This window comes from Stenotrophomonas sp. PvP093, from assembly GCF_017876915.1.
In the GTDB taxonomy this organism is placed as follows: domain Bacteria; phylum Pseudomonadota; class Gammaproteobacteria; order Xanthomonadales; family Xanthomonadaceae; genus Stenotrophomonas; species Stenotrophomonas muris.
The window spans coordinates 454,037-507,775 of record NZ_JAGIOX010000004.1; the positions used below are offsets into that span (position 1 = coordinate 454,037).

57 protein-coding genes and 2 riboswitches (2 of these 59 only partly in view) are annotated in these 53,739 nt (G+C 68.1%); of the genes, 33 read left to right on the forward strand and 24 right to left on the reverse strand.

What is annotated here, in order from left to right; all coding sequences use genetic code 11:
- The 4 genes in view from J3A72_RS04785 to J3A72_RS04800 are tightly spaced (at most 13 nt apart) and all read left to right on the forward strand, a layout consistent with a single transcriptional unit that may run on beyond the window.
- Positions 1 to 286: the 3' end of a phosphatase PAP2/dual specificity phosphatase family protein gene (locus tag J3A72_RS04785; protein WP_172617731.1), read on the forward strand. It extends 1,019 nt beyond the left edge of the window; only the last 286 of its 1,305 coding nucleotides appear in the window; its start codon lies beyond the left edge, outside the window; it ends in the stop codon at positions 284 to 286.
- A complete protein-coding gene (locus tag J3A72_RS04790; protein WP_075076466.1) occupies positions 283 to 720 on the forward strand; it encodes a hypothetical protein in 438 nt (145 codons plus the stop codon). Before J3A72_RS04785 ends, J3A72_RS04790 begins: the two co-directional genes overlap by 4 nt.
- Positions 721 to 733: 13 nt before the next feature.
- Positions 734 to 1,363: a lysophospholipid acyltransferase family protein gene (locus J3A72_RS04795; RefSeq protein WP_014648619.1), complete on the forward strand. Its 630-nt coding sequence runs from the start codon at positions 734 to 736 to the stop codon at positions 1,361 to 1,363.
- On the forward strand, positions 1,360 to 2,355 hold the full coding sequence (locus J3A72_RS04800) for a phosphatidate cytidylyltransferase (protein WP_075076465.1): 996 nt from the start codon (positions 1,360 to 1,362) through the stop codon (positions 2,353 to 2,355). The genes J3A72_RS04795 and J3A72_RS04800 overlap by 4 nt, the downstream gene beginning before the upstream one ends.
- Before the next feature lie 126 nt (positions 2,356 to 2,481).
- Here J3A72_RS04800 and fis read toward each other — a convergent pair whose 3' ends face one another.
- The 3 genes from fis to prmA all read right to left on the reverse strand — a co-directional run bounded on the left by fis (position 2,482) and on the right by prmA (position 4,603).
- Positions 2,482 to 2,757, reverse strand: coding sequence for a DNA-binding transcriptional regulator Fis (gene fis / locus J3A72_RS04805; RefSeq protein ID WP_005419706.1), 276 nt, complete (start codon positions 2,755 to 2,757; stop codon positions 2,482 to 2,484).
- Between the two features lie 115 nt (positions 2,758 to 2,872).
- Positions 2,873 to 3,640 (reverse strand): DUF3426 domain-containing protein, encoded by a 768-nt coding sequence (locus J3A72_RS04810; RefSeq protein ID WP_075076464.1) that lies wholly within the window; start codon positions 3,638 to 3,640, stop codon positions 2,873 to 2,875.
- A gap of 42 nt (positions 3,641 to 3,682) precedes the next feature.
- A complete protein-coding gene (gene prmA, locus J3A72_RS04815; protein ID WP_075076463.1) occupies positions 3,683 to 4,603 on the reverse strand; it encodes a 50S ribosomal protein L11 methyltransferase in 921 nt (306 codons plus the stop codon).
- 164 nt (positions 4,604 to 4,767) lie between these two features.
- Here prmA and J3A72_RS04820 point away from each other — a divergent pair, with 164 nt between their 5' ends.
- Positions 4,768 to 5,739 (forward strand): hypothetical protein, encoded by a 972-nt coding sequence (locus J3A72_RS04820; protein WP_049407901.1) that lies wholly within the window; start codon positions 4,768 to 4,770, stop codon positions 5,737 to 5,739.
- Entirely contained in the window at positions 5,736 to 6,110 is a 375-nt protein-coding gene (locus J3A72_RS04825) for a hypothetical protein (RefSeq protein ID WP_075076462.1), read from the forward strand. The genes J3A72_RS04820 and J3A72_RS04825 overlap by 4 nt, the downstream gene beginning before the upstream one ends.
- A 129-nt stretch (positions 6,111 to 6,239) precedes the next feature.
- Here J3A72_RS04825 and accC read toward each other — a convergent pair whose 3' ends face one another.
- The 5 genes from accC to J3A72_RS04850 all read right to left on the reverse strand — a co-directional run bounded on the left by accC (position 6,240) and on the right by J3A72_RS04850 (position 10,026).
- Positions 6,240 to 7,607 (reverse strand): acetyl-CoA carboxylase biotin carboxylase subunit, encoded by a 1,368-nt coding sequence (gene accC / locus J3A72_RS04830; protein WP_014648613.1) that lies wholly within the window; start codon positions 7,605 to 7,607, stop codon positions 6,240 to 6,242.
- A gap of 10 nt (positions 7,608 to 7,617) precedes the next feature.
- Positions 7,618 to 8,097 (reverse strand): acetyl-CoA carboxylase biotin carboxyl carrier protein, encoded by a 480-nt coding sequence (gene accB / locus J3A72_RS04835; RefSeq protein WP_005419696.1) that lies wholly within the window; start codon positions 8,095 to 8,097, stop codon positions 7,618 to 7,620.
- A gap of 54 nt (positions 8,098 to 8,151) precedes the next feature.
- On the reverse strand, positions 8,152 to 8,577 hold the full coding sequence (locus J3A72_RS04840; RefSeq protein WP_032959079.1) for a lysozyme inhibitor LprI family protein: 426 nt from the start codon (positions 8,575 to 8,577) through the stop codon (positions 8,152 to 8,154).
- A complete protein-coding gene (gene aroQ, locus J3A72_RS04845; RefSeq protein WP_032959080.1) occupies positions 8,574 to 9,023 on the reverse strand; it encodes a type II 3-dehydroquinate dehydratase in 450 nt (149 codons plus the stop codon). Before aroQ ends, J3A72_RS04840 begins: the two co-directional genes overlap by 4 nt.
- 274 nt (positions 9,024 to 9,297) lie before the next feature.
- A complete protein-coding gene (locus tag J3A72_RS04850) occupies positions 9,298 to 10,026 on the reverse strand; it encodes a DOPA 4,5-dioxygenase family protein (protein WP_046432799.1) in 729 nt (242 codons plus the stop codon).
- A gap of 164 nt (positions 10,027 to 10,190) precedes the next feature.
- On the opposite strand from J3A72_RS04850, the gene J3A72_RS04855 reads away from it, so the two are divergent.
- Positions 10,191 to 11,018, forward strand: a complete 828-nt coding sequence (locus J3A72_RS04855) for an isocitrate lyase/phosphoenolpyruvate mutase family protein (protein WP_075076461.1) — start codon at positions 10,191 to 10,193, stop codon at positions 11,016 to 11,018.
- 57 nt (positions 11,019 to 11,075) lie between these two features.
- On the opposite strand, the gene J3A72_RS04860 is transcribed toward J3A72_RS04855, so the two are convergent.
- The gene (locus J3A72_RS04860) at positions 11,076 to 11,609 is read right to left on the reverse strand and encodes a hypothetical protein (RefSeq protein ID WP_046432795.1); all 534 of its coding nucleotides are present in this window, start codon (positions 11,607 to 11,609) and stop codon (positions 11,076 to 11,078) included.
- Between the two features lie 126 nt (positions 11,610 to 11,735).
- Between J3A72_RS04860 and J3A72_RS04865 the strand changes: the two genes are divergently transcribed.
- Together J3A72_RS04865 and J3A72_RS04870 are read left to right on the forward strand one after the other, a co-directional pair.
- Entirely contained in the window at positions 11,736 to 12,332 is a 597-nt protein-coding gene (locus J3A72_RS04865) for an NAD(P)H-dependent oxidoreductase (protein ID WP_209571974.1), read from the forward strand.
- A 16-nt stretch (positions 12,333 to 12,348) separates the two neighbouring features.
- Positions 12,349 to 12,942 carry a TetR/AcrR family transcriptional regulator gene (locus J3A72_RS04870; protein WP_032959084.1) on the forward strand — a complete coding sequence of 198 codons (594 nt, stop codon included), beginning with the start codon at positions 12,349 to 12,351 and terminating at the stop codon, positions 12,940 to 12,942.
- A 5-nt stretch (positions 12,943 to 12,947) separates the two neighbouring features.
- Here the strand turns inward: J3A72_RS04870 and J3A72_RS04875 are convergent, their stop codons facing one another.
- The gene (locus J3A72_RS04875; protein WP_046432803.1) at positions 12,948 to 13,742 is read right to left on the reverse strand and encodes a D-alanyl-D-alanine carboxypeptidase family protein; all 795 of its coding nucleotides are present in this window, start codon (positions 13,740 to 13,742) and stop codon (positions 12,948 to 12,950) included.
- Positions 13,743 to 13,874: 132 nt separating this feature from the next.
- Here J3A72_RS04875 and J3A72_RS04880 point away from each other — a divergent pair, with 132 nt between their 5' ends.
- Positions 13,875 to 14,441: a GIY-YIG nuclease family protein gene (locus tag J3A72_RS04880; protein WP_032959085.1), complete on the forward strand. Its 567-nt coding sequence runs from the start codon at positions 13,875 to 13,877 to the stop codon at positions 14,439 to 14,441.
- Between the two features lie 7 nt (positions 14,442 to 14,448).
- Here the strand turns inward: J3A72_RS04880 and J3A72_RS04885 are convergent, their stop codons facing one another.
- A complete protein-coding gene (locus J3A72_RS04885; RefSeq protein WP_169411611.1) occupies positions 14,449 to 14,592 on the reverse strand; it encodes a hypothetical protein in 144 nt (47 codons plus the stop codon).
- Positions 14,593 to 14,690: 98 nt separating this feature from the next.
- Between J3A72_RS04885 and J3A72_RS04890 the strand changes: the two genes are divergently transcribed.
- A complete protein-coding gene (locus J3A72_RS04890) occupies positions 14,691 to 15,590 on the forward strand; it encodes a LysR substrate-binding domain-containing protein (RefSeq protein ID WP_032959086.1) in 900 nt (299 codons plus the stop codon).
- A 34-nt stretch (positions 15,591 to 15,624) separates the two neighbouring features.
- Here the strand turns inward: J3A72_RS04890 and J3A72_RS04895 are convergent, their stop codons facing one another.
- On the reverse strand, positions 15,625 to 16,341 hold the full coding sequence (locus tag J3A72_RS04895; RefSeq protein ID WP_014648602.1) for a transporter substrate-binding domain-containing protein: 717 nt from the start codon (positions 16,339 to 16,341) through the stop codon (positions 15,625 to 15,627).
- A gap of 82 nt (positions 16,342 to 16,423) precedes the next feature.
- Here J3A72_RS04895 and J3A72_RS04900 point away from each other — a divergent pair, with 82 nt between their 5' ends.
- Positions 16,424 to 16,795, forward strand: a complete 372-nt coding sequence (locus J3A72_RS04900; RefSeq protein WP_075076459.1) for a VOC family protein — start codon at positions 16,424 to 16,426, stop codon at positions 16,793 to 16,795.
- Between the two features lie 65 nt (positions 16,796 to 16,860).
- Here J3A72_RS04900 and J3A72_RS04905 read toward each other — a convergent pair whose 3' ends face one another.
- Positions 16,861 to 17,700, reverse strand: a complete 840-nt coding sequence (locus tag J3A72_RS04905) for an arylamine N-acetyltransferase (protein ID WP_075076458.1) — start codon at positions 17,698 to 17,700, stop codon at positions 16,861 to 16,863.
- Between the two features lie 203 nt (positions 17,701 to 17,903).
- Between J3A72_RS04905 and J3A72_RS04910 the strand changes: the two genes are divergently transcribed.
- On the forward strand, positions 17,904 to 20,441 hold the full coding sequence (locus J3A72_RS04910; RefSeq protein ID WP_075076457.1) for a methyl-accepting chemotaxis protein: 2,538 nt from the start codon (positions 17,904 to 17,906) through the stop codon (positions 20,439 to 20,441).
- 92 nt (positions 20,442 to 20,533) lie between these two features.
- Here J3A72_RS04910 and J3A72_RS04915 read toward each other — a convergent pair whose 3' ends face one another.
- From J3A72_RS04915 to J3A72_RS04935, 5 genes are all read right to left on the reverse strand, one after another.
- Positions 20,534 to 23,056 (reverse strand): sulfite reductase flavoprotein subunit alpha, encoded by a 2,523-nt coding sequence (locus J3A72_RS04915; RefSeq protein ID WP_075076456.1) that lies wholly within the window; start codon positions 23,054 to 23,056, stop codon positions 20,534 to 20,536.
- Positions 23,057 to 23,681: 625 nt separating this feature from the next.
- Positions 23,682 to 24,245 (reverse strand): TlpA disulfide reductase family protein, encoded by a 564-nt coding sequence (locus tag J3A72_RS04920; protein ID WP_075076455.1) that lies wholly within the window; start codon positions 24,243 to 24,245, stop codon positions 23,682 to 23,684.
- Entirely contained in the window at positions 24,242 to 26,623 is a 2,382-nt protein-coding gene (locus tag J3A72_RS04925) for a protein-disulfide reductase DsbD (protein ID WP_014648596.1), read from the reverse strand. Before J3A72_RS04925 ends, J3A72_RS04920 begins: the two co-directional genes overlap by 4 nt.
- Positions 26,620 to 26,958 (reverse strand): divalent-cation tolerance protein CutA, encoded by a 339-nt coding sequence (cutA, locus tag J3A72_RS04930; RefSeq protein WP_014648595.1) that lies wholly within the window; start codon positions 26,956 to 26,958, stop codon positions 26,620 to 26,622. The genes J3A72_RS04925 and cutA overlap by 4 nt, the downstream gene beginning before the upstream one ends.
- A 68-nt stretch (positions 26,959 to 27,026) precedes the next feature.
- A complete protein-coding gene (locus tag J3A72_RS04935) occupies positions 27,027 to 28,817 on the reverse strand; it encodes an endonuclease (protein WP_209571976.1) in 1,791 nt (596 codons plus the stop codon).
- Positions 28,818 to 29,128: 311 nt separating this feature from the next.
- Between J3A72_RS04935 and J3A72_RS04940 the strand changes: the two genes are divergently transcribed.
- The 3 genes from J3A72_RS04940 to J3A72_RS04950 all read left to right on the forward strand — a co-directional run bounded on the left by J3A72_RS04940 (position 29,129) and on the right by J3A72_RS04950 (position 31,891).
- The gene (locus J3A72_RS04940) at positions 29,129 to 29,416 is read left to right on the forward strand and encodes a co-chaperone GroES (protein ID WP_005411227.1); all 288 of its coding nucleotides are present in this window, start codon (positions 29,129 to 29,131) and stop codon (positions 29,414 to 29,416) included.
- A gap of 81 nt (positions 29,417 to 29,497) precedes the next feature.
- Entirely contained in the window at positions 29,498 to 31,147 is a 1,650-nt protein-coding gene (groL, locus tag J3A72_RS04945) for a chaperonin GroEL (RefSeq protein ID WP_005411226.1), read from the forward strand.
- A gap of 132 nt (positions 31,148 to 31,279) precedes the next feature.
- Entirely contained in the window at positions 31,280 to 31,891 is a 612-nt protein-coding gene (locus tag J3A72_RS04950) for a DUF6445 family protein (protein ID WP_075076481.1), read from the forward strand.
- Positions 31,892 to 31,983: 92 nt separating this feature from the next.
- On the opposite strand, the gene J3A72_RS04955 is transcribed toward J3A72_RS04950, so the two are convergent.
- Together J3A72_RS04955 and J3A72_RS04960 are read right to left on the reverse strand one after the other, a co-directional pair.
- Positions 31,984 to 33,147, reverse strand: coding sequence for a serine hydrolase domain-containing protein (locus J3A72_RS04955; protein WP_075076454.1), 1,164 nt, complete (start codon positions 33,145 to 33,147; stop codon positions 31,984 to 31,986).
- A 67-nt stretch (positions 33,148 to 33,214) separates the two neighbouring features.
- Positions 33,215 to 34,144: a retropepsin-like aspartic protease gene (locus J3A72_RS04960; protein WP_075076453.1), complete on the reverse strand. Its 930-nt coding sequence runs from the start codon at positions 34,142 to 34,144 to the stop codon at positions 33,215 to 33,217.
- A 106-nt stretch (positions 34,145 to 34,250) separates the two neighbouring features.
- On the opposite strand from J3A72_RS04960, the gene J3A72_RS04965 reads away from it, so the two are divergent.
- The 7 genes from J3A72_RS04965 to J3A72_RS04995 all read left to right on the forward strand — a co-directional run bounded on the left by J3A72_RS04965 (position 34,251) and on the right by J3A72_RS04995 (position 39,702).
- Entirely contained in the window at positions 34,251 to 34,958 is a 708-nt protein-coding gene (locus J3A72_RS04965) for a response regulator transcription factor (RefSeq protein WP_075076452.1), read from the forward strand.
- Between the two features lie 32 nt (positions 34,959 to 34,990).
- Positions 34,991 to 36,289 (forward strand): HAMP domain-containing sensor histidine kinase, encoded by a 1,299-nt coding sequence (locus J3A72_RS04970; protein WP_075076451.1) that lies wholly within the window; start codon positions 34,991 to 34,993, stop codon positions 36,287 to 36,289.
- Positions 36,290 to 36,361: 72 nt separating this feature from the next.
- Complete coding sequence (locus J3A72_RS04975; RefSeq protein ID WP_032958244.1) at positions 36,362 to 36,862, forward strand: MarR family transcriptional regulator; 501 nt, start codon at positions 36,362 to 36,364, stop codon at positions 36,860 to 36,862.
- On the forward strand, positions 36,859 to 37,599 hold the full coding sequence (locus J3A72_RS04980) for a DNA alkylation repair protein (protein WP_049408673.1): 741 nt from the start codon (positions 36,859 to 36,861) through the stop codon (positions 37,597 to 37,599). Before J3A72_RS04975 ends, J3A72_RS04980 begins: the two co-directional genes overlap by 4 nt.
- A gap of 48 nt (positions 37,600 to 37,647) precedes the next feature.
- Positions 37,648 to 37,986 (forward strand): DUF6616 family protein, encoded by a 339-nt coding sequence (locus J3A72_RS04985; protein WP_069117776.1) that lies wholly within the window; start codon positions 37,648 to 37,650, stop codon positions 37,984 to 37,986.
- Positions 37,987 to 38,076: 90 nt separating this feature from the next.
- Positions 38,077 to 38,334, forward strand: coding sequence for a hypothetical protein (locus tag J3A72_RS04990; RefSeq protein WP_014648585.1), 258 nt, complete (start codon positions 38,077 to 38,079; stop codon positions 38,332 to 38,334).
- Between the two features lie 294 nt (positions 38,335 to 38,628).
- Positions 38,629 to 39,702: a 3-deoxy-7-phosphoheptulonate synthase gene (locus J3A72_RS04995; protein WP_014648584.1), complete on the forward strand. Its 1,074-nt coding sequence runs from the start codon at positions 38,629 to 38,631 to the stop codon at positions 39,700 to 39,702.
- Between the two features lie 262 nt (positions 39,703 to 39,964).
- Here the strand turns inward: J3A72_RS04995 and J3A72_RS05000 are convergent, their stop codons facing one another.
- Positions 39,965 to 40,582, reverse strand: a complete 618-nt coding sequence (locus J3A72_RS05000; RefSeq protein WP_005411215.1) for a trimeric intracellular cation channel family protein — start codon at positions 40,580 to 40,582, stop codon at positions 39,965 to 39,967.
- Positions 40,583 to 40,666: 84 nt separating this feature from the next.
- Positions 40,667 to 40,770: riboswitch (glycine riboswitch) on the reverse strand.
- Positions 40,771 to 40,783: 13 nt separating this feature from the next.
- Positions 40,784 to 40,873: riboswitch (glycine riboswitch) on the reverse strand.
- A 40-nt stretch (positions 40,874 to 40,913) separates the two neighbouring features.
- Here J3A72_RS05000 and J3A72_RS05005 point away from each other — a divergent pair.
- The 3 genes from J3A72_RS05005 (at position 40,914) to J3A72_RS05015 (ending at position 42,185) form a co-directional block, all read left to right on the forward strand.
- Entirely contained in the window at positions 40,914 to 41,189 is a 276-nt protein-coding gene (locus tag J3A72_RS05005) for a GIY-YIG nuclease family protein (RefSeq protein WP_032958252.1), read from the forward strand.
- Between the two features lie 144 nt (positions 41,190 to 41,333).
- Positions 41,334 to 41,765, forward strand: a complete 432-nt coding sequence (locus J3A72_RS05010) for a nuclear transport factor 2 family protein (RefSeq protein WP_049408669.1) — start codon at positions 41,334 to 41,336, stop codon at positions 41,763 to 41,765.
- Positions 41,766 to 41,768: 3 nt separating this feature from the next.
- Complete coding sequence (locus tag J3A72_RS05015) at positions 41,769 to 42,185, forward strand: hypothetical protein (RefSeq protein ID WP_050483511.1); 417 nt, start codon at positions 41,769 to 41,771, stop codon at positions 42,183 to 42,185.
- 92 nt (positions 42,186 to 42,277) lie between these two features.
- Here the strand turns inward: J3A72_RS05015 and J3A72_RS05020 are convergent, their stop codons facing one another.
- On the reverse strand, positions 42,278 to 43,558 hold the full coding sequence (locus J3A72_RS05020) for an NAD(P)/FAD-dependent oxidoreductase (RefSeq protein ID WP_075076450.1): 1,281 nt from the start codon (positions 43,556 to 43,558) through the stop codon (positions 42,278 to 42,280).
- 123 nt (positions 43,559 to 43,681) lie between these two features.
- Here J3A72_RS05020 and J3A72_RS05025 point away from each other — a divergent pair, with 123 nt between their 5' ends.
- Both J3A72_RS05025 and J3A72_RS05030 read left to right on the forward strand, forming a co-directional pair.
- Positions 43,682 to 44,461 carry an NYN domain-containing protein gene (locus tag J3A72_RS05025; RefSeq protein WP_014648580.1) on the forward strand — a complete coding sequence of 260 codons (780 nt, stop codon included), beginning with the start codon at positions 43,682 to 43,684 and terminating at the stop codon, positions 44,459 to 44,461.
- Positions 44,462 to 44,573: 112 nt separating this feature from the next.
- Positions 44,574 to 45,194 (forward strand): glutathione S-transferase, encoded by a 621-nt coding sequence (locus J3A72_RS05030; RefSeq protein WP_075076449.1) that lies wholly within the window; start codon positions 44,574 to 44,576, stop codon positions 45,192 to 45,194.
- A 96-nt stretch (positions 45,195 to 45,290) separates the two neighbouring features.
- Here the strand turns inward: J3A72_RS05030 and J3A72_RS05035 are convergent, their stop codons facing one another.
- Positions 45,291 to 47,468, reverse strand: coding sequence for a primosomal protein N' (locus J3A72_RS05035; RefSeq protein ID WP_075076448.1), 2,178 nt, complete (start codon positions 47,466 to 47,468; stop codon positions 45,291 to 45,293).
- Between the two features lie 412 nt (positions 47,469 to 47,880).
- On the opposite strand from J3A72_RS05035, the gene J3A72_RS05040 reads away from it, so the two are divergent.
- The 4 genes from J3A72_RS05040 to sppA all read left to right on the forward strand — a co-directional run bounded on the left by J3A72_RS05040 (position 47,881) and on the right by sppA (position 53,068).
- Complete coding sequence (locus J3A72_RS05040; protein ID WP_014648577.1) at positions 47,881 to 48,885, forward strand: hypothetical protein; 1,005 nt, start codon at positions 47,881 to 47,883, stop codon at positions 48,883 to 48,885.
- A complete protein-coding gene (locus tag J3A72_RS05045) occupies positions 48,878 to 49,459 on the forward strand; it encodes a DUF3106 domain-containing protein (protein WP_075076447.1) in 582 nt (193 codons plus the stop codon). The genes J3A72_RS05040 and J3A72_RS05045 overlap by 8 nt, the downstream gene beginning before the upstream one ends.
- 206 nt (positions 49,460 to 49,665) lie before the next feature.
- The gene (locus tag J3A72_RS05050) at positions 49,666 to 51,030 is read left to right on the forward strand and encodes an MATE family efflux transporter (RefSeq protein WP_046432753.1); all 1,365 of its coding nucleotides are present in this window, start codon (positions 49,666 to 49,668) and stop codon (positions 51,028 to 51,030) included.
- A gap of 115 nt (positions 51,031 to 51,145) precedes the next feature.
- Positions 51,146 to 53,068 carry a signal peptide peptidase SppA gene (sppA, locus tag J3A72_RS05055; protein WP_032958263.1) on the forward strand — a complete coding sequence of 641 codons (1,923 nt, stop codon included), beginning with the start codon at positions 51,146 to 51,148 and terminating at the stop codon, positions 53,066 to 53,068.
- A gap of 98 nt (positions 53,069 to 53,166) precedes the next feature.
- Here sppA and J3A72_RS05060 read toward each other — a convergent pair whose 3' ends face one another.
- The gene (locus J3A72_RS05060; protein ID WP_075076446.1) at positions 53,167 to 53,379 is read right to left on the reverse strand and encodes a hypothetical protein; all 213 of its coding nucleotides are present in this window, start codon (positions 53,377 to 53,379) and stop codon (positions 53,167 to 53,169) included.
- A 111-nt stretch (positions 53,380 to 53,490) separates the two neighbouring features.
- Between J3A72_RS05060 and J3A72_RS05065 the strand changes: the two genes are divergently transcribed.
- Positions 53,491 to 53,739, forward strand: partial view of an SDR family oxidoreductase gene (locus J3A72_RS05065; protein ID WP_019660789.1) — the 5' portion only. 528 nt of this gene lie beyond the right edge of the window; only the first 249 of its 777 coding nucleotides appear in the window; it begins with the start codon at positions 53,491 to 53,493; its stop codon lies off the right edge, out of view.

Consider the following 53,739-nt stretch of genomic DNA (forward strand, 5'->3'; position numbering starts at 1 on the left):
GGCGTATGCCAGCGTGCCGATGCTGGACCTGGTGGTGCCCACGCCGGAACAGCTGCGCGAGGCGGCCGATGCCATCGAGCGTCTGCGCGTGCAGGGGCCGCTGCTGGTGTGCTGCGCGCTGGGCTATTCGCGTAGTGCCGCCAGCGTCGCCACCTGGCTGCTGCGCAGTGGTCGTGCCGCCGATGCGAACGCGGCAGTGGCGATCGTGCGGGCTGCACGCCCCGGCATCGTGCTGCACGCGGCGCATCTGCATGCCATCACTGCTGCGGCAGGAGCGCGCGCATGAGCACGGTTCCCGATCTGGTGACCATGCAGCTGCTGCTGCGCCAGGGGCGGTGGCCGGCGCTGCTGTCGCTGGGGATGTTGCTGGTGGCACTGCTGCTGCTCGGCACCGAGCCGGGGCTGGCGATGATCGCTGCCGGCCTGTTGCTGCTCAGTGTTGCCGCGGGCATCGCACAGGCCTACCACGCGTGGCGGGTGGGGCTGGATGCCAGCCTGCTGCAGCTGCTGCGCGATGAAGGACTGGAGGGCGAAGCCGCCGCACGCCGCATCGATCAGCTGCTGCACGACAGTGGCCTGCGCCGCGCGTCGCCCGATGCGCCACTGCGTGGCTGGGATGCGCGCTGGTCCGGCATGCGCCGCCTGCTGCTGCGCCAGTACCTGCTGACCGCAGTGCAGTTCGCACTGCTGGTGCTGGCCGTGGTGTGGCCGCAGACGTGAATGGGAGTGATCGATGTTTGCCGAACTGATTGCCCGCGCCTGCAGTGGCGCGATCCATGTGGTGACCGGCGCACGCGCGCTGTGGATCGGTTGCGCGCCGTCCAGCGAGCGCCGCGTGTACTACGGCAACCACGCCAGCCATGGTGACTTCGTGCTGATCTGGTCATCGATGCCACCGGCACTGCGGCGCCAGGTGCGCCCGGTGGCCGCGGCCGAGTACTGGCAGCGTGATGGCCTGCGTCGCTACCTGATCGATGCGGTGTTCAACGGTGTTCTGGTCGAGCGCGAGGCCGGCCATCGCCAGCAGGACCCGTTGCAGGTACTGCGCGATGCGGTGGACGAAGACTGCTCGCTGATCCTGTTCCCGGAAGGCACGCGCAATATCGGCGATGAACCGCTGTTGCCGTTCAAGAGCGGCATCTACCACCTGGCGCGGCAACGGCCGGAGCTGGAGTTCGTGCCGGTATGGATCGACAACCTGAAGCGGGTGATGCCGAAGGGGCGGTTCCTGCCGTTGCCGCTGCTGTGCACGGCCACCTTCGGCACGCCGCTGCGGCTGCAGGCCGACGAGGACAAGGCCGCATTCCTGGCCCGCAGCCGGCAGGCGCTGCTGGACCTGGCGCCGAATGGAGGTCGTGCATGAGTTTCGTGCTGGATGTATCTGGCGATCTGGCAACGCAGAGTGTCGGCCAGCAGACCGGCCTGCTGTTTGCCGGCGTCGGCGCGGTGCTGGTGCTGGCCACGCTAGTGGCCGAGACCCTGCGCTGGCGCCAGCGCGGTCAGCCCAGCGCGGTGATCGCCAACCTGGTGTCGCGTATCCGTGCATGGTGGGTGATGGCGATCGTGGTCGGGCTGGCGCTGTTCTTCGGCCGCGCCGGGGTGATCGTGCTGTTCGCGATCATTTCGTTGTTCGCGCTGCGCGAGTTCATCACCCTGGCGCCGACCCGTTCAGGCGACTACTACGCGCTGCTGGCTGCGTTCTACATCGTGCTGCCGTGGCAGTACTACCTGGTGTGGATCGACTGGTACGGCATGTACACGCTGCTGATCCCGGTCTATGCGTTCCTGTTCCTGCCGATCCTGTCGACCATCGGTGGCGATACCACGCACTACCTGGAGCGCACCGCGAAGGTGCAGTGGGGGTTGATGATCTGCGTGTTCTGCATCTCGCACGTGCCGCTGCTGCTGAACCTGCACGTGCCCGGTCACGACCCCTCGCGCAACGTGCTGCTGTTCGCCTTCCTGGTGATCGTGGTGCAGTCCTCGGACGTGTTGCAGTACATCTGGGGCAAGCTGCTGGGCCGGCACCCGATCGCGCCGAAGCTGTCGCCGTCGAAGACGGTGGAGGGCTTCGTGGGTGGCGTGCTGAGCGCCAGCGCGCTTGGGGCGGCGCTGTGGTGGATCACCCCGTTCACGCCGCTGCAGGCGTTCGGCCTGTCGCTGCTGATCAACCTGATGGGATTCTGGGGCGGCCTGGTGATGTCGGCGATCAAGCGCGACCGTGGGATCAAGGACTGGGGCCACATGATCGAGGGCCATGGCGGCATGCTCGACCGGCTAGATTCGGTGTGCTTCGCCGCGCCGGTGTTCTTCCATGTGGTGCGGTACTACTGGAAGGCGGGCGGCGGCGGGTGATCCCGCCGGGGCTGCATCCACGCATGGCGTGGATCTACCGGTAGTGCCGGCCGCTGGCCGGCAACTGCGACATCCTGCCATCGTTCATGGGGTTGCCGGCGAGCGGCCGGCACTACCCGCGCGCGCTCAGGCGCTGATGCCGTATTCCTTCAGCTTCTTGCGCAGGGTGGCGCGGTGGATGCCCAGCATCGCGGCGGCGCGGCTCTGGTTGCCTTCGCAGTGGTTGAGCACTTCCACGAACAGCGGGATTTCCATCTCGCGCAGCACGATCTCGTAGACATCGTCCGCGTCGCAGCCATCAAGATCACGCAGGTAGCGGCGCACGGACTGGGCGACGTGTTCACGCAGCGGTGGCCGGGGAGCGCCACGACTGTTGTCAGGACGAGAGAGGACAGCGTTCAAGGGGGTTCCCGATTCGGTTGGCCCGTGCGCGCGGAGCGCGCGGCCGGACGAGGTGGTGGCGGCCAGTCTAGCGCGAGCGTGCCCGACCTGCCACGGCTGGTCGCCTCTACCCTGGTCAGAGGAAGTCGAAGGTGAATGCGACGGTGGACGCGGCGGGTTCCTGCACGCGGAACGCGATGCGCGCACTCTGGCCCGGTTCCAGCACGGTCGTGGCCGGGCTTTCGCCAAGGTATTGCGCGGGCGTGAACACGCCGCTGCCGATCACCCGGCCATCGGCATCGGACAGTGACAGGCGCAGGTCCGGCCAGGCCTGTGCCCAGCGCGCATCGTTGCGGATGCTGGCCTGCACCTGCAGCACACCGGCCTGGCCGGGCAGGGGGCGGATCTCGCGGCTGGTCATGGTGAACGCGGTCGGCTCGTGCCAGGCCGGCAGGCTGCAGCGCAGCACGCCGCACAGTGCGCCCAGCCAGGTGCGGTTGCCGGCGTCGGCGGCCAGTCGCGCACGATCGGCCAGCACGCTCTGCAGTACCAGCAGCAGTGCCAGCCCGGAGACCAGCACCCAGTGCCAGCGCGGCGTCGGCAGCGCGCGCGGCCGCGAAGTGCCCAGGAAGCTCGGCGCATCGCCGGCCACCGCCTGCGCGGCCGGGCCGGCAAGGACGGGTTCGATCACGGTCGCTTCGTCGAGGATGACGGTGTCATCGAGCTGTCGCGTCTCCGCCATCGGCGGCAGCGCCGCGTCGACCGGGTCCCCGGACTTCGCGGCAGGAATGTCATGCGCCGACGGGTCGGGCGTGCGCGCGTCGGTCGCAGGTGCGGCCTCGCCTTCCGACGCGGGGCGCAGGAAGGTGGCCAAAGGGCGGCGCGGCGGGTTCGGCTCGGACATGCTCAGGGCGCGGGCTCGGATCCAGCGGTCATTCAATCACGATCAGGCGCGGCGCGTGCCGGTGATGCGCATCCAGTCGCCATCCTGGGTGGCCTGCAGATCGTCGAACCACGCGGAATAACGCTGCAGCAGTTCGCCTTCCTGGCCCTGCAGGATGCCCGACAGGGCGATGCGACCGCCGGCGGCGACGCGTGCGGCCAGCAGCTCGGCCAGCGCATCCAGCGCCGAGGCAAGGATGTTGGCGACCACGATCGGGTAGGTGGCGACCGGTTCGTCCTGCGGCAGGTTCACCTGCATGCGGGCCTGCTCGCCATTGCGCTCGGCATTGTCGGCGGTGGCGACCAGCGCCTGCGGGTCGTTGTCCACGCCGATCGCTTCGGCGGCGCCCAGCTTCAGCGCGGCCAGCGCGAGGATGCCCGAGCCGCAGCCGAAGTCGAGCACGCGCTGGCCCTGCAGCTGGCCGTCCACGGCCAGCTGGTCCAGCCAGCGCAGGCACAGGGCGGTGGTCGGATGGGTGCCCGAGCCGAAGGCCAGGCCCGGGTCCAGCCGCACCACGGCGGCATCGGCGGCCTGTGCAGCGTCCGGCAGTTCATGGTTCCACGGCACGATCCAGGTGCGGCTGCCGAAATCCATCGGCTGGAACTGGTCCAGCCATGCGCGCTCCCAGTCTTCGTCTTCGACCGCGCGGAAGCTGCCATTGCTCCAGTCCAGTTCCGGGTCGAAGGATTCCAGGGCGGCCAGCAGCAGCAGCGCATTGCTGTCGGCGGGGAACAGCGCGCTCAGCACCAGGGTGTCCCACAGCGGCGTTTCCCCCACGCCGGGTTCGAGGATGGCCTGTTCGTTGCTGGTGTCGGCTTCGGCATCAAGCAGGGTCACGGCCAGTGCGCCGACGTCCTCCAGCGCATTTTCATAGCGGGGCTGGGTGGCTTCGGTGCAGCGCAGGGTCAGTTCCAGGAACGGCATGGCGGTGGGGACAGTCGCGGGAAAGGGGGCAATGCTAGACCATCGGGGCGTCTCCGTATTGCCTGAGATGCCGCTTTGAGATGAATGGGGGCAGTTCAGACAGGCCTGCCGGGCCTTGCTAAACTCGGCGCTTTCCTGTGTGCCGTGAACGCTCACCACCGCCGATGGCCTTCGCTCCGACCCTGAAAACCTGGTTGCTCGTGCTGCCGGCGGTGGCCGTGCTGGGCGTGGCCGGGTATCGGGCCAGCGGCCATGCCGCGGGCGTGGCGTCGACGTCGGCGCCGCCGGACCTGCCGCTGGCCATGGCCAGCCGTGACGGCGGAGCGCCGCTGCCGGTGGTGCCGGAAGCCTTGGCGCGTCGGCTGGCGGCTTTCGAGCGCGGCAACACGCTGCCGTCGGGCCTGCCGCTGGACCTGCGCGCCGACATCGAAGACGCCAGCGACCTGTATGCCTACGCCCAGCGCCTGCGCGCACAGGCCGACACCGGCAATCACGAGGCGCGCTGGATGCTCAGCCGCGTCTATGACTATTGCGCGCAGTACGCACTCGATCCGGGTGGCTACCGCCTGGACAACAACGTACTGAGCGGGTTGGGCCTGACTGCGGCGCCGGCGATGATCGAGGCACGCGAGCGGGTGGCACAGCGGTGTGGCGGTTTCGTGCCGGGCGACAAGCTGGGCGCGGCGCTGGTGCTGGCCGAACGCCGCAAGGCGGCCGCGCAGGGCAACCTGGCCGCGGAAGCGTCGCTGTTCGCCGAGGGCGAGCCCTTGCATGACAGTGCCGAGTACCGCCGCGACCTGGTCGAGCGCGTGCGCACCTCGCGCGACCCCGAGGCCTACATGGCCATCGCGCCAGGCATGGGCGTGCGTGCGGCCGGTGACCGCGCGCTTGACGGGCTGGTGGCGGGCGAGCAGCTCAGTGAACTTGCATGGCGGCTTGCGGCCTGTGAACTCGGCCTGGCCTGTGGAGCGGACAGCGTGCTGGTCAACAATTTTTGTGCGAACGGAGGGATCTGTTCGCAGGATGGAGCGCAGGATTTCCGGGATTTCGTGTATGACGCTGCGGTATCGCGGCAAGGTGCTGGGAAAATGAAGGAATGGATCAAGCGATTGGTTGGAAAGAGGGACGGGCGATGAATTACCGTCGATTCCTGCATGGGGCCAAGTTCTGGTTCTGGGTGGCGCTGTTCGTGGCCTACTCGGCTGGGGCGGTTGGCCTGCTGATGATCGATACCTACGAGGACCGCTACCGGCATCTGTCGAAGGTGGAGCTGACCACGGTGAAGGCGCAGGAAGACGTGCGCCGCGCCGGTGCCAGCCAGGTCGCTGCGGTCTACCGCGCGCAGAGTGGCATGCCATTCGCTTCACTGCCGGCCGGCAGCACCTTCCAGGTGGTGTGGCCCGATGGTTCGACCGAAACCATGGTGATCGTCGATCCGACCTCGCCCAATGGCGTGCGGCCGCTGGCCCATTCGCAGATTCCGGCCGACGTGGTCGACAAGCGCTGACGTGCTCGCTGTGGAGCCGAGCCCATGCTCGGCTGTGCTTGGCGGCAAGCCGAGCATGGGCCCGGCTCTACAGGAACAGAAAAGGGCGGGGAGATCCCCGCCCTTTTCATGTCCGGCACCTGGCGCCGATCAGGTCAATGCGATCGGCTTGTTCTTGCGCTCGGCCAGGCGCTTTTCCAGGTAGTGGATGTTCTGGCCACCGGCCTGGAAGCCCTTGTCACGCATGATCCGCTGCTGCAGGGCGATGTTGGTCTTGATGCCATCGACCACCATTTCGCTCAGTGCCACCCGCATGCGGGCAATGGCGGTTTCGCGGTCCGGGCCGTGCACGATCAGCTTGCCGATCATCGAGTCGTAGTTCGACGGCACGCGGTAGCCACTGTAGATGTGGGTGTCCACGCGCACGCCGGGGCCACCCGGCGGATGGAAGCCGGTGATGGTGCCCGGGCTCGGCACGAAGGTTTCAGCATCTTCAGCGTTGATGCGGCACTCGATGGCATGGCCGGTCAGCACCACGTCGCTCTGCTTGATCGACAGCTTCTGGCCGGCGGCGATCTTCAGCTGCTCGGCCACCAGGTCGATGCCGGTGACCATTTCGGTGACCGGATGCTCCACCTGGATGCGGGTGTTCATCTCGATGAAGTAGAAGCGGCCGTCCTCGTACAGGAACTCGAACGTGCCCGCGCCGCGGTAGCCGATGCGGATACAGGCTTCCACGCAGACCTTGCCGATCTGCTCGCGCTGCTCGGCGGTGATGCCCGGCGCCGGTGCCTCTTCCACCACCTTCTGGTGGCGGCGCTGCATCGAGCAGTCGCGCTCACCGAGGTGGATGGCATTGCCCTGTCCATCGGCCAGCACCTGGATTTCCACGTGGCGCGGATTCTCCAGGAACTTCTCCATGTAGACCTCGCCATTGCCGAACGCGGCCTTGGCCTCGCTCTTGGTGGTTTCGATCGAGGTCTTCAGCGACGCTTCGGCGTGCACCACGCGCATGCCGCGACCACCGCCACCGCCGGCTGCCTTGATGATGACCGGATAACCGATCTCGCGGGCGATCTTGGTGTTGGCGACGATGTCCTCGCCAAGCGGGCCGCCCGAGCCGGGCACGCACGGTACGCCCGCGGCCTTCATCGCGCGGATGGCTTCGACCTTGTCACCCATCATGCGGATGGTGTCGGCCTTGGGGCCGATGAAGATGAAGCCGGACTCTTCCACGCGTTCGGCGAAGTCGGCGTTCTCCGACAGGAAGCCGTAGCCCGGGTGGATGGCCTGGGCATCGGTGACTTCCGCCGCCGCGATCAGGGCCGGGATGTTGAGGTAGCTCTGCGGCGACGGCGCCGGACCGATGCAGACCGACTCGTCGGCCATGGCCACGTGCTTGAGGTTGCGGTCGACCGTGGAGTGCACGGCCACCGTGCGGATGCCGAGGGTATGGCACGCGCGCAGGATGCGCAGCGCGATCTCCCCTCGGTTGGCGATGACGACTTTGTCGAGCATGGCGCGCCCCTCAGCCGATCACGAACAGCGGCTGGTCGAATTCCACCGGCTGGCCGTTCTCGCCGAGGATGGCAACGATGGTGCCGGAGGTGTCGGCTTCGATCGGGTTGAACATCTTCATCGCTTCGATGATGGCCAGGGTTTCGCCTTCCTTGACCTGCTGGCCCACGGTGACGAAGGCCGGCTTGTCCGGGGCGGACGAGGCGTAGAAGGTGCCGACCATCGGCGAGCGCAGCACGTGGCCTTCCGGCAGTGCCGGGCCCGGCTTGGCGCTGCCGCCGGTGGAGGCTTCGGTCGGGGACTGCATCGGCATCGCCTGCGGCGCCGGGGCGGCCGGAGCGGCATACACCGGCGCGGCGACCGGGGCGGCATAGCCGGCTACCGGGGCGCGCGACAGGCGCACCGACTCTTCGCCTTCCTTGATTTCGATTTCAGCCAGGTTCGACTCTTCCAGCAGGTCGATCAGCTTCTTGATTTTGCGGAGATCCATGGTGGCCTCTTTGCTCGTGATGTCAGTGTGGTGGAGAGTGCGGTTGCACTCGGTTCAAAGCAGTTCGTAGAACTCGCGCAGCTGCCGCGTACGGTCGCGCGTCTGGGTGATCAGGCATTGCATCTTCGCGGGGTTGCGCGAGGTGCCGTCTGCATTGAAGGCATACACCGCCTCGCAATCTGCATCGCGCAAGGTGATCCAGATGCGCTGGGCCTTCACCAGCTGTTGTTCGGCCGCCGCGCAGCGGCTGCAGCTGCCATCGGTTGCCTGCGCCTTCAGTTCGCCACGCGCCTGCGCGTAGACGGCGTTCAATGCGCTGTCGGCATCATCCAGGCGATCGGAATCGCACATGTCGCGCTCGTAGCCGCCGCTTGCCTGTGCGCAGTCGATGCCCGCGGCCGCGCGCTCGGCAGCGACACTGGCGCCGCACAGACCGGCCCACAGCAGGATGCCGGCAAGCACACGCGGCGGCATCTTCACGCGCTGGCCGCCTGCACGCGCAGCAGCGCCGCGTCCATCGCGTAGCGGTAGCTGTCGGCACCGAAACCGCATACCACGCCCACTGCCTTGTCACTGAAGTAGCTGTGCTGGCGGAACGGCTCACGGGTATGCGGGTTGGACAGGTGGATCTCGATGAACGGCACCGCCACCGCCGCCAGCGCATCGCGCAGGGCGACCGAGGTGTGGGTGAAGGCGGCGGGGTTGATCAGGATGAAAGCGGTTCCGTCGCTGCGCGCAGCCTGCACGCGGTCCACCAGCACATGCTCGGCGTTGGACTGCAGGCGTTCCACGGTGTGTCCGGCGGCCGATGCCTGGGCAGCCAGGGCCTGGTCGATGTCGGCCAGCGTGGTGTGGCCGTAGACCTCCGGCTCGCGGGTGCCGAGCAGGTTGAGGTTGGGGCCGTGCAGGACCAGCAGCTTCGCCATGGGATCCGGAAGACGGGAAAGGGCGGCAGTCTGGCGGAACCGGCGGATGCTGTCCAGTTCGGCGAAGTTTGCAGCGTTTCAATCGTATGTTTGAAATCTCCCGGAGCGCTTGCGGCCGTATGGCGGGCGCTGGATCAAGGCGCGCTGAACGTGGTGCTGGACGGGGATGCATGCACGTAGGCCGACGATGCCGGCATCCACGCCATGCGGGGAGGACGGGGTTCGGTGGGCAGCACACTGCGCCCCAACATGGAGCTCTCCGGCACCCGGCCGCTCAGATCTCCAGCGGCACCGTCGGCACCACGTTCGGGAACACCTCTTCCAGCGGTTCCGGCTGCCCGGGCTTCGGCGCCGGCCAGTTGTAGGCATTGACCGGCTGCGCGCGGTTCACCCACAACGCGTAATGCAGATGGTCGGCGCGGCCATCGCCGGTATTGGGGTGGATCAGGATGGTCAGGCCCAGGCTGTTGAGCTGCAGCCAGGGCACCAGCACCGGCAGCAGGTCGTTGGTGAAGCCGAAATAGAACGACGGGGTGACGTGCGGCCCGCGTGGCTCAAGGTTCCAGTTGCCCAGCTCCACAGGGAAGCGCTCGGCGGCCCAGCGCCGCAGCAGCGCGGCCTTCTCGAAGCTGTCCTCGTCGAAGTAGATGTGGGCGTGGTAGCTCTTGATGGCGGTGTAGGCACGTGGCCGGGTGGGCAGCGTGGCCTCGCCGGGGCGCACGCTGGCCGGCCGCGGGGTAGGCTCGCTGGCCGTGGCCTGGCCCCAAGGGCTGCGGCCCTCGGACGCCGGCGGAACGATGGCGCGGAAGCCGGGTCGCCCGGGTTCGGTGGTGTTCACGGCGTTGTCGCTGCGCGCGGCTGCGGTGGCAGCCGACGCGCTGGCCAGGCCGCCAGCGGCCAGCCCGGCCGACGCGATCAGGCGACGGCGCGCGGGTGAAAGCAGGTCGGCCCAATGGGCGTCATCGTCGCCGGCGTCGATCAGGGTCTGCGGGTCCGGGTGCATCTGGGGCTCCGTGGGGCACTGTGTGGCAGGCAAGCACGCTCGGGCAGAGTGCACGGTGGTGTCCAATAAGCAGCCGGCATCACCTCATGCACGCTGGCCCACGCCGTGATTGAGTGCCGCCGCAGCGTGGGCTAGGGTGCAGGTCCGCCGCCCGGGAACCCGCCATGACCCCGCTTGATGCCGACACCCCGCGCAAGCGCGCGCGTTTCCGCCAGCTGCATGCGCGAGGTTGTTTCGTGCTGCCCAATCCGTGGGACGTGGGCAGCGCCCGCTACCTGCAGCGGCAGGGCTTCCAGGCACTGGCCACGACCAGTGCCGGCTGCGCCTGGAGTGAAGGGCGGCCGGATGGGGCGGTTTCGCTGCAGGCCACACTGGAACATCTGCGGCTGATGGCGGCCGCGACACCGCTGCCGTTGAACGCCGATTTCGGTGATGGCTTCGGCGCCACGCCACAGGCAGTGGGCGAGGCGGTGGCGGCGGCCATCGACACCGGTATCGCGGCGCTGTCGATCGAGGACGCCAGCGGCGTGGCCGATGCGCCGCTGCGGCCGATCGGGCAGGCGGTCGAGCGACTGTGTGCGGCACGTGCGGCCATCGACCGCGCGGGGGGCGATGTGCTGCTGGTCGCGCGGGCCGAGAATTTCTTCGTTGGCGTGCCGGATCTGCAGGACACCCTGCAGCGCCTGCGCGCCTATGCCGAGGCCGGCGCCGATGTGCTGTATGCACCGGGCATCAGCACGCCCGAACAGATCAGCGCGGTGGTTGCCGCTGCAGGGGAGAAGCCGGTGAACCTGCTGGTGGGTGGACCGACACCGCTGAGCCTGCAGGACATCGCGGCACTCGGCGTGCGACGGGTCAGCCTGGGCGGTGCGCTGGCGCGAGCTGCGTGGGGTGGGCTGATGCAGGCCATCGCCCCGATCTTGCAGGACGGCCGCTTCGATGGCCTGCAGCAGGCGGCTTCGGGCGCGGCGTTGAACGCGCTGTTCCGCTGACACACGCCCAGGCCTGCAATGGATCCAGCCCGGGCGTGGATGGACGCGCACCTGCGACTACAGCGCTTCCATCCCACCCCTGGGCAGCGTCACGCCCGGCTCCAGCGCCGGCAGCAGTTGCTGCAGCAGTGCCGGGTTGTCCAGCATCGCCGCGCCGTCCAGATAGCGCCATTGCGTTGTACCGACGCGTCGCACAGCAACCATGAATGACGTGCTGCGCATCGGCGCTTCGCGCACGCGCAGCAGTGACTGGCGCGGTACGAAGCAGACTTCCTCGTCACCGGCCGCATAGGTGCGGCCCGGCACGCCTGCCTCGTCGCTGATGATGCTGACGCCGGCCTTGCGCAGCGCCTTCACGGTGTCGCGGGTCGCCCGCGCATAGGCCTCGTCGCCACCGGCCAGCTGCTTCAGGCTGGGATGGGTACGCGCGATGATCAGCTCGGTATCGCCACGGGCGAAGGCGCCCATCATCGCCTGCACCTCATTGCGCAATGCGGCCGAGTCTTCCGGACTGAGTTCACCGGCCAGCGCGGGCGTAACGTCCATTGCCATCGGCAGGGCCAGCAGAAGGGCAAGCAGATACCGGTGCATCGTCGGGCAGCTCAGTGGGAACCGCCGCACTATACGGTGGATGCGGAAACAGCGTCCCACGCATGGCGCTGGTATCCCGGGCGACACTACTTACTATTGGTAGTTAGTGAACTCCGGACATGCCCCATGCACACCCTCATCGTTACCGCCCACCCTGAACCCGGCGCGTTGACCCATGCCATCGCCAGGCGCATCGGCGAAGCCATCACCGCGTCGGATGCCGCCAACAGCGTGACCCACGCCGATCTGATGGCTGAAGGCTTCGATCCGCGCTTCAACATGCAGGACCAGGCGCTGTTCCGTGGCACCGGCGCAACTCCGGCTGACGTCGCCGCCGAGCAGGCGCGGCTGCAGGCTGCCGACACGCTGGTACTGGTCTATCCCCTGTTCTGGTGGTCCTTCCCCGCGCTGCTGAAGGGCTGGATCGATCGTGTGTTCACCCAGGGCTGGGCCTACCAGGACGGCGCCGATGGCAAGGTGCAGAAAAAGCTGCAGCGGTTGGGCGTGCATCTGGTCGGCATCGGCGGGGCTGGCGCGGACATGATCGAACGGCGCGGCTACGGTGCGGCGATGAAGACCCAGATCGACATGGGCATCTTCGACTACTGCGGCGCGCGCGTGCTGTCGTCCGACCTGCTGCTGGACGCCGATTCCGGTGCAGCCGAAGCGCATCTGCAGACCGCGCTGGCGATCGGCGGTAAAATCGGTGCTCCGATGCGCTGACCGCCGTGCTCCACCGATGCCTGCCAACGCCGCTCCCACGCGCCGCCGATTGACCCGCGAGCAACGCGCCCGCCAGTTGCTGGACGTGGCCTGGGCGCTGGTCGGCGACGAAGGCACCGACGCATTGACGCTGGGGCGGCTGGCCGAGGCGGCCGGTGTGACCAAACCGGTGGCCTATGATCACTTCGTGACCCGCAACGGGCTGCTGGCCGCGCTCTACGATGACTATGACGGGCGGCAGACGGTGGTCTTCCACGAGCGTATCGGCCGTGCCAGGGCGCACCTGGCCGATCGTGCGGCGGCCATCGCCTCCGGCTACATCGACTGCGTCCTCAGCCAGGGCAGTGAAGTGCAGGGCATCCTCGCTGCGCTGGTGGGCGCGCCGGAACTCCATGAAGTGCGTCGGCGCTACCAGCAGGACTTCATCGACAACTGCGACACCTGGCTGGGCCCGTTTGCGGCCGATGGCACGGTCCCCCTGGCCGGACGCTGGGCGATTCTCGGTGCGGCCGAAGCCCTGTCCGAAGCCGTGGCGGCAGGCGCGCTGGACAAGGTCGGCGCCGAGGCCGAGCTGCAGCGCTTGATCGTGGCGACGGTCAAGCGACGCTGATCCGCTCAGGCGTCGGCGGTGGTGTCGGCCAGCGCCGCAAACCCGGCGGCCAGCCGCTCGCGCACAAGGGCATCGCGTGCGTCGCGGCTTTCAGCGCCCAGCACCACGGTGATCAGGCGTACCGGCAGGTTCCGCCCGGGCACAGCCCGGCAGGCAGTGGCGGCCAGGCAGAAGCCTGCGGCCTGGGTGTAACCGGTCTTCAATCCGTCCACGCCGTCTTCGCCAAGCAGTGCGTTCTGGTTGCTGCGGCTGAAGCGGCCATGCGCGAACGTGCGCTGCGCGGTGATTGCCAGGATCTGCGGATGGTCATTCAGCAGGCAGGCGGCGAGTACCGCCATGTCGCGCGCGCTGGAGGCATGGTGCGGGGTGGTGATGCCGGACACGCTGGCGAACCGCGTGCTGCGCAGGCCAAGCTGGCGCGCGTGCCAGTTCATGCGGCCCAGGAACGCAGGCTGTGATCCGTCCAGATGGCGTGCGATGGCCAGCGCCGCATCATTGCCGGAGACGATCATCAACCCTTCCAGCAGGCGCGCCAGCGTGACCGTTTCGCCGGGCACCAGGCCCATGCGTGTTTCATCATCGGCTACGGCATGCACATCCTCGGCGGCGATGGTGACCGCCTGGTCCCACGTGCCACCGTTCTCTTCGACGCATCCGTAAGCGGCGTAGGCGGTCATCAGCTTGGTCAGCGAGGCCGGTTGCCGCGCGATGTCCGCGTTGTGCTGGTGGACCACCGCGAAGGTTGCCGCTTCCAGGGTGATGGACGAGACCGGCAGGTGGGCAGGCGCAGGAGCAGGCATGGTGGCGGTGATGACAGCGACAGCCAGCGAGGATAGTCCGAAGCGGCTGCATGAAGCCGTACTGCCAAAGCCCTGCGGCGCCCACGGCAACGCCCGGTTGCGCCCGGGCTGCAGTGGAGGCAGCCTGCGCACATGCAGCCGCATATCCGCATCGACGGTCGTGTCTTCGCCTACGTCTTCCCCTGTGCGTGGGAGGACTACGCGAAGATCGGCTTCTCACGCGATCCGCTCGGGCGCATCAGCGCATTGCACCGGCGCTGGTTCGAGTTCTTCGACCTTGATGCCGGTACGCTGGTGGAAGCGGAGAGCGAGCGCGATGCGCGTGATCTGGAGCTGCAGCTGCGTTCGCCGTTCAAGGCGCACCGCGCGCCGGCGCCGATGACGGTCCAGGACAAGGCCGGAGGTCGCACCGAATGGGTGCGTGGTGCCAACCAGGCGTTGTCGCTCGCGGTTGATGCGTTGGGCGCACAGGGCTATCGCTGTTTCCAGCTCAAGGCTTGGCTGCAGGCCGCCCAGCGCCTGCGCATGGACCGGCTGCACGACTGGGCGGCGGTGCAGCTTCCGGAAGAGGATGGCCTGCGCATGCCCGGTGGCCCCGGCGAGCGCGTGCTGCGTGACACCCTCGACGGTTGCCGGGCGCTGGATATCGACCCAATGCCATGGCTGCCTGAACACGTCCAGCGTTGGTATGCAGGTTGAGCCGTGTTCAACGGCCACGCGGTTGCTGAACCGGCGCGGCCGGTTGCGGCGCACCCGTGGGGGAGCCGGTGGACGGGCAGGCCAGCTGCCGGGCCAGTTCGGCGTTGGCCACGTGGCCCTGCAGGAACAACAGGCTGCCGTAGATGTTCATGAGCGTCCCTCCACTTGAGTGGATTGCACGATACGGGCAGCATGGACGCGGAAAAAGCGACATTTCCGCAAGCATGCCTTGAGAGGAATTCAAGCCTGATGTCCCGTCCGCCCCTTCACGCCCTGCAGGGCTTCGTGGCCGCCGCGCGGCTGGGCAACCTGTCACGCGCAGCGGCGTCGATGAGCCTGACCGTCAGTGCGCTCAGCCATCAGATGCGCCAGCTGGAAGAGCGGCTGGGGCAGCCACTGCTGGTCCGCCAGCCACGCGGCGTCACCCTCACCCTGGAAGGGCAGCGCCTGCTCGACCAGGTCGGCCCGCATCTGGATGCGATCAACGAGGCCTTCCAGCCCTATGCCGCACGCGCCGAGCACGTGCTGACGATCAGCGCGGTACCGTCGATGGCGTCGGCGTGGCTGGTGCCGCGCTTGGGGCACTTCGTTGCCGAGCATCCACAGATCGAGATCAACCTGCAGTCGAGTGAACGCCTGATTGACTTCGAGCGACAGCGCCAGTTCGACGCCGCGCTGCGGCTGGGCAGCGGGCAGTGGCCGGGCCTGGTGGTGGAGCCGCTGTTCGACGAGTGGCTGCTGCCGATGGCCAGCCCGGCGCTGATCGAACGCATGGGAGGGATCGACCGCGTGCCGCTGAACCAGTGGCCGCTGCTGGGGGATCCCGATGGCGCGTGGGGCGCCTGGTTCGCGCTGAGTGGGCAGAACCCGCCGCCGCGCTTCGTGGCGGTGCTGGATGATTCGGAGGCGCATCACCGTGCGGCGCTGGACGGGGTGGGCGTAGCGCTGGGACGGGTGACGCGGGCGCGCCTGCTGCTGGATTCGGGCCAACTGGTGGCGCTGTCCAGCCTGCGACTGAAAACCGCCTGGCCGCATTGGCTGGTCTACCCGCAGCGCTCGGCCCGCCATCGCGGCTTCCTGGCCTTCCGCGACTGGCTGCACGCTCAGGCGGCCGAGCACGTCCGGCACATGGCAGACGCGCATTTATAGCGTCGAGCCATGCTCGACTGCGTGTGTCCCGCGGTCACCGTACCAACGTAACCGCCTGCCCGGCACGGGCGAAGGCTTCGCCCAGCAACGAGCCTGCCTTGATCGCCTCCACTTCCTCGAACAGCGCCTGCAATGCATCGGCCGGGCGCGAGGCCGGCGCCGCGACCGCCTGCTGGATCACGGTGAAACGGTCGGCCAGCACGCGGTGGCCGGGATGCGCCTGCGCCCAGGCGGCCAGCGGCTGGCGCACGCCGGCGGCGGCATCCAGGCGCTGCAGATCGAACAGGGTGATGGCAGCGGCCGACGTCTCGGCCCGCTCGATCATGGCGTGGCGCAGTTCGCGGCTGAGGAACAGGTCGTAGGCGGCGCCACGACCGACCGCGATGCGCAGACCATCGCGGTCCAGGTCGGCCACCTGCTGCGCAGGGCTGTCCTCGCGCACCAGGTAGGTGCCTTCGATCTCCACATAGGGGGCGCTGAAGGCGATGCGGTCGGCGCGCGCCGGATCGATGGCCAGGAAGGCCAGGTCCCAGGCATCCTTGCTGGCTGCAGCGACCACCGCGGCCGCGGCGTCGTGGCAGGTGAAGCGTGCCTGCACGCCCATGCGCTGCGCCAATGCCGTGGCCAGTTCCAGTGACGGCCCGCGCGGTGAGCGCGCGTCCCCCTGCGCCAGTACTGGATTGCCCAGGTTGATGGCCACGCGCAGGAAGCCCAGCGGTGCCAGCGCACCACGATGATCGGCCAGGGACATGCAGGACTCCGCGGGGAAAGGGCGGTCCAGCATGCCAGTACGGACCTGCAAGGCAGTGTCAGCATCCGGTTATCCTGCGGACATGAACCCCATCCTGCACGTCGAGATACCGGTCACTGACCTGGGCCGGGCCATCACGTTCTACCAGCACTGGCTGCAGGTGGCGGTGGACGAACCGATCCTGCTGCACGACTGCAGGATGGCCTACCTGCCGTTTGCCGATGAGGCCACCGGTGCCAGCATGGCGCTGGTGCGGGGGGCCGACTATCTGCCCTCCGTCCACGGTGCGCGCATCTACATCGGGGTTGATGACCTGGATGCCAGCCTCGAGCGTGCGCTGCAGGCCGGGGCCGAGCTGCGCTTCGGCCCGGCCGACGCGGGTGACTGGCGTGTGGCCGAGATCCGCGACAGTGAAGGCAACCGGATCGCAGTGCAGGCGCGCGCGATTCCGTAGAGCCGAGCCCATGCTCGGCTGAGCTGGAGCGGCTGGGCCAACAGCAGCCGAGCATGGGCTCGGCTCTACAAGGGCGCGGCGCGCGAGCGCTGCAGCCAGTCGTTGATCGCCGGGTCCAGCCGTGGGTCGTCCGGCAGCTGCATGCCGAAGCGCTGCTGCAACACCTCGCGCACGTCGCCCACATCGCGCAGCGGACGCTTGTCCGGTGCCTGGCCGGGACGGTACTCGGTGTAGTTGCCACTGCCGATGGTGCGTCGCCAGTCCGGCCCGGTCAGGGATGCGCGCAGCTGGCCGGGGAAACTGGAATCGGGATGGGTGCACACGTACCAGTTGCCCACGACGTTGTCGATCGGTGCCGGCGCGTGCAGGTCGAAGCGATACATCGCCCGCCAGCCATCGCCGGACTCGGCGGACAGCACGAAATCCCCCTCACCGGGCAGGCGCTGCAACAGGAAGCGCTCGTGGGGCGTGGCCTGCGGCTGCGGATCATGCAGCCGCAGCGGCACGGTCGGGGTCAGGCTGCCGAAACCGGCATCCACCAGCCAGTCATCGCCGTCCACCTGCACACGCAGCAGCAGGTGGGTGCGTGCGGTCAGTTCGCCGTCCTGGGCGGCCAGCAGCACGCGCGCGCTCAACGGCTGTGCATCGAAGCCCAGCGCCTGCAGCAGTGCCAGCAGGCCGCCGTTGAGTTCGAAGCAGTAGCCGCCACGACGGTCGTCGAGCAGCTTGCGCTGCACGCTGTCCAGGTCGATCGGTACTGCATCGCGCAGCAGGCAGCTGAGGGTTTCGAACGGCAGCAGTGCGTTGTGGCGCTGCTGCAGCAGGGTCAGGCCCGCCAGCGTCAGCGGTGGCGGTGCATCCAGCTGCAGGCGTTGCAGGTAGCGGGGGACATCGAGCGTCGTCATGCGCGCGCCGGGCGGGGGAGGGAGATCTACTGTGCTCCCCCAACCGGGGTTGAGGTCAAGCATTGCGCGGGTGTCATCCCCCCGTCGCCTGTGCCGGGTACAAAGGCCGCGTCCGCCAGCAATCGGTGGGAGTGAACCAGGAGCGCCCTAAAGTTGCGCCATTTCCCGCCGATACAGGTGCGTCCTTCCGCCTGGAGTCTGTCATGTCGGCCGTCGTCCCCCACCTCCGGTCCCTGCGCATGCGGCTTGCCGCACTGCGCTCGGCGTCCCCCGGCCTGCTGCTGTGGCTGCAGCCGCATCGGCTCAGTGTGGCCAGCAAGCTCAAGGCGACCCTGTGGGTCTGTGGGCTGGGCCTGATCGCGATCGCCGCCGTCTACGCCTGGACCGGCCATGCCAGCACGCAGGCGGCGCGCAGCCAGGCCAGCTACCAGCACGGCAGCGATCTGGCCGCGAGCGTGGCCACGCGGGTGGCCGAGGCGCGTCGTCTGCAGACCCAGTATGCACGTAGTTTCGACGATGCCGACCGCGCGCAGCTGCTGGCGACGCAGAAGGCGCTCCAGGCCGATCTTCAGGCGCTGCGCGCGATGCCGATGGATCCCGGCCGGCGCGAGGCGCTGCAGGCACTGACCGAAGCCGCCGGCGCGTTCTCGCAGGGTGTGGCCGCCCTGTTCGAACGCGTCGATGAGATGGGTCGTGGCGATGCCGGCCTCGCCGCGCAATTGCAGCAGGCCGCCGACGCCCTGCAGGCGCAGGTGGATGCGTTGCAGCGGCCTTCGTTGGCGTTGTCCCTGCAGAAGATGCGCCGCCAGGAGGCACTGCTGCTGCTCGATGGCGACTCCACCCATGCCGACCGTGCGAGCGAAGAAAAGCTGCCGTTCGATCTCGCACTGGTGGGCCTGCCGACCGATGCGCAGGATGCCCTTCGTAACGGCATGGAGGCCTATCAGGCCGCATTGCTGGGCTATACCGCCGCCCGCGTGGGCCTGGATGTAGAGGCGCAATCGCTGCTGGATACCGCCGCCGGCGTGGCGCCGGCATTGGCCGCGTTCCAGCAGGCGCAGGTAGCGGCACTGGCCCATGCCCAGGCCCGCCAGCGGGCCGGCGCACGCACCATGAGCGTGCTGTTCGCGGTGACCCTGCTGCTGGTCGCCGGTGTGTTGATCACCAGCCTGGTGCTGGTGCGGCGTGCGGTGCGCCAGCCGATCCAGGACACCCTGCGCTTCGCCAGCGACATCGCCGACGACCGACTCGACACCACCCTGCGCGTCTACAACGCCAACGATGAAATCGGCCAGCTGGCGCAGCGCCTGGTCGACATGCAGCAGCGCCTGCGCGCGCGCATCGAGACCGAGCGTGCCGTGGCGCGCGGCAACACCCGTGTGCGGCAGGCATTGGACAGTGCGCAGACCGGGCTGATGGTGATCGATGCCGAGGGCCAGGTGGCCTACGTCAATCCGGCACTGCTGCAGCAACTCGAGCGCGAGGCCGAAGATCTGGTGGGCAGCGATGCCGTGCGCCTGCATCCGGCACTGGCCAGCCTGGCTGGCGTGCGCCAGCGCGAGGAGCGCGAGATCGGTCATGCCGGCGTCCGCTACCAGTTGATCGCCAATGCCATCACCGACGAAGGGCATTTCCTCGGCGTGGCAGTGGAGTGGCGCAGCCGCGCGCTGGAAACGCTGCTGGAAACCGAAGTGGCAGCACTGGTCGACGCCGCCGCACATGGCGACCTGCACGGCCGCATCGCGCTGGAGGGAAAACAGGGCTTCGTGCGCACCTTGTCGACCAGCATCAATCGCCTGCTGGCCACCTTTGAAACCAACCTTGGTGACCTGCAGGCACTGCTGGCTGCGCTGGCCCGCGGCGACCTCAGCGTGCGCATGGAGGGGGACCTGCAGGGCGTGTTCGCGCGCATGCGCGACGATGCCAATGCCACCGTCGCGCAGCTGGGCCGCATCGTCACCCGCATCCAGCAGGCCACCTCCAGCCTGGATACCGGCGTTGGCGAGATCGTCGCCGGCCATCACGATCTGTCGCGGCGCACCGAGCAGCAGGCCGCCAACCTGGAAGAGACCGCGGCGTCGATGCAGGAGCTGACCGATACCGTCGGCCGCAACGCCGATGCCGCAGGCCGCGCCGATGCCCTGGTGCAGGGCGCGGCGGCGGTGGCCCAGCGGGGTGGCGAGGCGGTCGGCCAGGTGGTCGCGACCATGCATGGCATCAGCGAAGCCTCGCGACGGATCGGCGACATCACCCAGTTAATTGACGGCATCGCCTTCCAGACCAACATCCTTGCCCTCAATGCGGCGGTGGAAGCGGCGCGTGCCGGCGAGCAGGGCCGCAGCTTCGCTGTGGTGGCCGCCGAAGTGCGCCTGCTGGCGCAGCGCAGTGCCGAGGCGGCCAAGCAGATCAAGGGGCTGATCGAGGATTCGGTGGCGCGTGTCGGCCAAGGCAACCAGCAGGCCGCGCAGGCCGGCACCACGATGGGCGAGATCGTCGGCAGCGTGCAGCAGCTGGCCGACCTGCTGGCAGGTATCCGCAGTGCGTCGCAGGACCAGCATGCGGGCATCGCTCAGGTGAACCAGACCATCGTGCAGATGGAAGCCAGCACCCAGCGCAACGCCAGCCTGGTGGAAGAGGCGGGGGCCTCGACTGCGCAGATGCAGGCGCAGGTGCGTGCCTTGGCAGAAGCCGTGGGCGCGTTCCGCTTGCAGTCGATGCCGCAGGCGCGCGCGGCGGCCTAGTCAGCCGAGCGTGGGCTCGGCGCTACATCGGCTGCACGAACACTGTAGAGCCGAGTCCATGCTCGGCTCACACCAGCGTTCGGCGGCAGGAATCAATACACGTCGCGGCGGTAGCGCCCGTTTTCCAGCAGCGTTTCCACCGCTTCATCACCCAGTGCGGTTCGCAGCACCTGGTCCACGCCTTCGGCCATGCCCTGCAACGACCCACAGACATGGATCACCGCACCGCGCTGCATCCAGTCGCGCAGCGTTCCAGTGGCCGCCTGCAGGCGATCCTGCACGTAACCACCCTCGCCATCGCGCGAGAACGCCAGGTCCACCCGCGTGAGATGACCATTGGCCTGCCAGGCTTCGATCTCGTCGGCGAACAGGAAGTCGTGTGCGCGCTGGCGTTCACCGAACAGCAGCCAGTGCCCGTGCTCGCCTGCGTGGGCAGCTTCGCGCAACAGGCTGCGCAGCCCGGCGATGCCGGTGCCGTTGCCGATCAGCACCATCGGCGCGCCGCTGACGCGATGGAAACCGGGGTTGCGATGCACGCGGGCGACGATGCCGGCACCGATCGGTGCATGCAACGACAGCCAGCCCGAGCCCAACCCGGCGCGACCGGAGGCGTCATGCACCAGCCGCACCACCAGCTCCACCACGCCATCATCCGTGCAGGAGGCGATCGAATACTCGCGGCTGGGCAGCAGCGGCAGCCCGGCCAGCCACAGGCAGGCATCCTGCACCGCCAGCGCGGCATCGGCCTCGGGCAGCTCGCGTTCACTGGCCAGCGCCAGCAGCGTGCGCGGATGGCCATCGACCAGCAGGGGCTGCAGCGGATCCAGACCGTGGCCCTTCAGCACGGCACCGGCATGCCGCGCGTTGTGGCGGGGTGCGATGTGCAGGATGTCACCCGCCTGCCACTGCACGTCGGCCGGTGCGGCAAGACGGATACGCCAGATGGCTCCGCCGACGCTGCCCGGGTTGAGGTGGTCGCGGCCGAGCAGGCGCCACTCATGCATCTGCGTAGCCGCAGGCAGCACGCTGTCATCGGTGACGATGCCGGTGAGCGTACCCAGCTGCTGCTGCCATTGGCGCAATGCCGGCACCGAAGCGGCATCGACATCGATGCGCTCGAACAGCGGGCGCGCGCCGTTGCCGATCAGCCAGCCATCGAACTGGCGGCCGAAGCCGCAGTAATGCGGGTACTGGCGGTCGCCCAGCGCGAGCAGGCCGAACTGCAGGCGCGACAGGTCCAGGCGTTGTGCGAGCAGCAGCCGCGCCGCGCGGCGCGTGGCATCCGGTGGCTCGCCGTCGCCGAACGTGCTCAGCACGAGCAGCGCCTGGGAGGTGGCCTGCAGCGTCGCGGCATCGACGCGGGCCAGCGACTGCACCTGCACCGCATGACCGGACGCCTGCAGCTGCGCGGCCGCACGCCACGCCAGTTGTTCGCCCAGTCCGCTCTGGCTGGCATGCACCACCAGCCACGGCGGACCACGGCCATCGGTGGTCGTGGCCGGCAGCGCGCGGCGCAGCCCTCGCGCCGCACGCTGGCTGCGGCGGCGGTCCAGGTACAGCATCCAGCCGGTGATGAAGAACAGGCTCATGCCCAGGCTGCTGAGCATCACCACCACGCGCCCGGGCACACCGAAGTAGCTGCCCGAATGCAGCGCGAACACGCTGGTGGCCAGCTGTCCGCCCGCGCCCTGGCGCGCGTACGGGCGGGCATCGAGAACCGCGCCGCTGGCCGGATCGAGCTGCAGCAGGTCATGCGCACGGTCGTGGTGGCCGCCGCGCTGCGACGGATCACCGGCCATCACCCGCACGTTCAGCGCCTGCCCCGGCTTCTCCGGCAGGCGCAGGTCGATGAAGCCGGTGCGCACGCCGGGTAGCGCGTACAGCGTGGCCTCGATGCGATGGACGTCCAGTGCCGCGTCGGCGGCAACCGTGTGCTTTGCCGCCGGCGCCACACCGAGCAGCGTGTTGGCCGCGTTGCGGTACCAGTCGAACGACCACCACAGGCCGGTCAGCGCACTCATCAGGTAGATCAGCAGCACCCAGGTGCCGACCACCGAGTGCAGGCTCCACAGGAAGCCTCGGCCGCTGCGCGTCCACTCCACCGCCAGCCAGCTGCGCCAGTGCCACCAGCGTCGTGGCCAGCGCAGGTAGAGACCGGACAGGGTGAAGAACAGCAGCGCGATTGCACAGCTGCCGGTGATCCACTTGCCGCGCTCACCGGCAGCGAGGTGGCGATGCAGGTCCTCGACGACGTCGAAGAATGCCTGCCCGCGCAGGGCGCTGAAGCGCTCGCCGCTGTACGGATCGAAGTACACCCAGTGTTCCTTGCCGCCGGCAAAGCGCGCGACCGACGGCCGCTGTCCGGTGGCATCCACGCGCAGGCGTTGCAGGGGGCGCTCGCTGCCAGCCTGCAGCAACGGCACCAGTTCGCTGAGTGCAAGGGGATGCTGGCCGTCCGCATGGTGCTCGGCGATCTCAGCGAAGCCAGGATTGGCCGCGCGCAGCAGCTCGTCCTCGAAGGACAGCATGGCGCCGCTGAGGCCCATCAGGGCCAGGACGGCACCGGCGGTAATGCCCAGCAGCCAATGCAGTTGGAACAGGACGTTCTTGAACATCGAAGGAGAGGGGCCCGGGAGGCTGCCGCCCGCATCCTGCGCAACAGCAAATGAGAATTAGTCGCGGAATTCTCCGCGGCGCCCCGGCTGCGGTCAAGCAGGGGTTGCCGGCCGGGCTGCGCCCGGCACCCGCGGTAGTGCCGGCCGCTGGCCGGCAACAGCACAAACAGTGGATTTTTAGCAGGTAGGCGGGGTGGGTCCGGTTGCGGAGGACGCCGTGAACCCGTCCATGGAGGCTCGGTCGCGCCATCCATGGCGCTCACGCCCCCTCAACCGGACCCACCCCGCCTTCGACAGTTCCTGCGATCTGTCGGAACGAGGTTCTGCTTTGGTGGGTGCCGACCGTTGGTCGGCACGGGGTCTGATTCCGTTCTGAATATCGATATCTGACAGATGTGTCGACCAAGGTCGACACCTACCAACAGCCGCCGGAATCTGTCGAAGGTGGGGCGGTGTGGCTGTGCAGGACCGTTGGCGCCATGGATGGCGCCATCGAGCCCCCACGGACGGGTTTACGGCGTGTCCTGCACAGCCACAGCGCCCCGCCATCCCACGGAAAGCCCGCTTTGGCTGTTGCCGTTGCATTGAGCAGGGTGCAGGGCTCCAAGCCCTGCAAAAAACACCCTCACTTCACCCAGCCGTCGATCTCGCCGTGGGCGAACGGACCCAGCTTTGCCTTCACCCGCCGCCCCTGTGCATCGAACAGCACGCTGTAGGGCAGCAGGCCCTGCGTATTGCCCAGCTGCACGCTGGCATCGCGTGGCCCCGGCGTCTCGACCACGATCGGGTAGTCCACCGGCACCCGCAGCAGGAAAGCGCGCACGTCGTCCGGGGCATCCAGCGCAATGCCCAGCACCTGCACACCGTTGTCGCCCTGGGCTTCGGCGAAGCGGGCCAGTTCGGGCATCTCTTCCACGCAGGGCGCACACCAGCTGGCCCAGACATTGATCAGCAGCGGCCGGCCGGCGAAGCGGGCGCGCAGGTCCAGCGGCTGTTCCGCCAGGTCCGGCAGGATCAGCGCCGGCAAGGGATCACCCACCTGCAGGGTAGGCTTCACGGCCGTCGCTGTGGAAGCCGTCGTTGCCGCGGCCGGTGCAGACGGGCCGGGTGAGAATCGATGCCCGGCCCACAGGCCGAGGCCGGCGGCCAGCACCGCTGTCCACAGCAGCGCTGGCCGTTGCCACTTCATCGTGCGGTGCGCAGCAGCGCTTCCTCGACCACCGCCTGGGTCAACAGGGTCGGCAGCACGGTCGGCGGCGCCCCCGGGCCGTACACCACGTACAGCGGCACGCCCACGGCCTTGTGCTCTTCAAGGAACGTGGTGATCTGCGGGTCGACGTTGGTGTAGTCACCGCGCATGTACACCGCGTTGGTGCGCTTGAGCAGTTCCTTGAACTCCGGCCGCGACAGCACGGCACGTTCATTGGCCTTGCAGCTCACGCACCAGTCGGCAGTCATGTTGACGAACACCACGCGGTTGTCCGCACGCAGGCGGTCCAGCAACTGCGGCGAATACTCGACCACGTTCTCGCTGGCGGCCTGTGCGGCCCGCGCCGGTGGTGCCAGCTGGGTCACGCCCCAGGCAGGAACCAGCGCGCCGATCGCCAGCAGCACGCCGAGCAGGGTCACCGCACGCGAGCCGGTCCAGCGATTGCGCTCGAACAGCCACAGGCCGAAGGCGAACAGCAGCAGGCCACCCAGCACCAGTGCCATGCCGTCCACGCCGCGCTGTTTGCCCAGCACCCACAGCAGCCACAGCGCGGTGGCATACATCGGGAAGGCCAGCACGTGCTTGAGCGTTTCCATCCACGGGCCGGGCTTGGGCAAGCGGCGTGCCAGCGCCGGCACGAAGCCGATCAGCAGGAACGGCAGCGCCAGGCCCAGGCCGAGGAACAGGAATACGGTCATCGCCTTCAGCGGCGGGGCAATGAAGGCATAGGCGATCGCCCCGCCCATGAACGGGCCGACGCAGGCGCTGCCGACCAGGCAGGCCAGCGCACCGGTGAAGAAATCGCCGGCCGGCCCGCTGCGGCTGGCCAGCGACTGGCCGAGGTTGCCGATGCCACCGCCGAGGGTAAACACGCCGGACAGGCTCAGGCCCACCGCGAACATGATGTAGGCCAGCGCCGCCACCACGCCCGGGTGCTGCAGCTGGAAGCCGATGCCGACGGCGTTGCCGATCGCGCGCAGGCCCACCATCAGCGCGCCGATCACCGCGAACGCGACCAGCACGCCCAGCGTGTACCAGAGGGCATGGCTGCGTGCCCGCTCAGGGCTTTCGCCACTCTGCGCCAGGCTCAGCACCTTCAGCGACAGGATCGGCAGCACGCAGGGCATCAGGTTCAGCACCAGGCCACCGGCCAGCGCCAGCAGCAGCACCCACACGAACGAACGGTCCGGGTTCGGGGTGGTCGCCGGTGGGCGCGTGCGCAGTGCGTTGCCATCGCGCGCGTCGGCGGCGAACTCATTGCGCGCACCCTCACTGCCGCTGGCGGCGGGAGTGGCAATGCCGTCGTTGGGGACGGTCGGCAGCAGGCGCAACGGTGCGCCGTTGGCGGATTCACGTGGCACGCCGGCGGCGGGCAGCGGGCTGATCACCTCGTTGCGCGCTGGCGCCTGGTCAATGCTGGCGGACAGCTTGCCAGCGGGAATCGACAGCTTCACCCGGCGGGTCATCGGCGGGTAGCAGATGCCATCGGTCTGGCAGCCCTGGAAGGTCACCACCAGGGTGCTGTCGACGGCATCAGTGACAGTGCGGCGCAGCGGCAGCGGCACTTCCACCTGGTTGAAGTAGACCGAGACATCGCCGAAGTGCTCGTCGCGATGCGATTGCGCGGCTGGCCAGCGCGGCTTGCCGGCCAGCACGCCGGCGCTGCCTTCCAGCTTCAGCGAGGTGCGGTCGCGATACAGGTAATAGCCGGGCGCTGGGCTGAAGCGCAGCAGCAGGGTGTTGCCGTCACTGGCGATGGCATCGAAGCCGAACGCCTGTTCCGACGGCAGCGGCAGGGCCTGGCTGTTGTTGGCCGCGCCCGGCAGGCGCAGGCCACCGCTGTTGCCGGCACCGGCCAGCGGGTTGTTGAACGGGCTGGCCGCACCGGCACGCGCGGCAGGCACCGCCGCCGCCGCACCGGCGCCCGGCAGGGTGACCTGCACCACGCGCTTCTGCGGCGGGTAGCAGACACCGGCATCGGCGCAGCCCTGGTAACGCACTTCCAGGCTGATGGTGCCGGCAGCCTCGGACGGCGTGCCGGGCAGGGTGGCCTGCAGGCGCTCGCGATAGGTCTCGACTTCGCCGAAGAAATCGTCGTGGTGCTTGTCGCCCTTGGGCATCTGCAGCGCGCCGGCATTGAAGGCCGGGTCGGCCTTGACGCTGGTGCGGTGGCGATATAGGTAATAGCCCGGTGCGATCTTGAACTGCAGTTGCACCTGGCCCCGTTCGGGGGCACTGGCGGTCAGCGCGAACGCCTGGTCCACCGGCAGCAGGTCCTTCTCATCCAGCGCGAAGGCCGGCAGCGAGAGCCACAACAGGGCGCACAAGGCGGCGCCGCGCGCAAACAGAGTCTTCAATCAGTGTCCTCCCGGGTCTGTGCCCGGATCCAGTCCAGATACGCCGGCAGGCCGGCCCGGGTTTCGACCGCGATGCACTCCGGGAGTTCATACGGATGCAGTGCGACGATCCGGGCAATTGCGTCATCGACGCGGCTCGCGGTGGTTTTCACCAGCAGCTGCAGTTCGGCGTCGGTGGTCACCTCGCCCTGCCAGCGGTAGGTCGACTGCGCGCCATCGAGGCGGGTCACGCATGCCGCCAGGCGCTCGCCGACCAGCGCGTGCGCGATGCGCTCGGCACTGGCCCGGTCCGGGCAGGTGGTCAACAGCAGCAGGACGGGATCGACGGTCGACATGACCGCCGAGTATAGGGCCGCCGCCGGGTCAGGGCCCGGCGGCGGCAGTGGACCGCTGCGTTGCGCGGTCAGTTGGCCAGCTGGCAGGTGGCCGGCTTGGCCGAGGTGAACAGGGCCGGGGTTGCCCACTCGGGGTGGTCGATGAACGGGTTGCGGTTGCCCTGGAAGCTGTAGATCACGTCATTGCGCGCACGCTCGGCATCATCCGGCGGATCGGACAGGTGCCAGTCGATCAGCGTGGACAGCAGGCCCATGTAGGCCGGCGAACTGCTGGTCTTGACGATTTTGCTGCGGTCGTCGGTCAGCTCCAGGTCCGGCTCGGACTGGCCGGTGGCCGCATCCTTGCCGCCCTCGTAACGGATCGCCATGTACATCACCGCACGCGCCATGTCGCCCTTGCGCTTGCCCCACACCTCGAAGGTGCCGGTGTTGCCGTCCGGCGTGCGCACCCAGTTGGAGTTGCCCGGATAGCCGCCGCTGCCGCCGCCCTGCCCGTTGTTGGCCTCGGTGGCGCGCTCGCCGCAGTTGGCGTCGCACTTGCCGAACGGCTTGTTGCCACGGTCGGCGTTCCACTGCGCGTCGGTCAGGTACAGCATGTGGGTGTCGGTATACGGCGCGTACGGCAGGCCCTTGTCACCGGTGGTGGTGGCAAAGCCCAGCGAGTTCGGCCAGGTGTGCTCGCGGTTGTACTTCAGGCCACTGCCACTGCCGGCGCGATCGGTCACCTTGGCGTAGCTGTGGTTGCGATATGCATCGAGGATCCTGCCGGAATTGTTCGGATCCTCGTCGGCGATTTCCAGAATGGTCCAGGTACTGGTGCCCGAGCCGCTGTAAGGGTAGGCGGTGTGGCCCTTGATGGTGGCGTGCAGCGAGCAGCGCAGCTGGCTGGGGCTGCTGGTGTTGACCTTGGAGTAGTAGCCGGCCGGCACGCCCGGGTTGCCCGGGTCCGGATTGCCGCCGGTGCTGGCCACGGTGAAGGCGATGCGGCTGTCGGCGGCCGGGTGCGCGCCCTGCAGGTCGGTGATGCGCGCGGCGCGGATGTCGAAGCGGCAGGCCTCACCGGCCACCAGCGCAGTGTTGGTGGACAGCTTCACGCTGCGGCCGCTGGCCGGGAAGGTCAACGGCACGCTGCCGGAGGTGCCGCAGCTCAGGGCGAAGGCGCCACTGGCCAGGTTCACCGTCTCGCTGAACACCACTTCCAGGTCGGCGGCGGCCGGGAAGGTGCTGCTGCCCTGCGCCGGGGTGGTGGTGGAGACCGACGGCGGTGTGTTCGGGCCCGGGGTTCCGCCGCCACTGAAGGTCTGGCCGTTGTTGCAGCTGCCGAAGGTCTGCCTGGCCGACTCGGCCCAGGTGAAGTGGGTGTACTGGCTGCCGCTGCCGGTCAGCTGCAGCGAGGTGCCCGCGGCCGTGCTGTTGGTCTCGGCCACCGGGATGTTCTGGCTGGTCATGCCGGCGGCAGGGCCACCGGAGGCGGTGATGGCGCCCTCGTAGCTGAGGAACTGGACCACCTTGCCGCTGGCATCGACCAGGGCGATGCCGTCGTTGGGGCCGTTCTGGATGCCGTTGGTCGGGTAGTTGACCACGGCGATGGTCGCGCTGCCGCAGCCGGCGGCGGTGCCGACCGGGACCGGGTTGTTGGCGTAGACCGCGGCCGCCGAAGGATTGCTGCCGTTGTAGAGGTAGAGGCGGTAGCCGGACAGGTCCTCGCCGGCGGTAGCGACCACTTCGATGGCTTCGCCGACGTCACCGGCGGCGGTGCTGTCGTCGTAGTGCAGTTCGTTGATGAAAACCTCGGCCTGGGCCGGCGCGGCGGCCAGTGCCAGCAGGCAGGCGGCGGCAAGCGGGGACAGCAATCGCATCGACTACTCCTTGTGATTGGGAATGCCTGACCGAGCCTAAGGCCGATCCAGTGACACTTTGTCGTAAATGAACGTCAGATATCTGACAGTGCGACGCTTGTCACCGAAATTGTCCAGGACGGACGCCTTGGCCGAGGCGCGCGGGCGGAAAAATTTTTTCATTCCGCCCTTGAAAGGGGGCGGCGGGGCTCCATCTCTGCCCTGCTCCCGACGTTGTCGGGTTTCTTCACGTGCGGTTCTGGCACTCGCCTGGGGTGAGTGCTAACATCGCCGGACTTTTTTAGACCAATCAATCACTTAAGAGGTCTCCTATGAGCATCAAGCCGCTGCACGACCGCGTTGTGGTCAAGCCGATCGAAGCCGACGAAATCTCCGCCGGTGGCATCGTCATCCCCGACTCGGCCAAGGAAAAGTCCACCAAGGGTGAGGTCGTGGCCGTCGGCCCGGGCAAGCCGCTGGACAACGGCAACGTGCGCGCGCCGTCGCTGAAGGTCGGCGACAAGGTCATCTACGGCCAGTACGCCGGCAGCTCGTACAAGAGCGAAGGTGTCGAATACAAGGTCCTGCGCGAAGACGACGTGCTCGCCGTCATCGGCTGAGCCCCGGCGCGACCTGTTTCAACCTGATCCCAAACTCCCAGCCGCCGGGCATCGTCCGGCGCTACCAATGAGGTAAATGCAATGGCTGCCAAGGATATTCGTTTCGGTGAAGACGCCCGTTCGCGCATGGTGCGCGGCGTCAACGTTCTCGCCAATGCCGTCAAGGCCACCCTGGGCCCGAAGGGCCGCAACGTCGTGCTGGAAAAGAGCTTCGGCGCCCCGACCATCACCAAGGACGGCGTCTCCGTCGCCAAGGAAATCGAACTGGCTGACAAGTTCGAGAACATGGGCGCGCAGATGGTGAAGGAAGTTGCTTCGCGCACCAACGACGATGCCGGCGACGGCACCACCACCGCCACCGTGCTGGCCCAGGCCCTGATCCGCGAAGGCGCCAAGGCCGTTGCCGCCGGCATGAACCCGATGGACCTCAAGCGCGGTATCGACAAGGCCGTCTCGGCCGCCGTCGCCGAGCTGAAGAACATCTCCAAGCCGACCGCCGACGACAAGGCGATCGCCCAGGTCGGTACCATCTCGGCCAACTCGGACGAATCGATCGGCCAGATCATCGCTGACGCGATGAAGGAAGTCGGCAAGGAAGGCGTCATCACCGTTGAAGAAGGCTCGGGCCTGGACAACGAGCTGGACGTGGTCAAGGGCATGCAGTTCGACCGCGGCTACCTGTCGCCGTACTTCATCAACAACCAGCAGTCGCAGACCGCTGACCTGGATGACCCGTTCATCCTGCTGCACGACAAGAAGATCTCCAACGTCCGTGACCTGCTGCCGGTGCTGGAAGGCGTCGCCAAGGCCGGCAAGCCGCTGCTGATCGTGGCCGAGGAAGTTGAAGGCGAAGCGCTGGCCACCCTGGTGGTCAACACCATCCGTGGCATCGTCAAGGTCGTGGCCGTCAAGGCCCCGGGCTTCGGCGACCGTCGCAAGGCGATGCTGGAAGACATGGCCGTGCTGACCGGCGGCACCGTGATCTCCGAAGAAGTCGGCCTGTCGCTGGAGAAGGCCACCATCAAGGACCTGGGCCGCGCCAAGAAGGTGCAGGTCTCCAAGGAGAACACCACCATCATCGACGGCGTCGGCGACAAGGCCAACGTTGATGCACGCGTGGCGCAGATCAAGACCCAGATCCAGGACACCTCCTCGGATTACGACCGCGAGAAGCTGCAGGAACGCGTGGCCAAGCTGGCCGGCGGTGTTGCCGTGATCAAGGTCGGCGCCTCGACCGAAATCGAAATGAAGGAAAAGAAGGATCGCGTCGACGACGCCCTGCACGCCACCCGTGCGGCCGTTGAAGAAGGCGTGGTTCCGGGCGGCGGCGTTGCCCTGGTCCGCGCGATCACCGCGCTGGCCGGCCTGAAGGGCGCCAACGAAGACCAGAACCACGGCATCCAGATCGCCCTGCGTGCGATGGAAGCCCCGCTGCGCGAGATCGTGGCCAACGCCGGCGACGAGCCGTCGGTCATCATCAACAAGGTCAAGGAAGGCACCGGCAGCTTCGGTTACAACGCCGCCACCGGCGAGTTCGGCGACATGCTGCAGTTCGGCATCCTGGACCCGACCAAGGTGACCCGTTCGGCGCTGCAGAACGCCGCCTCGATCGCTGGCCTGATGATCACCACCGAAGCCATGGTTGCCGAAGCTCCGAAGAAGGACGAGCCGGCCATGGGTGGCGCCGGTGGCATGGGCGGCATGGGTGGCATGGGCGGCATGGACTTCTAAGTCCACGTCCCCGGCGGTCGTTGCCGACCCTGGTCGGCACGCCCTCCCGATGCAAGGAAGAACCCCGCCGCAAGGCGGGGTTTTTCGTTGCCCGGTTGCCGCCGCAGCAGCGCATCGCTACGCTCGGTGGCCATGCCTACCTCCTTCATCGTCGTCGACGACTTCCTTTCTCCTGCCGATGCGCAGGGGCTGCGCCAAGCGGCGCTGGGCCTGACCTATCCGGTGCAGGAGGGCGCATTCCCCGGCCGCAATTCGCAGCAGCGGCTGGAACTGGACGGGCTGTCCGGCGCGGTCTCGCGGCTGGTCAACGAACCGCTGCGGCCGGTCAACCCACTGCAGTCGCACGGCAAGTTCCGCCTTACCCTGGCCGGTGACACCGGCCGCGCCAAGGTGCACGCCGATCACTCGCACTGGTCGGGCATCCTCTACCTGAGTGCACCGGAGCACTGCGAGGGCGGCACCGAGTTCTTCCGCCACCGCCGTACCGGCACCGAGCGCATGGCCCTGGATGCAGCGGAGCTGGCCGCATTGGGCTATGCCAACGGCGGCGACATGCATCGTGACATCATCGAGTGCGACAGCAACGACGACAGCCAGTGGGAAATGACCATGCGCATCCCGATGCGTTTCAACCGGCTGGTGCTGCTGCGGCCCTGGTTCTGGCATACCGCCGGGCCAGCGTTCGGCGACCGCCCGGAGAATGGCCGGCTGGTGTACCTGATGTTCTTCGAGCAGGCGCGCTGAGCGGAGCAGGCATCCACGCGTGAGGTGGATCCACACGCCATGCATGGTTGCTCCCATCCCTCCGCACTCCCCGCCCAGGGATCATCGCGCCTTCATTCGACGAAGGCCTTCGCCGCGCCGTACTCCCACTGCCATGGCACGCCGATATCACCCAGCACGAACGCCACCAGTGCCGGGAAGGTGGCCTCGGCCCGTACATCGTTGCCCAGGATCACCACGCAGCGTTTGTGCCGCTCGATGCACACCAGGGTGTTGCCGACCGCATCGTCGTGGCCGCCCTTGTAGAAGCCTGCACCCTGGGGGCCACGGAAGGTCACCACGCCCAGGCCCGCGGCCAGATCCCGGTGCTGCTGCGCAACGGGCAGCTCCGGCTGCAGCGTTGGGAACTGGCTGGCGGTGGTGATCGGCAGCTGCGGCCGCACCAGTTCCCTGCGCATTGCCGCAGACAGCCCATCGCCGCGCACATAACCGGCGGCGAAGTGGGCCATGTCGGTGATGGTGGTATCCATCGATCCTGCCGCCCGCACACGGCTGCGTTGATCGTGCGGCTCTGTATCGCCTTCGACGGTCCAGCCATCGGCCAGGTTGCCGGCGAAATCCGCGCGCCACGACATGCTGGTGCGCGCCATGCCGAAGCGATCGAACACGCGCTGCTGCATCAACGCACCCACATCCTCGCCCAGTCGCCCACGTTCGATCACGAACTGCAGCAGGATCAGGCCCTCGCCGGAATAGCCGTAGCGGCTGCCGGGCTCGAAGTGGAACTTCAACCGGCCATCCGGTTCGAGAAAGCCGAAGTTGGCAAAGCCGCTGGCGTGATTCAGCAGCTTTCGCGGCGTGAGCCGGCGCCAGCGTGCATCACTCGCCAGCACGCTGTAGTCGGCGTACTTTTTCGGTTCGGGCGGGTAGTCTGGCAGCGGCACGTCCAGAGCTGTGGCGATGCTGGCATCCAGATCGATCACCCCGTCCTGCGCCAGCTGTGCGACCAGGTGGCCGAAGGCCATCTTGGTGAGCGATGCGGCATACATCACGGTGTCGGTGCGCAGCGGCTCGCCTGCGGCGTTGCGTTCACCGTAGGCGGCCACATGCACCACCTTGCCGTCATCGATCACCGCCAGCGCCATCCCGCGCGCATGGGCCGCCTGCATCAGCCGCTGTGCTTCGGCATCGATGCGAGTGGGCGAGGGCACGGGTGGCGGCGCGGCCAGTACCGCCAGCGGGAGCAGCGTCAGCAACATCAGGGTGGCACGGCACATGCGTGGAACTCCTGGTGGGGCGCACGGTGATGCTACGCCGGGCTGCCGCTGGCGTCATCGCCAGTTGTCAGCCGGCCTGCGGCCGGCGCAGGCAGATCCGTGCTGCGCCGGCACCGATGTCCACCTGGCCGCCGCGCACTGCATCGGCACCGAGGATCAGCGCCGACCGGCCCTCCAGGCCGATCGCCTTGAACACCGGCAGTTCGCTGATGCGGACCTCCATCGACGGGTGCTGCCAGCCGCCGCCGGTCATGCCGGGCAGGGTGTACAGCCAGGTTGCCTGCTTGCCGCCGCCCAGGCCTTCGGTGCCCTTTTCACGCACCCGCACCCGCGCGTCGCTGCCGTCGGTGCGCAGCCCCAGTGCGCGGGCGGCTTCGGCGTTGAGGACGGTCTGTGCGGCACCGGTGTCGACCACGGCGATGGCGTCCACCGCAGGCGCGCCCAGTGCAAGCGTGATGAAGCCGAACTGGCGCAGGCCGCCAGTGCGGCCGGGCAGCGCATTGGGCTGGCAACCCGGTCCTTCCAGGTTCAATCCGCCGGGTGTCCACAGCGCCAGTTGATTGCGGCCGAAGTCCCAACGGGTGTCCCAGCGCCCGGTCAGATCGTTGCCGATCAAGCCGTCGATGGCTGGATCATCATCCTTCGGCAACGATGACAGATCGACGTTCATGGCTTGGGCCTGCAGCTGCCAGCTGCCCAGCTGCCAGGACGTGCTGCGCATGCGCTGCAACCGCGCCGAAGCTGCACTCGCCCCTTGCGCCTGTGATACCTCTGCATCCGCATCCTCCAGGCCATAGCGCCGCACGACGCGGGCGTCGACCAGCGTTGCCCCGGCGGCACTGTCGACCACGAAGCGCAGCGGTTCGGCGCGCCCGTCCAGCGAGACGGCCACCGCCGGATGACCGCCCTGCATCCACATCGGCAGGATGTGCGCGGCGGCGTTGGAGGCGAGCGCAGGCAAGGGAGCGGCGAACAGGGGCAACAGGAAGAGGCGCAAGGGAAGACTCCGCAGTGATCGTGGGTAACCATTGGCGCACGGCGGCGTATCGCCGGAATATCGGCGCTGATACCGTCCTGATACACAGGTGCTGGATACTGTCCGAATGAGTACTCCCATCCGTGTCATCGTCGTCGACGACGATGCCAGCATCCGCGACGCCATCGCCGACCACCTGCTGCTGCACGGCTACCAGGTACGCCTGGCGGCGGATGCGGCGGCACTGGACGTGCTGCTGCAGGCCGAACGACCGGACCTGATCATCCTCGACTGGATGATGCCCGGTGAGGATGGGCTGTCGGTCTGCCGCAGGCTGCTGGCGAGGGCGATCCCGATCCTGATGCTGTCGGCGATGGGGGCTGCACCGGACCGCGTGATCGGCCTGGAGATGGGCGCGGACGACTACCTGGCCAAACCCTTTGATCCGCGTGAACTGCTGGCGCGGGTACGCGCACTGCTGCGCCGTCAGGACAAGCTGCGCACGCAGGTGGCCAGCGAGCTGCGGTTTGATGGCTGGCGATTGCTGCCCGACCAGCGTCGCCTGTTCGCACCGGACGGTGCCGAGCTGGTGCTGAGTCGTGGCGAGTTTTCCCTGTTGCTGGCGCTGGCCGAACGTCCCGGGCGGGTGCTGGGGCGTGAGCAGCTGCTGCAGTTGAGTCGCGGAGAAGCCAGTGACAGCGTGGACCGTGCCATCGACCTCGCGATCAGCCGCCTGCGCCGCAAGCTCGGGCAGGCCGCGTCCGGGGCAGAAGCCCTCGTGCAGACACTGCGCGGGGAAGGGTATCGCTTCGACGCTGAGGTACAGGTGCTGTGAGCAGCCGGTGGTCGACCACACGCTGGATCGCGATGCTGGCGCTGGCCAGCCTGCTGCTGGCAACCCTGGTCAGCGTTGCAGTGGTGGGTTGGATGCCCCGGCCCGCGCCGCCACCGATGCGGCTGGACCATGCGATGCAGGTACTGCGTGGGGAACAGGCGCCGGCGTCACTGGGATTGCGCAGGGCGACGCAGGACGCGCCCCCCCAAGGTAGCGCCAGCGACTGGCTCGCGCAGCTGGCGGCCGCGCAGATGGGCATGCCGGCCGAGGATGTACGCCTGGCATGGACGGGGCAGGGCAGGGCGCCCGATGTGCAGGTCATCGAGGGTGGCGCGGTACTGGACGCCTCCGGTCGTGCTGGCGTGCTGAAATCACAGGCCGCGCTGCTGACCGCGATGCAGTGGCCGCCGTTTGAACTGGGGATGCGCCAGGCCGACGGCCGCTGGCGGGTGGTCGGCAGCGACCATAGTGACCTGGCGGCCTGGCGCCGCCAGGTGATGCTCGCCCTGTTGGGCGGTGCGATCCTGCTGGCGCCGTTGGCGGCGTGGGCGTCGATCCGGTTGGGGCGCCCGCTGCGGCGCCTGGCCGAAGCGAGCGCACGGGTCGACCTGCAGGCCGAATCGCCATTGCCCGACGATGGCCCACGCGAAGTGCAGATGCTGGCCGCCGCGATCAGCACCGGTCGCGAACGCCTGCGGGTCCAGGCACAGGACATGACCCGTATGCTGGCGGCAGTGGCGCATGACCTGCGCACGCCCCTGACCGGCCTGCGCCTGCGCGCCGAGTTCGCTCCCGCACCACAGGCCGCCCGGATGGTGGCGGACATCGAACGCATGGACGCGATGATCGAGCAGGTGCTGGACTATGCACGCGGCGAGCTGCAGCCCTTGCAGATGCGCTCGCTGGATCTGGCTGCCCTGCTGCAGGAATGCCTGCAAGGGGCGCTGCTGCGCGGGGTCGACATTTCGCTTCAGTGCCCGGATAGGCTGCCGTGGCATGGCGATGCGCTGCTGCTCCGGCGCGCGGTCGACAATCTCATCGACAACGCCGAGCGTTACGCGGGCGCCGTGGAGCTGCATGTCGCCGTGTGGGGACATGGGGTGCAGCTGGATGTGATGGATCGCGGGCCGGGTATCGCCGAAGCTGATCGTGTCCGCCTGCTGCAACCGTTCCAGCGCAGCGAAAGCTCGCGCAGTCGCGCTACCGGTGGGACCGGGCTGGGACTGGCCATGGCCGCCAACGTGGCCAGGCGTCACGCAGGCGAACTGCAGCTGCTGCACCGCGAGGGCGGCGGGCTGATCGCGCGCCTGCTGCTGGGAAAGCTCCCCTGATATCGGCTGTGGTTTACAGATGGCGGCTATCCGGTTATATGATTAGGCGCCTAACCATATCGTGTTCGTGAGATGATCGAAGCCAAGCATCAGGCCCTGCTGGAGGAATCGCAGCGACGCGGCCACGCCAACATCGCGCAACTGCGCCTGTGCTTCCAGCTGCTCTCGTTGTCCTCGTCGATCGATCGCGACTGCGCCGCGCGGCTGGCACCGCATGGGCTCAGCGAGGGCCGCTTCATCGTGCTGTTCCTGCTGCACGGGGCCGGTGGCACGCTGCCGCCGCACCTGCTGGCCGAGCGTGCCGGCGTGACCCGTGCCACCATCAGCGGCCTGCTCGATGGCCTGCAGCGTGAAGGCCTGCTGCAGCGTCGCAGCGATGACGGGGATGGCCGCCGTCTGCAGATCGTATTGACCGCACCGGGAAAGCGCTTGGCCGAGTCGTTGTTCGAGCAGCACACGCAATGGATCAGCGGTCTGTTCGACGGCCTGGATGCGGGTGAACAGCAGCAGCTGTCGCAGCTGCTGCACAAGGTCTGGCAGCATACGGACGGTGGGCGGGAATCGGCAGCATGAGCACGCCCGTTCCTGCGCAAAGGCTGCATGCACTCAACAGTGGCAGCGCTGCTGCCACCCATCTGGCCGAATGCCTGGCCGTGGATTTCACCGCGCTGCTGCAGGTGGTGGCGCCTGCCCTTGAGCCGGAATCGCTGCAATGCATGCGCGACGCCTCAGGCAAGGGCATCACCCAGCGCATGGCGCTGGCGGCGCGGTTGCTGCACGAAGCCGGACAGGGGGAGCCTGCGCGCTGGCAGGCGCATGCGTCAGACACGGTGCGTGGCTGGGCCTGCTACCTGATCGGCGGCGAAGCCGACGCGACGCTGCCGGCCAAGCTGCAGGCGATGCGGCCACTGGCTGACGACCCGCACTTCGGCGTGCGCGAATGGGCGTGGCTGGCGCTGCGTGCCGACATTGTTGCCGCACCACTGCAGGCGCTGGAGTACCTGCAACCATGGACGCAGGAAGGATCGCCGTACCTGCGCCGCTTCGCCTGCGAAGCGCTGCGCCCGCGCGGCGTGTGGGCCACACATGTCGCGCTGTTCAAGCGGCAGCCGGAACTTGCAGAGGCGATGCTGGAAGCACTCGCCGACGACCCGGAGCGCTATGTGCAGGACTCGGTCGGCAACTGGCTCAATGATGCCGGCAAGACACAGCCGCAGTGGCTGCGTGCGCTGTGCGCGCGCTGGCAACAGCAGCACCCTGGCGATGCCAATGCCTACATCCGCAAACGCGCCATGCGCTCGCTCCGGTAGTGCCGGCCGCTGGCCGGCAACCCCCCAAACCTTCAAGGAAGAAGCAGCATGTCGCACACCTTCATCGAGCTCTATACCGCCACCCCCGCCTGGACCACGCTCCAGCCCGAGCAGCGGAATGCCTTCTTCGCCCGTATCGGTGCAGGCATGCAGCAGTTCGATCCGGTCCGCATCACACCGCTGGCGATGGGCCGCATTGCCACGGGCGTACAGCACGGCAGCGATGAGCAGTTCTATGCGGTCTGGCGCTGTGCAAGCCGCGCGGACGCCGATGCGCTGGTGGCCGGCATTGCCGCCACCGGTTGGCATCAGTACTTCGCCACCACCAACGCCGTCGGCGCAGACGATGGGATGGGGCAGCACCTTGCCGACCTGGCCGCCTTGTAGCAGCGTCTCCGGACGCGCATGGCACATGCGCCTGTCACCCGGACGCGGTAAACAGGACATTGCCCATGTCCATCCGCAGGGAAGTTGATCATGCAGAGCACGCTCCAGGTCACGCTGTTCGGCCCGCTTGGCGACAGCCCGGCATTGCAGTTGCCGGGGCGGGAAGGGCCGTCGGTGGCCATCCCGGAGGCGGCCCTGCGGCGGTTGGTCTCCGACCTCTACACCACCCGTTCCCTGCTCAATCCCGAGCAGCTGGACGAGGCCAGGCAGGAGCTGGACCGCGTGCTGGAGCGCTGGGCCGACATCCACGAAGGCCTGTTGCTGGACGTGGAAGTGCATGGCAAATGAGCAGCTTTGCGTGGCTGCTGCCGCGTGGGCAGCGCCGGCGCGCGCCTCGCTGAACCGCACCCGCGGTTGCGGATGAAACATTTTGCACTGCGCAAAAGCTGTGCTATCAATACACCCCATGAACGCAGCCGCCACCCGCTTTTACTGGTATTACTTTCCGAAGCCACTGGCGGAGGAAGGACTGCGCTCACCCTGAAGAAAGCTTCAGACGCATTCCCGAAAGCCGCCAGCGAACCTGGCGGCTTTTTTCATGCCGCCACGCTGGGGACCCCAACGTTCCGGAGATCTCCTGCAATGCCCCCGCACACCGACGACCTGCGCATCCGCACCATCGAACCGCTGACACCGCCTGCCCAGCTGCTGGCGATGCTGCCCTGTGACGATGAAGCCTCCGACACCGTCAGCGCCTCGCGCGCGGCCCTGCACCAGATCCTGCACGGCCGTGACGACCGCCTGGCAGTGGTGGTGGGCCCGTGCTCGATCCACGACCCGAAGGCCGCCATCGAATACGCCCAGCGCCTGAAGCCGCTGCACGACGCGCTGGCCGGCGAACTGGAAATCGTCATGCGTGTGTACTTCGAGAAGCCGCGCACCACGGTGGGCTGGAAGGGCCTGATCAACGACCCGGACCTGGACGGCAGCTTCCGGATCGACAAGGGCCTGCGCATTGCCCGCGGCCTGCTGCGCGACATCAACAAGCTCGGCCTGCCGGCCGGTGTCGAATTCCTCGATGTGATCTCGCCGCAGTACATCGCCGACCTGGTGGCGTGGGGCGCGATCGGCGCGCGTACCACCGAAAGCCAGGTGCATCGTGAGCTTGCCTCGGGGCTGTCGTGCCCGGTCGGCTTCAAGAACGGCACCGATGGCAACGTCAAGATCGCCGCTGACGCGGTGGGTGCGGCGTCCAATCCGCATCACTTCCTGTCGGTCACCAAGCAGGGCGGCACCGCCATCGTGTCGACCACCGGCAATCCGGATTGCCATGTGATCCTGCGTGGCGGCAAGCAGCCGAACTACGACGCCGGCAGCGTCGCCGACGCCTGCCAGGTGCTGGCCAAGGCCAAGCTGCCGACGCGCCTGATGATCGACGCCAGCCACGCCAACAGCCTGAAAAACCCCGAGAACCAGCCGAAGGTGATCGAGGACATTGCTGTTCAGCTGGAAGACGGCGAACAGCGCATCGTTGGCGTGATGATCGAGAGCCATCTGGTCGGTGGCCGCCAGGAACTGGTGGAAGGCCAGCCGCTGGTTTACGGGCAGAGCATCACCGATGGCTGCATCGACTGGGACACCACCGTGACGGTGCTGGAGCGTCTGGCTGCGGCCGTGCGCGCCCGTCGCGACGTGAAGGTGTCCGAAGCAGCCTGATCGAAGCCGCCTGAGTGCGGCACGTGTGTGGATGGCGGCCAGCGCCTGCGGGGGTGCGGCCGCGATCAGGGCCGGTCGGAGTTGGAGGCCGGCCCATCTGCACCGGCGATGCGCCTGGCGCTGCGCATGAGCGACAGCGCCAGGTACATCGCCGGGGTGGTGATACCGCTTCCTGTAGCGTCGAGCCATGCCCGACCTGCGCGCGAAGCGCGTTGGTTTCCTGCAAAGAGCAGTCGAGCATGGCTCGACTTTACGAAGAGGCTCAATGCACTTCGTCGTGGTAGACGAACTTCGGCATTTCCCAGCGGTAGTGGATCGCCAGCAGGCGCAATGCGAAGCCGCCGCCAAGGCAGCACAGGATTGCGGTGGCATCGGCCACGCCCCAGTGCAGCAGCAACAGATAGGCCGCGCCGGTCAGGAGCGCGATGATCGCGTACAGCTCCTTCTGGAAGATGAGTGGCACCTCGTTGCAGAGGATGTCGCGCAGCACCCCGCCGAACGCGCCGGTCAGCATGCCGGCGATCAGCACGATCGGCATCGCATGGCCGGCTTCGCGCGCGATCGAGCAGCCGATCAGGGTGAAGGCGATCAGGCCCAGCCCGTCGAGCACCAGGAAGGTGCGGCGGAAGTGGTGCATCCAGCGCGCCACCCAGGTGGCGATCAGCGCCGCGCACACGGTGAAGCCCAGGTACTCGGGGTGCTTCACCCAGCCCAGCGGGTAGTGGCCGAGCAGGATGTCGCGCAGTGAACCACCCCCGAGGGCCGTGACGCAGGCGATCATGACCACGCCGAACAGGTCCATGCGGCGGCGGCCGGCGGACAGTGCGCCGGTCATGGCTTCGGCGGAAATGGCGATCAGGTAGATGATGGACAGCAGCATGGGGCAGGCTCCGGGCGCGGTGGGGCCGGCCATGCGCGACCACCGCCACTGCCTGCGCAATGACGGGATGACGATGACCGGTGCCGCTCCCGCTGTCCTTTTGCCTGAGAGTTCAGCGGCATGGGCCGCGTGCCCCTTCGGCGGATCGTCCCGGGCATGCCCGGTGACCTCTCTCCAGCTCGGCGAGTCGAATGCATGGTTGGTGGGATTCCAGCCCACCGGCCTGAGCGATCATGGGAGCCTGCGCCTTCGGCGGGCGCCAGCGCGGCGCCTCTCTCCTGCATTCGGGCGCCAGTATATCCGCTGCAGTGCAGCACGGCATAATCCAGGCATGGCCCCGTCCGTCCGCCCGTGGTTCCTGTACCTGCTCGAATGCCGCGATGGCAGCTATTACGCCGGCATCAGCACCGATGTGGAGGCGCGTTTCGCCGCCCACCAGGCCGGCAAGGGCGCGCGCTACACCCGGGCCCGGCCGCCGCTGCGCGTGCTGGCCGTGCGCGAGTACCCGGACCGGGCCGCGGCCTCGCGGGCCGAGTGGCAACTCAAGCAGCAGCCCCGCGAACGCAAGCTGGCCTGGCTGCAGGCAACGGATCCTGCGCTTCTGTAGAGCCGAGCCCACGCTCGGCTGTTGTTCCGTCTGCCCGATGCGGGAGCCGAGCATGGGCTCGGCTCTACAATAGATCCACGTCATGCGTGGATGGGCCGTTCGGCCCATGCGATGATCCGCCCGCGCCCAGAGCCGGAGACCCGGATGTCCACGATTGCCCTGCTGTTCGCGCTTTCCGCAGCAACGAGCCCTGCCGCCGACCCCGCCACGATCGCGGCCATCGAAGCCACCTGCCACGACTACGTCGATGGCCAGCTGGAGGCCGATCCGCAGCGCGTCGCCCGTTCGCTGCACCCGGACCTGGCCAAGCGCGCTGTGCTCGGTGATACGCCAGACGAGCGCCTGGGCCTGCGCCGGATGTCGAAGGAGGAGCTGGTCTCGCTGACGAAACAGGGCGCGCTGAAGACCCCGAAGGATCAATGGGATCGCCGCTGCACGGTGCTGGACGTGACCGGCAACGCGGCCTCGGTGCGGCTGGAAACCCCGTGGTTCGTCGACTACTTCCACATGGGGCGTTTCGACCAGCGCTGGGTCATCGTCAACGCACTGTGGTACCCGAAACCGAAGGCGCACTGAGCGATGCGTGCCGCCGGCAACGCATGGATCTCCGTCGTCGTGCTGGTCGCCGGCATCGCGCTGCTGCCTGGCCTGCTGTATCTGCTCGGGCTGGCATTGGTGGACGGTCGGCCGAAGCCGGCCGACCGCGCGCCCAGTGGTGTGGCTGCGTGCAGCGGTGAGCCACGGGCGGGATACCAGCCGATGAACCCCTGGCGCTTCACCGCCCAGTTCTTCGACAAGGACGGGATGAAGAACAAGGTGCCTGAAGTGGAGCGGGAGGCCTTCTGGATTGCCCGGCGCCACCTGTGGCGGCAACCCCAGCGCGGCATGCTGCGCTGGCATCTCAGCAGCACCGCGTTGGCGATCTGGATCACCCGGCATTGGAGTACCGCGCAGATTGCCGACACCGCGAGGAAGGAGGACTTCTGCCGGAAGTAGATCCGCGCCAGGCGTGGATGGCGCTCCATGTTTGTTGACGGGGTCAGAGCCCTTTCCCGCGGAAAGGGATCCGACCCCTGTTGCGTGCGGCCTTACCGCTTCGGCCGCCGGTCGTCCTGGTCATCACCGAAGATGATGCGCGCGCTGCGCTGGTAGCTCCAGTACGCGACCGCCCAGTTCAGCAGCACCACGATGCGGTTGCGGAAGCCGATCAGGAAGAACACGTGCGCGGCCAGCCAGAACCACCAGGCCAGCACGCCGGAGAGCTGCAGCCGGCCCAGGTGCACGATCGCGGCCATGCGGCCAATGGTGGCCAGGTTGCCGTAGTCGGCGTACTTGAACGGACCGGGCTCGGGCTTGCCGTGCAGGCGTGCACGGACCACCTCGGCCACGTACTTGCCCATCTGCTTGGCCGCGGGCGCCACGCCGGGAACCGGCTTGCCGTCGGCCTGGCTCAGTGCGGCAAGGTCGCCGGCCACCAACAGCTCCGGGTGATCAGGCAGGGTCAGGTCCGGCTGCACCTGCACGCGGCCGGCGCGGTCCAGCGGCACGTCCAGCGTGCGCGCCAGTGGTGAAGCGGCCACGCCGGCGGCCCAGACCACGGTGCGGGCCGGCACGAACTGCTCACCGAGCTTGAAGCCCTGGCTGTCGATGTCGCTCACCGGGGTACCGGTCAGCACTTCCACGCCCAGCTTTTCCAGCTGGCGGCGCGCCTTCAGCGAAAGCACTTCCGGGAACGAGGACAGCACGCGCGGCCCAGCCTCGACCAGCCGCACCTTGGCGCTGGCCGGATCGATGTGGCGGAATTCGTTGCGCAGCGTGTGGCGCGCGATCTCGGCCAGCGTGCCGGCCAGTTCGACGCCGGTGGGACCACCACCGACGATGGCGAAACTCAGCCACGCCGCCTTCTTCGCCGGGTCCGGTTCGGCCTCGGCGCGTTCGAACGCCAGCAGCAGCTTGCGGCGCAGTGCAATGGCATCGTCCAGCGTTTTCAGGCCAGGGGCATCATCGGCCCACTGGTCGTTGCCGAAGTAGGCGTGGGTAGCGCCGGTGGCCAGCAGCAGGTTGTCGTAGTCCAGCGTGCTGCCATCGGCCATGCCGATCTGCCGTGCCTGCTTGTCGATGGCGACCACTTCGCCGAGGCGGACTTCCACGTTGCGCTGGTGGCCGAGGATGTGGCGCAGCGGTGCGGCGATATCCGGCGCGGACAGGCCGGCGGTGGCCACCTGGTACAGCAGCGGCTGGAACAGGTGATGGTTGCGGCGGTCGACCAGGGTGATGCGTATGCGCTCGCGAGCCAGGGCACGGGTGGCCCAGAGACCGGCAAAACCGCCGCCGACAACGACCAGGTGGGGAACGCGCTCGCGACTCATCGACTCACTCCAGTGGGGGCATTGGGGGAAGCGCCTGGCATCTTCGCACGGCGGCCACCTGTCACGTCAGCGCCCGCGTGGATCGGCGATACTCGGGTTCAGGCAACCGCCCGCGAGGAATCCATGAGCGAACCGGAAAAGCGCATCGCCCTGTTGATCGACGCCGACAATGCGCCGGCCTCGAAGATCGACGAGGTCCTGGCCGAAGTCGCCCGCTATGGCGTGGCCAACGTGCGCCGTGCCTACGGCAACTGGAAGAGCCCCCGGTTGAAGGGCTGGGAAGCGGTGCTGCACGAATACGCGATCCGCCCGATCCAGCAGTTCGCCTACAGCAAGGGCAAGAATGCGTCGGACATGGCGATGGTGATCGATGCCATGGACCTGCTGTACGCGCGCAACCTTGATGGCTTCGCCATCGTGTCGAGCGATGCCGATTTCACCCCGATGGTGATGCGCCTGCTGACCGACGGCGTGAAGGTGTATGGCTTCGGCGAAAAGAAGACGCCGGAACCGTTCGTCAACGCGTGCTCGAAGTTCACCTACCTGGAAGCGCTGGGCCAGACCCACGCCAGCGTGCCGGATGCCGAGCAGGCATCGAGCGAACAGGCATCGAACGAGCCCGTCGCCAATGATGATGCACGCCCGCGCAAGAGCGGGGCGGAGATGCGCAGCGACACCCGGCTGGTGAAGATGCTGCGCCGCGCGGTGTCCTCGGCCGAGGGCGAGGATGGCTGGTCGCACCTGGGGCCGGTCGGCAGCCAGATCGGCAACCAGGCCTCGTTCGATCCGCGCAACTATGGCTACGGCAAACTCAGCGATCTGCTGGCGGCGATCGGCCTGTTCGAGCTGAAGAAGGATGGCAAGTCGTCCTACGTGCGCGCGCTGCCAAAAAAGAACCGGTAGTGCCGGCCGCTGGCCGGCAGCGCGCAGGCGCCCGATCCCGCATCCGGCACGCACATCTCCACTCCGATCAGGCGTATCGTTGCCGCTCGCATTGCCAGCAAGGGAAACCCGCATGTTGAAGATCTGGGGCCGTCGCAATTCCAGCAACGTCCGCAAGGTGCTGTGGTGTGCCGAGGAGATCGGCCTGCCGTACGAATCCATCGAAGTCGGCGGCAGCCATGGCGGCACGCAGACGCCGGAGTACCAGGCGATGAATCCCAACGGCCTGGTGCCGGTGATCGAGGACCACGGCCTGCCGCTGTGGGAATCGAACGCCATCGTGCGTTACCTGAGCGCGCGCTATGCGCTGGGCACGCTGTACGCCGAGGACCCGATGGAGCGCGCGCAGGCCGAAAAGTGGATGGACTGGAGCACCTCGCGGATGGCGCCGCTGTACAGCGACCTGGTCTGGGGCATCATGCGCACCGCGCCGGCCGACCGTGACGAAGCGCGCATCAGCGCGGCCATCGTTCGTGCCGGTGACTACCTGGCGATGGCCGATGCCACCCTGGCCACGCAGCCATGGCTGTCGGGCGGGACGTTCGCGATGGGCGACATTCCGCTCGGCTCGCTGGTGTACGCCTGGTATGAACTGCCGATCCAGCGCCCGGACCTGCCGCACCTGGCCGAGTGGTATGCGCGCCTGCGTGAGCGACCGGCCTACCAGCGCGGCGTGATGTCGCCGCTGACGTAAGCGAAGGCGTCCGGGGTCAGAGCCCTTTTCTGCGAAAAGGGATCCGACCCCAGGGCATCGGGGCCGGATCCCACTCGACGGGTGGGCTCTGACCCCTCAATAAAGATCCGTTGGATCCACATCCAGCGACCAGCGCACCTTGCGTGCTTCCGGCAGCGCGTACAGCTGCGGAACCAGTTGCGAAAGCACGCCATGCAGCGGCGGCCGCTGCACCGCAGACAGCAGCAGCTGCGTGCGCTGGTAACCGGCCCGCCGTGGCATCGGCGCCGGCATCGGCCCGTAGGCCTCGACCACGTTCTGTTCGCCCAGCAGGTGCCGGGCCGCCAGCAGGAATGCATTGGCATGCTCCACCTGCTGCGCTTCGGCGCGCATCAGCGCCAGATGCGCGAAGGGCGGGAATCCGGCCGCCTGGCGCTGGTTCAACTCGGCTTGCGCGAACGGATGGTAGCCACCGCTCACCAGGGTTTCCAGCAGCGGGTGCCCGGGGTGATGGGTCTGCAGCCAGACCTCGCCCGGGTCGCGCGCACGTCCCGCGCGACCGGCCACCTGGATCAGCTGCTGCGCCAGTTTTTCGCTGGCGCGGAAGTCGGCTGAGAACAGGCCCTCATCGATACCCACCACCACCACCAGGGTCAGCTTGGGCAGGTCGTGGCCCTTGGCCAGGATCTGCGTGCCGACCAGGATGCCGGGCTGGTCGCCCAGTTTCGCCAGCTGCTGTTCCAGCGCGTCGCGCCGTGAGGTGGTGCTGCGGTCGATGCGCACCACCGGGAAGTCGGCGAAGGCCGCAGTGAGATGTTCTTCCAGGCGTTCGGTACCGATGCCCTGCGGTTGCAGCGCCAGGCTGCCGCAGGCCGGACATGCCAGCGGCGCCGGTTGCCGCGCGCCGCAGTGGTGGCACTGCAGGCGACGACCGCCACCATGCACGGTCATCGGCGCATCGCAGCGCTGGCATGGCGCGGTCCAGCCGCAGTCGTGGCACAGCAGCACCGGTGCGTAGCCGCGGCGGTTCTTGAACACCAGCACCTGCTGGCCACGCTGCAGATGCTCCCCGATGCCGGCCAGCACATCGGCCGAGAGGCCGTCATGCAGCGGGCGCTTGCGTACATCGAGGATGCGCACGCGCGGTGGCCGCGCATCGCCGGCGCGCTGTTTCAGGCGCAGGTGGGTGTAACGCCCGGCATAGGCGTTGTGCAGGGTTTCCAGCGAGGGCGTGGCACTGCCCAGCAACACCGGAACGCCCAGCGACTTGGCCCGGACCAGGGCGAAATCGCGTGCGTGGTAACGGATGCCGTCCTGCTGCTTGTAGCTGCCGTCGTGTTCCTCGTCGACGATCAGCAGGCCGGCCTGGGGCAGCGGCGTGAACACCGCTGAGCGGGTGCCGACGATGACGCGCGCTTCGCCGCGTGAGGCCGCTGCCCAGACGCGCGCGCGCTCGTTGTCGTTCAACCCCGAGTGCAGCGCATGCACGGCGATGCCGAGGCGGCCACGGAAGCGTGCCAGGGTCTGTGGGGTCAGGCCGATTTCCGGCACCAGCACCAGCGCCTGCCTGCCCTGCGCCAGGCAATGGATGATCGCCTGCAGGTAGACCTCGGTCTTGCCGCTGCCGGTCACGCCATCCAGCAGGAACGGCTGGAAGCCGTCGGCGGCATTGATCGCGGCCACCGCCTCGGCCTGGTCCGGGTTGAGCGTGGGACCGGGCAGTGGCTGCGCGTGTTGGGGGGCCACGCTCAGCGCAACCCGCTCGGCCAGCCCGCGCTTGGCCAGGCTGCGCGCGGCGGTGCGCCAGTCCTGCATGCGTTCGCCCAGCACGTCCTCATCCACGATGGCTTCGGCCAGCAGCTCGGCCAGTTGCCGTGGACGGCTGCCTGCGCGCAGCTTTTCACGCTGGGCGTGGCCTTCGGTGGTCAGCTGCCAACCCCAGTGGTGTGTGTCGGGCAGGACCTCGCCATGGCGCAGCGGGCCGGGCAGGGCGGTGCTCAGCACCTCGCCCAGTGGCGCATGGGTGTAGCGCGCCAGCCATTGCAGGCTCTGCCACAGCTCCCCCTGCAGCAGCGGCTGCGGGTCGCACCAGGCCAGGGCCTGGCGCAGTCCCTGGCCGTCGTCGGTCTGGCCGTGCCCCACCACCACACCGACCAGCTCCCGGTTGCCGAACGGCACCTTCAGGCGGCAGCCGACCGCGACCGCCGGTGCATCGCCCTCCGGCGACAGGTAATCGAACAGGCGGGGCAGGGGGACAGGCAGGGCGACCTGCAGGGTCGGAATCGGTGAAAGCATCGGGCCAGTGTAACGGGCCATGCGCGCGCGAACGGCAGCAGCGGGAGCGGCGGGGCGGCGCCCGTTGAATCATAAATGTCACCTAAATATCGGTGTCCATTGGAGATTCAGTCTTATCCACATGTTCTGTGGATAACGTTGTGCGTTAACGGCCATCGGAAACGTAGAAGGCCGATGGCGACGGCCTCACGCTTGGGTTGGTCAAAAAATCGCCACACAACAAAAGGCAATAAAATCAATAGCTTAAGTGTGAAACAATGCTGAAACAGAGCGAATTCAGCCCGAAGCCACAGTTTTCGCCGGAGGGGGCGTGGTGCTGTGCACAACCTGCAGCACGAAGTGCCTGTGGGCGCAAGTCCTACGGGCGTCGATGGCCTGCCGCTATCATGCCGGCAGACCTTTGGAGTGATCGATGACGGCTGTGCCCGCCCCTGTTTCCTCGACCGCGGCCGGCGCGCTGTCGGCGTTCCTGCGTGGCGTCGAGCGCCGTGCCCTGGTGGTCGCTGAACTGCAGTGCGGCGATGCCGCGCGTGCCGAGCAGACCCTGGTGGCGGTGATGCGCGCCTTTGCCGCAGTGGCCAGCGACCTGCCGATGGCGCAGTGGCCGACCCGCTTCTGGACCCTTCTGGGCCAGCGCCAGGCGCTGCGCGAGCCGGTGGGCGGGCAGTGGCTGCCGCCGTTGGCCGTGCTGGGCGCGATGCCGCCGCTGCCGCGCCTTGCGCTGCTGCTGCGGGTGGGGGGCAGCCTGGACGAGGGCATCGCCATGCGCGTGCTCGACCAGGACGAGGCGGGCTACCAGCACCTGCTGGCCGACGCCTGCCCGCGTGATGCCCACGGCCAGCCGGATGCCTCGGCCTGGCGCCAGTTGGCCGAACAGGTGCAGGCGCGTATCCGTGAGTTGCCGGCCGCGCGCCTGCAGCAGCTGCAGCAACCCGCCGCCGCGACCGCCCACAATGAAGCCCCGACCCCGAGCTGGCGCGCACCGCAGCGCGATGAGCGGGCGGCCGCCAATGGCAAGCGCCGTCGCACGAACGCCAAGCCACGTTGGCGCGGTCCGCTGATCCTGCTGGCGACCGTGGCGATACTGTTGGCCGCAGCGCTGGGCTGGCGCCACTGGCAGGGGCATTCCTTCGGCAGTGATGCACCGCTGCCGGAGGGGGTGGTGGGCGAAGCCGGTCCGGTGACGGTGGAAGCCCTGCCACCCAGCAAGGTCAACGCCACGCCGGATGCGACCACGGCCCAGGCCACGGACGACGCAGCGATGCTGGCCGATCGTGACTACCCGCTGGTTGCCGATGCCGACCTGTACGCGTGGACTGCCGCGGGGGGCCCGCTGCCGGTGGATGAATCGCAATCCAGGCCGAGCCGGCCCGAGCCGGCCAGTGCCACGCTGGAAACCGCTGCTGCCGATGAATAAGTCCGTGTTCGCCAGCCTGCTGCTGGCCCTGCCGTTGTCGCTGTCTGCCGCGCCGCAATCGTTGAACGTGCCGTTGCCGCCACCGATGTCGCCGGCCACGCCGGTGGCTTCGCCAGCACCGTCGGCGGCAGCACCCTCTGGCTTCGCCCAGCTCGATGCGCAGCAGCAGCGCCAGCGCCGCGCCGACTACGCCGCCTGGCGCGCGCTGCCGGAAGGAGAGCGCGAGCGCATCCGCCAGGCGGCTGCGCGATTCAATGCGCTGCCTGCGGACCAGCAGCAGCGCCTGCGCCAACAGTTCCGCGACCAGGACCAGGCGTTCCGCGACGGGTGGCGGCTGGGCCCGCAACTGGGCCTGGAATTCCCCAAGCTGCATGGCTTGTTCGGCTTCGTGCCGCCGGAACAGCGCGAGACCGCGCTGGCCGTACTGCGCCAGCTCAGCCCGGCGCAGCTGGCCCAGCTCACTCTGGTCGCGCAGCGAACGCCACCGCAGGAACGCGACGCAGTGCGCAGCGCTTTCCTCGCCGTGCCCGCCGCCGAGCGCGACAGCTGGCTCAAGCGCCAGGCCGGCCAGTAAAAAAGGGGACGGAGGGGATTAAGTCGCATCCGGCACGAGCGGGCCTGAAACGACTTAATCCCCTCCGTCCCCTTTTTGTGTGGGGCGGCTGAAACCCAGCATTCACGCCATGTCATGGGAATGCTGGCGTCGCCCGCGTAAGATGGGCGCCCGCAACCCGGTGCCTGTGCCCTTCGCGCGCAACCGCAGTTCGCGTCAAGCACCTTATGTCTACTGCAACCTCCACGCCGCGCTTCAGCAAGGAAGTCGGCGCCACCGGTCTGCTCGCCCTGCCGCTTGTGCTGGGCCATGTGTCCACCGGTCTGATCTCCTTCGTCGACAACGTGATTGCCGGCCACCACGCCACGGCCACACTGGCCGCCGTCACCATCGGTACGGCGCTGCTGTGGCTGCCGATGCTGATTCCGATCGGCACCCTGATCTCGCTCACCGCCTCGGTGTCGCAGCTGCATGGCGCCGGCCGCGAGCGCGAGATCGGCCCGCTGTTCCGCCAAGCACTGTGGCTGGCCTTGGGGCTGGGCCTGATCATGTTCACCTTCCTCACCGTGGTGCCGCCGCTGCTGCCGTCGTTCGGCATCGCGCCGGACATCGTGCCGGGGGCGACCGCGTTCCTGCATGCGGTGCGCTGGGGCGGACCGGCGCTGACCCTGTACTTCTGCATGCGCTATCTCAGTGAAGGCATGCACTGGACGCTGCCGACCATGCTGCTCGGCTTCGGTGGCCTGCTGGTGCTGGCACCGATGGGCTATGTGCTGGCCAACGGCAAGCTCGGCTTCCCGGAAATGGGCGCCGAAGGCCTGGGCATCGCCTCGGCGGTGATGATGTGGCTGCAGGCAATCGCCTTCGCCACCTACCTGTGGTTCACCAGGCGCTTCGCCCATCTGCAGCTGTTCTCGCATTTCGAAGGGCCGCGCTGGAAGGCGATCTGGGACTTGCTGCGCACCGGCCTGCCGATCGGCATCACCGTGCTGATGGAGGGCGGCCTGTTCATCGTCACCGCGCTGCTGATCGGCCGCCTTGGTGCCAACGAAGCCGCTGCGCACCAGATCGCGATCAATGTCGCGCAGCTGTGCTTCATGATCCCGATGGGCGTGGCCGAGGCCACCACCGTGCGCGTCGGCCATGCGGTCGGCCGTGGTGACGGCTTCGGCGTGCGGCGTGCGGCCTGGGCCGGTTACGCGATCATCATGGGCACGCAGACGTTGTCGGCGGCGGTGCTGCTGTTCGGCCACGATGCCATCGTCGGTGTGTACACCAACGACCTGGCAGTGGCCGGCCTGGCCTCGACCCTGCTGCTGTACGCGGCCACCTTCCAGTTCCCGGACGGCATCCAGGTGCTGTCGGCCGGCGCGCTGCGCGGCCTGAAGGACACCCGCGTGCCGATGTTCATCGCCATGTTCGCGTACTGGGGCCTGGGCATGCCGCTCGGCGCCGGGCTCGGCCTGGGGCTGGGCATGGGCCCGCAGGGCATGTGGATCGGCCTGATCGTCGGCTTGACCGCCGCTGCCATCCTGATGGGCTGGCGCCTGCGCCGCAGCAGCCAGCGCATCGGGCAATCCGCGCTGTCCTGATCTTCCCGCCCGCCACGTTCACCCGTGACGGGCGATCCCCTGACTTGTGTCCGATGCTGCATCACGCGGCACCGGCTATGCTGGTACCACGGCAAGAAGCCATCCGGAGCGTTCCATGAATCAACCCGTGCCCCCGCTGCCCCCGGCGCGTCGCAACCCCGTCGCCAGTTTCTTCATCGGGCTGTGGGACGTCATGAACTTCACCCGCCGGTTGATCCTCAACCTGGTGTTCTTCGGCCTGCTGTTCCTGCTGCTGGTGATGTTCGTCATCGCCGCCGGCATGGGTGCCGGTGCCAGCAAGTCGCTGCAGGACCGCACAACGCTGGTGATCGCGCCGGAAGGCCGCCTGGTCGAGCAGTTCAGCGCCGACCCGGTCAGCCGCGCGCTGGCCAAGGCGGTGGGTGACAACGGCGCCGAGGAGATCCAGCTGCGCGATCTGCTGCGGGTGATCGAGTCGGCCAAGGAAGACAAGAAGATCGAACGCGTGGTGCTGGAGCTGGACAAGCTGCAGCCGTCCGGTTTCGCCTCGCTGCGTGAGGTGGCCGCCGCGCTGCAGGACCTGCGCGCCTCCGGCAAGCAGCTGGTGGCCTACAGCGAGAGCATGGGCCAGTCGCAGTACCTGCTGGCCGCGCAGGCCGACGAGGTCTACCTGGACCCGATGGGTTCGGTCGTGCTCGAAGGCCTCGGCCGCTACCGCCAGTACTTCCGCACCGGCCTGCAGGACAAGCTGGGCGTGGACGTGCACCTGTTCAAGGTGGGCGAGTACAAGTCCGCGGCCGAGCCGTACGTGCTCGACGCGGCGTCGCCGGCCTCCAAGGAAGCCGACCTGTTCTGGATGAACGACGTGTGGCAGCGCTACCTGGGCGACATCGCCAAGGCCCGCCGCCTGGATCCGGCACAGCTGGCCGCCGGCATCGACACCCTGCCGGAAGGCATCGCTGCCGCCGGTGGTGACCTGGCCAAGTTCGCGCTGCAGCAGAAGCTGGTGACCGCGCTGAAGACCCGCGAGGAATTCGAGGATCTGATGATCGAGCGCGGCGTGGCCGACGAGGATGCCGACGGTGGTTTCCGCAACGTCGACTTCGGCCGCTACCTGGCCCTGCTCGACGCGCGCCGCAACCCGGTGGACTCGCGTCCGCAGGTGGCCGTGGTGGTGGCCGCCGGCGAAATCAGTGGCGGTGACCTGCCGGCCGGCCGCATCGGTGGCGAGTCGACCTCGGCGCTGCTGCGTGCCGCGCGCGACGACGACAACGTGAAGTCGGTGGTGCTGCGGGTGGATTCGCCGGGCGGTGAAGTGTTCGCCTCCGAGCAGATCCGTCGTGAAGTGGTAGCCCTGCAGGCCGCTGGCAAGCCGGTCGTGGTGTCGATGGGTGATCTGGCCGCTTCCGGTGGCTACTGGATCAGCATGAACGCCGATCGCATCTATGCCGATCCGTCGACCATCACCGGTTCGATCGGCATCTTCGGCATGGTGCCGAACTTCAGCCGCGCGCTGGACAAGATCGGCGTGCACACCGATGGTGTCGGCACCACCCGCTTCGCCGGCGCCTTCGATGTCACCCGCCCGATGGACCCCGCCGTGGGCCAGGTCATCCAGACGGTGATCAACAAGGGCTACGCGGACTTCACCGGTCGCGTCGCCGACGCCCGCAAGAAGCCGGTCGAGGCCGTCGACGAAGTGGCGCGTGGCCGCGTGTGGAGCGGTGCGCAGGCCAAGGAACGTGGCCTGGTCGATGCCTTCGGTGGCCTGAAGGACGCGGTGGCCGATGCCGCCAGCCGCGCCAAGCTGGGCAAGGCCGATGCCTATCGCGTGCGCTACATCGAGAAGGCAGCCACGCCGTTCGCACAGTTCGTCAGCGGTTTCGCCGGCAGCCGCGCCGGTGCCTGGATGCTGTCCGATTCGGGGATGGCGCGGATGATGCTGGCACGCACGATGCCGGAAGTGGACACTCAGTTGCGCTTCGTCGAGAACGCGGCCCGCGAGAAGGGCAATGGCGCTCCGGTGAAGGCGCTGGCGTACTGCTTCTGCGGATTCTGATCGGCAACGGTACCGAATGAAAACGCCCGGCTCTGGCCGGGCGTTTTCGTTGGTGGGGTCGGATCCCTTTGCCCCGCAAAGGGCTCTGACCCCACAGGTCACTGCGTCGCGTCGGCCTCGGCCTTGCGTTCGCGTGCGGCGGCCTCTTCCACCGCTTTCTGCGCGCCCTTGGCGCGGTCCAGCGGTTCCTGCATCGCACGCGACATCGCTTTGGGCACCGGTGGCTTCTCCGGGTTCGGCGTCGGCGGCCGCTGGCAGGCCACCAGCAGCACGCCGGCCAGCAGGGACGAGAACAGGATCAGGATGCGCATGGCGGCTCTCCGCGGTGGGCGTACGTGCAGTGTCGCATCCTCGGCAGAGGGCCGCCGTGAGCGCGTATCCTTGCCGCATCGAAATGCAGCGGGCGCGGCCCCGGAGGACACATGACCCAGCAACGGTGGCGCCTGGACGGGCAGACCGCCCTGATCACCGGTGCCAGCGCCGGTATCGGCCTGGCCATCGCGCACGAACTGGCCGGCTTCGGCGCGGACCTGATGATCGTCGGGCGCGATATCGACATGCTGGAGACCGCGCGCGACGAGCTACTGGATGTGTATCCGCAGATGCAGGTGCACGCGCTGGCCGCCGATGTCTCCGACGACGAGGACCGCCGGCAGATCCTGGACTGGGTG

Bases quoted from the DNA above. Each gene is read 5' to 3' on its own strand.
- J3A72_RS04975 (WP_032958244.1), top strand. From the start codon at position 36,362: ATGATCGAAGCCAAGCATCAGGCCCTGCTGGAGGAATCGCAGCGACGC.
- J3A72_RS04900 (WP_075076459.1), top strand. From the start codon at position 16,424: ATGAACCCCATCCTGCACGTCGAGATACCGGTCACTGACCTGGGCCGG.
- J3A72_RS05045 (WP_075076447.1), top strand. From the start codon at position 48,878: ATGAATAAGTCCGTGTTCGCCAGCCTGCTGCTGGCCCTGCCGTTGTCG.
- J3A72_RS04965 (WP_075076452.1), top strand. From the start codon at position 34,251: ATGAGTACTCCCATCCGTGTCATCGTCGTCGACGACGATGCCAGCATC.
- J3A72_RS04970 (WP_075076451.1), top strand. From the start codon at position 34,991: ATGCTGGCGCTGGCCAGCCTGCTGCTGGCAACCCTGGTCAGCGTTGCA.
- J3A72_RS04920 (WP_075076455.1), bottom strand. From the start codon at position 24,245: ATGAAGTGGCAACGGCCAGCGCTGCTGTGGACAGCGGTGCTGGCCGCC.
- J3A72_RS04855 (WP_075076461.1), top strand. From the start codon at position 10,191: ATGACCCCGCTTGATGCCGACACCCCGCGCAAGCGCGCGCGTTTCCGC.
- J3A72_RS04985 (WP_069117776.1), top strand. From the start codon at position 37,648: ATGTCGCACACCTTCATCGAGCTCTATACCGCCACCCCCGCCTGGACC.
- J3A72_RS04995 (WP_014648584.1), top strand. From the start codon at position 38,629: ATGCCCCCGCACACCGACGACCTGCGCATCCGCACCATCGAACCGCTG.
- J3A72_RS04990 (WP_014648585.1), top strand. From the start codon at position 38,077: ATGCAGAGCACGCTCCAGGTCACGCTGTTCGGCCCGCTTGGCGACAGC.
- J3A72_RS04810 (WP_075076464.1), bottom strand. From the start codon at position 3,640: ATGTCCGAGCCGAACCCGCCGCGCCGCCCTTTGGCCACCTTCCTGCGC.
- J3A72_RS05030 (WP_075076449.1), top strand. From the start codon at position 44,574: ATGTTGAAGATCTGGGGCCGTCGCAATTCCAGCAACGTCCGCAAGGTG.
- J3A72_RS04795 (WP_014648619.1), top strand. From the start codon at position 734: ATGTTTGCCGAACTGATTGCCCGCGCCTGCAGTGGCGCGATCCATGTG.
- J3A72_RS05010 (WP_049408669.1), top strand. From the start codon at position 41,334: ATGTCCACGATTGCCCTGCTGTTCGCGCTTTCCGCAGCAACGAGCCCT.
- J3A72_RS05020 (WP_075076450.1), bottom strand. From the start codon at position 43,558: ATGAGTCGCGAGCGCGTTCCCCACCTGGTCGTTGTCGGCGGCGGTTTT.
- J3A72_RS04885 (WP_169411611.1), bottom strand. From the start codon at position 14,592: ATGAACATCTACGGCAGCCTGTTGTTCCTGCAGGGCCACGTGGCCAAC.
- J3A72_RS05050 (WP_046432753.1), top strand. From the start codon at position 49,666: ATGTCTACTGCAACCTCCACGCCGCGCTTCAGCAAGGAAGTCGGCGCC.
- J3A72_RS04820 (WP_049407901.1), top strand. From the start codon at position 4,768: ATGGCCTTCGCTCCGACCCTGAAAACCTGGTTGCTCGTGCTGCCGGCG.
- J3A72_RS04800 (WP_075076465.1), top strand. From the start codon at position 1,360: ATGAGTTTCGTGCTGGATGTATCTGGCGATCTGGCAACGCAGAGTGTC.
- J3A72_RS05015 (WP_050483511.1), top strand. From the start codon at position 41,769: ATGCGTGCCGCCGGCAACGCATGGATCTCCGTCGTCGTGCTGGTCGCC.
- groL (WP_005411226.1), top strand. From the start codon at position 29,498: ATGGCTGCCAAGGATATTCGTTTCGGTGAAGACGCCCGTTCGCGCATG.
- sppA (WP_032958263.1), top strand. From the start codon at position 51,146: ATGAATCAACCCGTGCCCCCGCTGCCCCCGGCGCGTCGCAACCCCGTC.
- cutA (WP_014648595.1), bottom strand. From the start codon at position 26,958: ATGTCGACCGTCGATCCCGTCCTGCTGCTGTTGACCACCTGCCCGGAC.
- J3A72_RS04915 (WP_075076456.1), bottom strand. From the start codon at position 23,056: ATGTTCAAGAACGTCCTGTTCCAACTGCATTGGCTGCTGGGCATTACC.
- prmA (WP_075076463.1), bottom strand. From the start codon at position 4,603: ATGCCGTTCCTGGAACTGACCCTGCGCTGCACCGAAGCCACCCAGCCC.
- J3A72_RS04905 (WP_075076458.1), bottom strand. From the start codon at position 17,700: ATGACGACGCTCGATGTCCCCCGCTACCTGCAACGCCTGCAGCTGGAT.
- J3A72_RS04850 (WP_046432799.1), bottom strand. From the start codon at position 10,026: ATGCACCCGGACCCGCAGACCCTGATCGACGCCGGCGACGATGACGCC.
- accC (WP_014648613.1), bottom strand. From the start codon at position 7,607: ATGCTCGACAAAGTCGTCATCGCCAACCGAGGGGAGATCGCGCTGCGC.
- J3A72_RS04910 (WP_075076457.1), top strand. From the start codon at position 17,904: ATGTCGGCCGTCGTCCCCCACCTCCGGTCCCTGCGCATGCGGCTTGCC.
- J3A72_RS04790 (WP_075076466.1), top strand. From the start codon at position 283: ATGAGCACGGTTCCCGATCTGGTGACCATGCAGCTGCTGCTGCGCCAG.
- J3A72_RS05060 (WP_075076446.1), bottom strand. From the start codon at position 53,379: ATGCGCATCCTGATCCTGTTCTCGTCCCTGCTGGCCGGCGTGCTGCTG.
- J3A72_RS04875 (WP_046432803.1), bottom strand. From the start codon at position 13,742: ATGCCTGCTCCTGCGCCTGCCCACCTGCCGGTCTCGTCCATCACCCTG.
- J3A72_RS04955 (WP_075076454.1), bottom strand. From the start codon at position 33,147: ATGTGCCGTGCCACCCTGATGTTGCTGACGCTGCTCCCGCTGGCGGTA.
- accB (WP_005419696.1), bottom strand. From the start codon at position 8,097: ATGGATCTCCGCAAAATCAAGAAGCTGATCGACCTGCTGGAAGAGTCG.
- J3A72_RS05035 (WP_075076448.1), bottom strand. From the start codon at position 47,468: ATGCTTTCACCGATTCCGACCCTGCAGGTCGCCCTGCCTGTCCCCCTG.
- J3A72_RS04870 (WP_032959084.1), top strand. From the start codon at position 12,349: ATGCCTGCCAACGCCGCTCCCACGCGCCGCCGATTGACCCGCGAGCAA.
- J3A72_RS04890 (WP_032959086.1), top strand. From the start codon at position 14,691: ATGTCCCGTCCGCCCCTTCACGCCCTGCAGGGCTTCGTGGCCGCCGCG.
- J3A72_RS05005 (WP_032958252.1), top strand. From the start codon at position 40,914: ATGGCCCCGTCCGTCCGCCCGTGGTTCCTGTACCTGCTCGAATGCCGC.
- J3A72_RS05040 (WP_014648577.1), top strand. From the start codon at position 47,881: ATGACGGCTGTGCCCGCCCCTGTTTCCTCGACCGCGGCCGGCGCGCTG.
- J3A72_RS04895 (WP_014648602.1), bottom strand. From the start codon at position 16,341: ATGTCCCTGGCCGATCATCGTGGTGCGCTGGCACCGCTGGGCTTCCTG.
- J3A72_RS05000 (WP_005411215.1), bottom strand. From the start codon at position 40,582: ATGCTGCTGTCCATCATCTACCTGATCGCCATTTCCGCCGAAGCCATG.
- J3A72_RS04860 (WP_046432795.1), bottom strand. From the start codon at position 11,609: ATGCACCGGTATCTGCTTGCCCTTCTGCTGGCCCTGCCGATGGCAATG.
- aroQ (WP_032959080.1), bottom strand. From the start codon at position 9,023: ATGGCGAAGCTGCTGGTCCTGCACGGCCCCAACCTCAACCTGCTCGGC.
- J3A72_RS04950 (WP_075076481.1), top strand. From the start codon at position 31,280: ATGCCTACCTCCTTCATCGTCGTCGACGACTTCCTTTCTCCTGCCGAT.
- J3A72_RS04940 (WP_005411227.1), top strand. From the start codon at position 29,129: ATGAGCATCAAGCCGCTGCACGACCGCGTTGTGGTCAAGCCGATCGAA.
- J3A72_RS04935 (WP_209571976.1), bottom strand. From the start codon at position 28,817: ATGCGATTGCTGTCCCCGCTTGCCGCCGCCTGCCTGCTGGCACTGGCC.
- J3A72_RS04880 (WP_032959085.1), top strand. From the start codon at position 13,875: ATGCAGCCGCATATCCGCATCGACGGTCGTGTCTTCGCCTACGTCTTC.
- J3A72_RS04865 (WP_209571974.1), top strand. From the start codon at position 11,736: ATGCACACCCTCATCGTTACCGCCCACCCTGAACCCGGCGCGTTGACC.
- J3A72_RS05025 (WP_014648580.1), top strand. From the start codon at position 43,682: ATGAGCGAACCGGAAAAGCGCATCGCCCTGTTGATCGACGCCGACAAT.
- J3A72_RS04980 (WP_049408673.1), top strand. From the start codon at position 36,859: ATGAGCACGCCCGTTCCTGCGCAAAGGCTGCATGCACTCAACAGTGGC.
- J3A72_RS04825 (WP_075076462.1), top strand. From the start codon at position 5,736: ATGAATTACCGTCGATTCCTGCATGGGGCCAAGTTCTGGTTCTGGGTG.